The sequence below is a fragment of the Serratia sp. TSA_105.2 genome, assembly GCF_052692115.1.
Genome location: NZ_JBQZFT010000002.1, coordinates 1 through 57,671 on the forward strand (window position 1 = coordinate 1; position 57,671 = coordinate 57,671).

53 protein-coding genes and 1 pseudogene (1 of these 54 running past the window's edge) are annotated in these 57,671 nt (G+C 56.4%); 6 read left to right on the forward strand and 48 right to left on the reverse strand.

Features of this window, described 5'->3' with window-relative positions:
* Window positions 1-91: 91 nt before the first annotated feature.
* From ACUTSC_RS06335 to cmoM, 7 genes are all read right to left on the reverse strand, one after another.
* A complete protein-coding gene (locus ACUTSC_RS06335; protein WP_197766460.1) occupies window positions 92-739 on the reverse strand; it encodes an MBL fold metallo-hydrolase in 648 nt (215 codons plus the stop codon).
* A 64-nt stretch (window positions 740-803) separates the two neighbouring features.
* Window positions 804-1,352, reverse strand: a complete 549-nt coding sequence (locus ACUTSC_RS06340) for a YcbK family protein (protein ID WP_025302289.1) — start codon at window positions 1,350-1,352, stop codon at window positions 804-806.
* Between the two features lie 180 nt (window positions 1,353-1,532).
* Window positions 1,533-3,341 (reverse strand): L,D-transpeptidase, encoded by a 1,809-nt coding sequence (ldtD, locus tag ACUTSC_RS06345; RefSeq protein ID WP_197766461.1) that lies wholly within the window; start codon window positions 3,339-3,341, stop codon window positions 1,533-1,535.
* A 220-nt stretch (window positions 3,342-3,561) separates the two neighbouring features.
* Window positions 3,562-8,010: a chromosome partition protein MukB gene (gene mukB / locus ACUTSC_RS06350; protein ID WP_197766462.1), complete on the reverse strand. Its 4,449-nt coding sequence runs from the start codon at window positions 8,008-8,010 to the stop codon at window positions 3,562-3,564.
* Complete coding sequence (gene mukE / locus ACUTSC_RS06355) at window positions 8,007-8,735, reverse strand: chromosome partition protein MukE (protein ID WP_033637863.1); 729 nt, start codon at window positions 8,733-8,735, stop codon at window positions 8,007-8,009. The genes mukB and mukE overlap by 4 nt, the downstream gene beginning before the upstream one ends.
* On the reverse strand, window positions 8,716-10,038 hold the full coding sequence (gene mukF, locus ACUTSC_RS06360; RefSeq protein WP_004928228.1) for a chromosome partition protein MukF: 1,323 nt from the start codon (window positions 10,036-10,038) through the stop codon (window positions 8,716-8,718). The genes mukE and mukF overlap by 20 nt, the downstream gene beginning before the upstream one ends.
* The gene (cmoM, locus tag ACUTSC_RS06365; protein WP_197766463.1) at window positions 10,035-10,820 is read right to left on the reverse strand and encodes a tRNA uridine 5-oxyacetic acid(34) methyltransferase CmoM; all 786 of its coding nucleotides are present in this window, start codon (window positions 10,818-10,820) and stop codon (window positions 10,035-10,037) included. Before cmoM ends, mukF begins: the two co-directional genes overlap by 4 nt.
* Before the next feature lie 152 nt (window positions 10,821-10,972).
* Between cmoM and elyC the strand changes: the two genes are divergently transcribed.
* Window positions 10,973-11,746 carry an envelope biogenesis factor ElyC gene (elyC, locus tag ACUTSC_RS06370; protein WP_038880809.1) on the forward strand — a complete coding sequence of 258 codons (774 nt, stop codon included), beginning with the start codon at window positions 10,973-10,975 and terminating at the stop codon, window positions 11,744-11,746.
* Between the two features lie 7 nt (window positions 11,747-11,753).
* Here elyC and ACUTSC_RS06375 read toward each other — a convergent pair whose 3' ends face one another.
* The 6 genes from ACUTSC_RS06375 to cspE form a co-directional block, all read right to left on the reverse strand.
* Window positions 11,754-12,650 (reverse strand): phosphotransferase, encoded by an 897-nt coding sequence (locus ACUTSC_RS06375; protein WP_197766464.1) that lies wholly within the window; start codon window positions 12,648-12,650, stop codon window positions 11,754-11,756.
* A 151-nt stretch (window positions 12,651-12,801) separates the two neighbouring features.
* A complete protein-coding gene (gene kdsB / locus ACUTSC_RS06380; RefSeq protein ID WP_004928235.1) occupies window positions 12,802-13,551 on the reverse strand; it encodes a 3-deoxy-manno-octulosonate cytidylyltransferase in 750 nt (249 codons plus the stop codon).
* On the reverse strand, window positions 13,548-13,730 hold the full coding sequence (locus tag ACUTSC_RS06385; protein WP_004928237.1) for a Trm112 family protein: 183 nt from the start codon (window positions 13,728-13,730) through the stop codon (window positions 13,548-13,550). Before ACUTSC_RS06385 ends, kdsB begins: the two co-directional genes overlap by 4 nt.
* Window positions 13,731-14,025: 295 nt before the next feature.
* Window positions 14,026-15,252 (reverse strand): DNA glycosylase AlkZ-like family protein, encoded by a 1,227-nt coding sequence (locus tag ACUTSC_RS06390; RefSeq protein WP_197766465.1) that lies wholly within the window; start codon window positions 15,250-15,252, stop codon window positions 14,026-14,028.
* A gap of 113 nt (window positions 15,253-15,365) precedes the next feature.
* On the reverse strand, window positions 15,366-15,587 hold the full coding sequence (locus ACUTSC_RS06395) for a cold-shock protein (protein WP_004928241.1): 222 nt from the start codon (window positions 15,585-15,587) through the stop codon (window positions 15,366-15,368).
* 222 nt (window positions 15,588-15,809) lie between these two features.
* A complete protein-coding gene (cspE, locus tag ACUTSC_RS06400; RefSeq protein ID WP_019454537.1) occupies window positions 15,810-16,019 on the reverse strand; it encodes a transcription antiterminator/RNA stability regulator CspE in 210 nt (69 codons plus the stop codon).
* A 526-nt stretch (window positions 16,020-16,545) separates the two neighbouring features.
* Between cspE and hglS the strand changes: the two genes are divergently transcribed.
* Window positions 16,546-17,952: a 2-oxoadipate dioxygenase/decarboxylase HglS gene (gene hglS, locus ACUTSC_RS06405; RefSeq protein WP_197766466.1), complete on the forward strand. Its 1,407-nt coding sequence runs from the start codon at window positions 16,546-16,548 to the stop codon at window positions 17,950-17,952.
* Window positions 17,953-17,954: 2 nt separating this feature from the next.
* On the opposite strand, the gene lpxK is transcribed toward hglS, so the two are convergent.
* The 9 genes from lpxK to ansB form a co-directional block, all read right to left on the reverse strand.
* Entirely contained in the window at window positions 17,955-18,935 is a 981-nt protein-coding gene (lpxK, locus tag ACUTSC_RS06410) for a tetraacyldisaccharide 4'-kinase (protein WP_197766467.1), read from the reverse strand.
* Window positions 18,935-20,683, reverse strand: coding sequence for a lipid A ABC transporter ATP-binding protein/permease MsbA (gene msbA, locus ACUTSC_RS06415; protein WP_197766468.1), 1,749 nt, complete (start codon window positions 20,681-20,683; stop codon window positions 18,935-18,937). Before msbA ends, lpxK begins: the two co-directional genes overlap by 1 nt.
* Window positions 20,684-20,718: 35 nt before the next feature.
* A complete protein-coding gene (locus tag ACUTSC_RS06420; protein ID WP_445653323.1) occupies window positions 20,719-22,989 on the reverse strand; it encodes a ComEC family protein in 2,271 nt (756 codons plus the stop codon).
* A gap of 278 nt (window positions 22,990-23,267) precedes the next feature.
* Window positions 23,268-23,552, reverse strand: a complete 285-nt coding sequence (gene ihfB / locus ACUTSC_RS06425; protein ID WP_004928264.1) for an integration host factor subunit beta — start codon at window positions 23,550-23,552, stop codon at window positions 23,268-23,270.
* Window positions 23,553-23,614: 62 nt separating this feature from the next.
* Window positions 23,615-25,288 carry a 30S ribosomal protein S1 gene (gene rpsA, locus ACUTSC_RS06430; RefSeq protein WP_004928267.1) on the reverse strand — a complete coding sequence of 558 codons (1,674 nt, stop codon included), beginning with the start codon at window positions 25,286-25,288 and terminating at the stop codon, window positions 23,615-23,617.
* Between the two features lie 184 nt (window positions 25,289-25,472).
* Window positions 25,473-26,162 carry a (d)CMP kinase gene (gene cmk / locus ACUTSC_RS06435; protein ID WP_164104757.1) on the reverse strand — a complete coding sequence of 230 codons (690 nt, stop codon included), beginning with the start codon at window positions 26,160-26,162 and terminating at the stop codon, window positions 25,473-25,475.
* A 259-nt stretch (window positions 26,163-26,421) separates the two neighbouring features.
* Window positions 26,422-27,708, reverse strand: a complete 1,287-nt coding sequence (aroA, locus tag ACUTSC_RS06440; protein ID WP_063989423.1) for a 3-phosphoshikimate 1-carboxyvinyltransferase — start codon at window positions 27,706-27,708, stop codon at window positions 26,422-26,424.
* A 113-nt stretch (window positions 27,709-27,821) separates the two neighbouring features.
* Entirely contained in the window at window positions 27,822-28,907 is a 1,086-nt protein-coding gene (gene serC / locus ACUTSC_RS06445) for a 3-phosphoserine/phosphohydroxythreonine transaminase (protein WP_197766469.1), read from the reverse strand.
* 302 nt (window positions 28,908-29,209) lie between these two features.
* Window positions 29,210-30,256, reverse strand: coding sequence for an L-asparaginase 2 (gene ansB, locus ACUTSC_RS06450; RefSeq protein WP_197766470.1), 1,047 nt, complete (start codon window positions 30,254-30,256; stop codon window positions 29,210-29,212).
* Window positions 30,257-30,858: 602 nt separating this feature from the next.
* Between ansB and ACUTSC_RS06455 the strand changes: the two genes are divergently transcribed.
* The 3 genes from ACUTSC_RS06455 to ACUTSC_RS06465 all read left to right on the forward strand — a co-directional run bounded on the left by ACUTSC_RS06455 (window position 30,859) and on the right by ACUTSC_RS06465 (window position 31,985).
* The gene (locus ACUTSC_RS06455; protein ID WP_445653185.1) at window positions 30,859-31,104 is read left to right on the forward strand and encodes a DinI-like family protein; all 246 of its coding nucleotides are present in this window, start codon (window positions 30,859-30,861) and stop codon (window positions 31,102-31,104) included.
* 40 nt (window positions 31,105-31,144) lie between these two features.
* On the forward strand, window positions 31,145-31,558 hold the full coding sequence (locus tag ACUTSC_RS06460) for a hypothetical protein (RefSeq protein WP_445653186.1): 414 nt from the start codon (window positions 31,145-31,147) through the stop codon (window positions 31,556-31,558).
* Between the two features lie 163 nt (window positions 31,559-31,721).
* Window positions 31,722-31,985, forward strand: a complete 264-nt coding sequence (locus tag ACUTSC_RS06465; protein WP_445653187.1) for a hypothetical protein — start codon at window positions 31,722-31,724, stop codon at window positions 31,983-31,985.
* Window positions 31,986-32,191: 206 nt separating this feature from the next.
* Here the strand turns inward: ACUTSC_RS06465 and ACUTSC_RS06470 are convergent, their stop codons facing one another.
* The 3 genes from ACUTSC_RS06470 to ACUTSC_RS06480 all read right to left on the reverse strand — a co-directional run bounded on the left by ACUTSC_RS06470 (window position 32,192) and on the right by ACUTSC_RS06480 (window position 35,703).
* Window positions 32,192-32,521, reverse strand: coding sequence for a colicin V family bacteriocin (locus ACUTSC_RS06470; RefSeq protein ID WP_074181291.1), 330 nt, complete (start codon window positions 32,519-32,521; stop codon window positions 32,192-32,194).
* Between the two features lie 481 nt (window positions 32,522-33,002).
* Complete coding sequence (locus tag ACUTSC_RS06475; RefSeq protein ID WP_445653188.1) at window positions 33,003-34,442, reverse strand: phage tail fiber protein; 1,440 nt, start codon at window positions 34,440-34,442, stop codon at window positions 33,003-33,005.
* Between the two features lie 4 nt (window positions 34,443-34,446).
* A complete protein-coding gene (locus ACUTSC_RS06480) occupies window positions 34,447-35,703 on the reverse strand; it encodes a phage tail fiber protein (RefSeq protein WP_445653189.1) in 1,257 nt (418 codons plus the stop codon).
* Between the two features lie 146 nt (window positions 35,704-35,849).
* Between ACUTSC_RS06480 and ACUTSC_RS06485 the strand changes: the two genes are divergently transcribed.
* On the forward strand, window positions 35,850-36,080 hold the full coding sequence (locus tag ACUTSC_RS06485) for a hypothetical protein (protein ID WP_445653190.1): 231 nt from the start codon (window positions 35,850-35,852) through the stop codon (window positions 36,078-36,080).
* A gap of 45 nt (window positions 36,081-36,125) precedes the next feature.
* Here ACUTSC_RS06485 and ACUTSC_RS06490 read toward each other — a convergent pair whose 3' ends face one another.
* The 23 genes and pseudogenes from ACUTSC_RS06490 to lysC form a co-directional block, all read right to left on the reverse strand.
* Entirely contained in the window at window positions 36,126-36,932 is an 807-nt protein-coding gene (locus ACUTSC_RS06490) for a hypothetical protein (RefSeq protein WP_445653191.1), read from the reverse strand.
* Window positions 36,925-37,302: a hypothetical protein gene (locus tag ACUTSC_RS06495; RefSeq protein WP_445653192.1), complete on the reverse strand. Its 378-nt coding sequence runs from the start codon at window positions 37,300-37,302 to the stop codon at window positions 36,925-36,927. The genes ACUTSC_RS06490 and ACUTSC_RS06495 overlap by 8 nt, the downstream gene beginning before the upstream one ends.
* Window positions 37,302-41,375: a phage tail tip protein J-related protein gene (locus ACUTSC_RS06500; protein ID WP_445653193.1), complete on the reverse strand. Its 4,074-nt coding sequence runs from the start codon at window positions 41,373-41,375 to the stop codon at window positions 37,302-37,304. Before ACUTSC_RS06500 ends, ACUTSC_RS06495 begins: the two co-directional genes overlap by 1 nt.
* Window positions 41,376-41,393: 18 nt before the next feature.
* Window positions 41,394-42,041, reverse strand: coding sequence for a tail assembly protein (locus ACUTSC_RS06505; RefSeq protein WP_445653194.1), 648 nt, complete (start codon window positions 42,039-42,041; stop codon window positions 41,394-41,396).
* A complete protein-coding gene (locus ACUTSC_RS06510) occupies window positions 41,945-42,673 on the reverse strand; it encodes a C40 family peptidase (protein ID WP_445653195.1) in 729 nt (242 codons plus the stop codon). Before ACUTSC_RS06510 ends, ACUTSC_RS06505 begins: the two co-directional genes overlap by 97 nt.
* Before the next feature lie 15 nt (window positions 42,674-42,688).
* The gene (locus ACUTSC_RS06515) at window positions 42,689-43,387 is read right to left on the reverse strand and encodes a phage minor tail protein L (protein WP_445653196.1); all 699 of its coding nucleotides are present in this window, start codon (window positions 43,385-43,387) and stop codon (window positions 42,689-42,691) included.
* Between the two features lie 40 nt (window positions 43,388-43,427).
* A complete protein-coding gene (locus ACUTSC_RS06520) occupies window positions 43,428-43,757 on the reverse strand; it encodes a phage tail protein (protein WP_063991055.1) in 330 nt (109 codons plus the stop codon).
* 1 nt (window position 43,758) lies between these two features.
* Window positions 43,759-46,734 (reverse strand): phage tail tape measure protein, encoded by a 2,976-nt coding sequence (locus ACUTSC_RS06525; RefSeq protein ID WP_445653197.1) that lies wholly within the window; start codon window positions 46,732-46,734, stop codon window positions 43,759-43,761.
* A complete protein-coding gene (locus tag ACUTSC_RS06530) occupies window positions 46,715-47,023 on the reverse strand; it encodes a phage tail assembly protein T (RefSeq protein WP_225527997.1) in 309 nt (102 codons plus the stop codon). Before ACUTSC_RS06530 ends, ACUTSC_RS06525 begins: the two co-directional genes overlap by 20 nt.
* 20 nt (window positions 47,024-47,043) lie before the next feature.
* On the reverse strand, window positions 47,044-47,433 hold the full coding sequence (gene gpG / locus ACUTSC_RS06535) for a phage tail assembly chaperone G (protein WP_063991052.1): 390 nt from the start codon (window positions 47,431-47,433) through the stop codon (window positions 47,044-47,046).
* Window positions 47,434-47,490: 57 nt separating this feature from the next.
* Window positions 47,491-47,952 (reverse strand): annotated as a pseudogene (locus ACUTSC_RS06540) (phage tail tube protein); the annotation flags it as partial.
* A 10-nt stretch (window positions 47,953-47,962) separates the two neighbouring features.
* The gene (locus tag ACUTSC_RS06545) at window positions 47,963-48,361 is read right to left on the reverse strand and encodes a phage minor tail U family protein (RefSeq protein WP_445653198.1); all 399 of its coding nucleotides are present in this window, start codon (window positions 48,359-48,361) and stop codon (window positions 47,963-47,965) included.
* The gene (locus ACUTSC_RS06550; RefSeq protein ID WP_445653199.1) at window positions 48,361-48,921 is read right to left on the reverse strand and encodes a phage tail protein; all 561 of its coding nucleotides are present in this window, start codon (window positions 48,919-48,921) and stop codon (window positions 48,361-48,363) included. Before ACUTSC_RS06550 ends, ACUTSC_RS06545 begins: the two co-directional genes overlap by 1 nt.
* Window positions 48,893-49,204 carry a hypothetical protein gene (locus ACUTSC_RS06555; protein WP_445653200.1) on the reverse strand — a complete coding sequence of 104 codons (312 nt, stop codon included), beginning with the start codon at window positions 49,202-49,204 and terminating at the stop codon, window positions 48,893-48,895. The genes ACUTSC_RS06550 and ACUTSC_RS06555 overlap by 29 nt, the downstream gene beginning before the upstream one ends.
* On the reverse strand, window positions 49,201-49,632 hold the full coding sequence (locus ACUTSC_RS06560) for a DUF2190 family protein (protein ID WP_445653201.1): 432 nt from the start codon (window positions 49,630-49,632) through the stop codon (window positions 49,201-49,203). The genes ACUTSC_RS06555 and ACUTSC_RS06560 overlap by 4 nt, the downstream gene beginning before the upstream one ends.
* An 80-nt stretch (window positions 49,633-49,712) precedes the next feature.
* Entirely contained in the window at window positions 49,713-51,770 is a 2,058-nt protein-coding gene (locus ACUTSC_RS06565) for a ClpP-like prohead protease/major capsid protein fusion protein (RefSeq protein ID WP_445653202.1), read from the reverse strand.
* The gene (locus tag ACUTSC_RS06570; RefSeq protein ID WP_445653203.1) at window positions 51,691-53,223 is read right to left on the reverse strand and encodes a phage portal protein; all 1,533 of its coding nucleotides are present in this window, start codon (window positions 53,221-53,223) and stop codon (window positions 51,691-51,693) included. The genes ACUTSC_RS06565 and ACUTSC_RS06570 overlap by 80 nt, the downstream gene beginning before the upstream one ends.
* Window positions 53,220-53,432, reverse strand: coding sequence for a hypothetical protein (locus tag ACUTSC_RS06575; RefSeq protein WP_063991046.1), 213 nt, complete (start codon window positions 53,430-53,432; stop codon window positions 53,220-53,222). Before ACUTSC_RS06575 ends, ACUTSC_RS06570 begins: the two co-directional genes overlap by 4 nt.
* Entirely contained in the window at window positions 53,429-55,522 is a 2,094-nt protein-coding gene (locus tag ACUTSC_RS06580; RefSeq protein WP_445653204.1) for a phage terminase large subunit family protein, read from the reverse strand. Before ACUTSC_RS06580 ends, ACUTSC_RS06575 begins: the two co-directional genes overlap by 4 nt.
* Window positions 55,515-56,006 (reverse strand): DUF1441 family protein, encoded by a 492-nt coding sequence (locus tag ACUTSC_RS06585; protein ID WP_063991044.1) that lies wholly within the window; start codon window positions 56,004-56,006, stop codon window positions 55,515-55,517. Before ACUTSC_RS06585 ends, ACUTSC_RS06580 begins: the two co-directional genes overlap by 8 nt.
* A gap of 280 nt (window positions 56,007-56,286) precedes the next feature.
* Window positions 56,287-56,733, reverse strand: coding sequence for a hypothetical protein (locus ACUTSC_RS06590; RefSeq protein ID WP_445653205.1), 447 nt, complete (start codon window positions 56,731-56,733; stop codon window positions 56,287-56,289).
* A 499-nt stretch (window positions 56,734-57,232) separates the two neighbouring features.
* Entirely contained in the window at window positions 57,233-57,562 is a 330-nt protein-coding gene (locus tag ACUTSC_RS06595) for a TonB family protein (RefSeq protein ID WP_445653206.1), read from the reverse strand.
* 83 nt (window positions 57,563-57,645) lie between these two features.
* Window positions 57,646-57,671, reverse strand: partial view of an Rz1-like lysis system protein LysC gene (gene lysC, locus ACUTSC_RS06600; protein WP_445653207.1) — the 3' portion only. Its footprint extends 232 nt past the window's final position; only the last 26 of its 258 coding nucleotides appear in the window; its start codon lies beyond the right edge, outside the window — the gene reads right to left on this strand; the stop codon is at window positions 57,646-57,648.

The window sequence follows — 57,671 nt, forward strand, 5'->3', positions numbered from 1 at the left end:
CGCAACGTTATACGTTGCGGCTTCCTCAAAAGCTTAACTGACAAGCATTACGCTCTATGCGCCCTTGATTATTTCTGCCGGGAAATAATCGCTACCACACCGCCGGCTCTTCGCGCAGGAACGGGTTGGTCTGGCGCTCGTGGCCAAAGGTCGACATCGGGCCGTGGCCGGGAATAAAGCGCATATCGTCGCCCAACGGCAGCAGCTTGGTGCGAATAGAGGCAATCAGCGCCTGATGGTCACCGCGCGGGAAGTCGCTGCGCCCCACGCCACCGTTAAACAGCACGTCGCCCACCAGCGCCAAACGCGCTTGCTCATTGATAAAGACGATGTGGCCCGGCGTATGCCCGGGGCAATGCAGCACCTTGAGCGTCATTTCGCCCACCTGCATCTCATCGCCTTCCGACAGCCAGCGAGTCGGCGTCAGCGGCGCGCACTCTTCCAGCCCGAACATCCGGCTCTGCGCCGGCAAACCATCCAGCCAAAACGCGTCTTCTTTATCCGGGCCGTAGATTGGCACCTGATAATGGTCCGCCAGCTCCGCCGCCGCACCGACGTGATCCAAATGGCCGTGCGTCAGCAAAATTTGGGTGATCGCCACCCCCTGCTGCGCGACTTCCGCTTTGATTTTTTCCGCTTCACCGCCGGGATCGACCAACGCCGCCTGCTGCGTGTTTTCGCACCAGATCAGGCTGCAATTCTGGCTAAAGGCGGTAACGGGGATAAGATGGTATTTCATAAGGCTCCAACGACAATAACGCCGCTTCCGCAAGGGGCGGCGTTATTCACTGACGGCACAGCGATTACCAGGTCCGAACCGGGCCGGTATCGATGTGTACGAAGTTGCTACGTGGGTAATATCCTACACCACCGGCGCGCATTTTTAACGCCGCTTTGCGGATATTACTCAATTGGATGCCTTCGATGTGGAAATCCATCGCCTGACCCTTGGTGTGGTAGCTGTGCTTGGCCACGCCGCGGCTGTGTGCGCGCAATTCGTTGTTGGTATCTACGGAGCGGTAACCGGAGATCAGCTGCACCGGCTTGCTGGTGCCCAGCAGCCCCTGCAGACGATAAAGGTGATCAAACAAGCGGGGATCGATCGATTTAACCTTGTTGGCGCGATAATCACGGAACAGATGATTTAACCGCACCAACTCTTCTTTATTGTACCCTTTGCCGTCAAAGAACTCGGCTTTAATAGATTCACCGGTATTCAGGTTATTCAGCACTAAAATACGCGGTCGAGCGGTGGAAAGACTGGCAAACGCCTGCCCTGGGAGCAGCGCTATGCCCATAGCGGCGCCACCTAGCGCCAGCCATTTACGGCGGTGATGATCAATTTTGTCCATGACTCTGTTAAACCCGGCAAGAATGTCAAAATAAATGCACAAAGCAGCGCACTGTCCGAACCATAACCGCCTGCGTATGCTGAGTCAACCCGCGATACGCCTAGGTTTACAGGCCCCCGGCGACGAGGGCCTGCGGTATAGCCAAACATTCTGACCGTTATTTATTTATAATTACTGCATTTACTGCATTAATTTTTTGGCCTGAGCCAAAATTTGTGCGCCCGATCGCACCGTATTATCATAATTGTAAATATCTGTACGGAATTGCGGTTGGCCGTCATCCGAAACCCAGGCGGTCAGATAATACAGTTTTACGGGAATACGCTGGCGAATATTCACATAAGTGGTATTCCCCTCTTTCAGCGTGGAAGACACGCGGCTGTTGTTCCAGCCGGCGTCCTGCAGCAGCATATTCGCCAAATCGGAAGCCTTATTCACCCGCACGCAGCCGGAGCTGAGCGCACGGATGTCTTTCTGGAACAGGCTATGGTTCGGGGTGTCGTGCAGGTAGATGGCGTCCGAGCTCGGCATATTGAACTTGAAACGCCCCAGCGAGTTGGTCGCCCCCGGCGCCTGACGGACGCGATACGGGAAGTTGCGCGCAGAAACCATGCTCCAGTCGATCATCGCCGGGTTGATCACTTCCGCATCGTTGCTCCAGCCCGACAACACCGTATAGCCGTGTTTCTGGAAGTAGTTACCGTCACGCATCGCTTTCGGCACGATGTCCTCACGCACCAGGGTAGTCGGCACGTTCCACGGCGGGTTGACCACCACGTTGTTCAACGCGCTGCTCATCAGCGGTGTCTTACGGCTCGGCCGCCCGACGATAACGCGGGAAGACAGCACCTCATTGCCGTTCTGGTAGTAGGTCAGCGAATAGTTGGGAATGTTCACCATAATGCCGGTGCCGACATGCCCCGGTAAAATTCGCAGGCGTTGGATATTCAACGCCAGCAGCGCGGCGCGGGTTTTCGGTGACACGTTGAGCCACTCACGGGTGCGCACGCCGATCACGCCGTCCGCCGTCAGCCCCTGCCATTTCTGGAAGCGCTTGACGCCTTCCACCAGCTCGTCGGTATAGAGGTTGTCGCTCACCACGCTGCCCATCTGCGGCGGCGTCTGTTCCGCGGTCAGCTCCGTCACCGGCGCCGCCGATGGGCTGACCGTCACGCGGCTTTTCTCTTCGTCTACCGTCAGCCCGCCGTCGTCGGGCTCATTGATCTTCGCCGAGACCACCGCCGGTTCCGCTTCCGCTTCCGGCGCCGAGGCAGCCAGCATACCGGTGCGCGTCAGGATCTCACGCAGCACCGGGATATCATTGCTCATTTGGCCTGGGCGCAGGCTCGGGCCGCTGCCCACCTGGGGCCAGGGACGATTGTCCGCCAGCATGTCGCGCAGCGCCTGATGCATCTTGGCGTATTGCGGATGCTGCGGCGCGAGCGAATTCACGTAGCTCAGAGTACGCGCCTGACGCACCGCCAACTGCCATTGGTTGATCACCGCGGTGGGCGGCAAGCCAAGCTTGTAGGGAATATTACTGTACAGCCAGTTGTTGCCGTTGGCACCGATGGCGGAGACGAACTGCAAATAGCCCAGCATTGCATCGGACAGCACCGCATCGCGACCCGCTTCACTGAGCGCCGGATCGGTCAACATCTTGACCCATTGGGTAAACTGCGGCTGTACGCCGGACATCGCCAGCTCGGCCAGCTGCTGCTGAAACTGCTGAACGGCCTCGCGATCCTGCCACATCGGCTGCATGTGATTCGCCGCATACAGCGGCGCCAGCGTGGACAGGTAGTGCAAATCCATGCCGCGCGGCAACGCGGCCAGCAGTTCAGAACGGCTCTGCGCAACGGACATGCCTGCTGATGCCACCGGCAACGCCGTGACGGTGGCCGATGCGGAAAACGACGACACAAGACTACAGGCGATAGCGCCACTCAGCGCCAAACGTCGTAGAGAGTTTCCCTTTTTAAGCAACATCCCTTGCCCCCTGTATGCTCACAAAAAAAACGTCAAAAACTGCATATAGTTTCAGTATACAAACAGAAAGGCCGTTTCGCCCTGCGGGCGTCGAATAACTGTTTATGTGAGTAAACTAACCGCTTTTCAACGGATAAAAAAGCAGGACTATCATCCACGCATACAAAAAAATAGCCACCCTGCGGCGGCTATTTTCGGATTTTTAGGGCGTTTTTCTGCCTTACGGCGTTTCAACCGGCGCAGTGCCCAGCGCCGGTGGCTCGCCGGCGAAACCGCGCAGCCCCACCACGTGCACATGCTCGTGGTTCTGGAACACCTTACGCACCAGTTTATAGGTGGTGCCCTTCTCCGGACTGATGTTTTCCGGCGCCGCGATAATCAGCTGCATCTCCAGACGGTCGCACAGTTCGAACAGCGTAGCGATCGACTTGGCGTCCAGACGCGCCGCTTCATCGAGGAACAGCAGGCGACACGGCGAGATGTCTTTACCACGCAGGCGGCGGGATTCTTCTTCCCAGCTCTGCACCACCATCACCAGGATTGACATCCCGGTACCGATGGCTTCACCGGTAGACAACGCGCCGCTTTCCGCACGCAGCCAGCCGTCGGAGCCACGGTATACCTCCACTTCCATCTCCAGGTAGTTGCGGTAGTCCAGCAACTCCTCGCCGATGGTCTGTGGCGTGCGCTGCCCCATGTCGATCTGCGGGTTCAGGCGCTGATACAGCTTGGCCAACGCTTCGGAGAAGGTCAGACGGTTGCTGTTGAACAGATCCTGATGTTGCTCCTGCTGCTCGGAGAGCACGTCCAGCAGGGTGGCATGCGCTTCGCGCACATTGACGTTCAGGCGCACGCTCTTAACCTGGCCGAAGGAAACGGCCTGCAGCCCCTGGTTCAGCATGCGAATGCGGTTCTGCTCGCGCTGAATGGTTTTGCGAATGATGTTGGCCACGCTTTTCGAACTGATCGCCAATTTCTGCTCGCGCGCGGTCAGCTCTTCGGTCAGACGGCCCAGCTCAATTTCCATCTGCTCGATGGCCTCGACCGGATCGTCGGTGCGGATGATGTCCTGACGGATACGCTCGCGCAGATGCTGGTAGACCGCGATATAAAACTGAATCTTACGCTCCGGCCGCTTCGGATCTTCCGACAGGCGCAGCACGTCGCGCAGGTGTTCGTTGTCCGCCACGGCCAGACGCAGCGCGCCGAGCGCCTTATCCGACATCGAACGCAGTTCGTCGCCATCCATATACGCCAGCTCGCGGCGATGCAGGCGGCGTTCCACGCCGTTGTCTTTCACCAGGCGCATCACCGCGCACCAGCCCGCCTTGGCGGTCACCACCTGCTCGCGCAGTTGATGATAATCGCGTTCCAGCTTGCGCAGTTTCTTCTGCAGGCCGTCCATTTCGGCTTCGCAGAAGGTCAGCTGTTTCTCCAGCTGATTGCGGCGAGCGCGGTTGTTGCTCAGCGCCGCATGCAGTTCATCGCGACGCGCGCGGGCGCGCGCTTCGGCGTTGGCGTCGGCCTGCACGCCGATGTCCACCAGCTCCTGGCTCAGCTCTTTCAGCATGTCGCGCTTGGCGTCATACGAACTTTTCAGCGAGGCCAGCACCTGGCTGTACTGGGTGAACTGGGTTTGATACTGACGCAGCTGCTCGCGGGCGCGGGCGCGTTCGGCTTCCGCCTGCTCCAGGCGCTGGCGCAGCTTGTCGTTGAGATCGTTGTTGGCATTCTGCATGCCGGCAGAGTCGGTGTAGCTGAAGTGCGCGCGACGCTGCACCACTTCAGTCAGCGCGAACGCCTGCTGTTTAGCCTGACGCTGCACGCTTTGCGCCTGCGCGTAATCCTGCTGCAACTGTTCATGCTGCTGCGGATCGCTCTGCAGCACCGACAGCAGCGGTTCCAGCTTGGCCAGCGACACGCCGTGCTGTTGGATATGACGCGCGGCGTCCTGCGCTTCTTCCAGTTCTTCGCGGATCTCGTCGACGCGGTCCTGCAAGGTTTCATCGTTCAGCAACGACACCAGCGGCATCAGGCGGTTGAGCGCGGAAATGCCCTCTTTGGCCTGTTCGTACTGCTGACGCTGCTGCTGGTTCTGCGCTTCGTGATTGTTCAGCGCGCGTTCGATCTCGCCACGACGGGCGTTCAGGCCGCGGATCTCCGCTTCCGGGTCGGCGTCGAACGCCACCGCCAGATGGGTACCGATAAAGCGGCTGAAAGCCTGGTGCGAACGCTGGGTTTTCTGCACGTCGAACGACAGCGTGGCATAGCGCTCCGCCAGCGTTTCACGCTCGGCATGCAGCACTTCCAGGCGGTTTTCGCGCGCCGCGCGGCCGAACAACGGCACTTCCGGGTAGCGGGAGTAACGCCACTGGCGATCGGCGATCTTCACCACCACCGCTTTGTCCTGCTCTTCGACGGCGAACACGCTGTCATCGAACGACTGCGGATCCCCTTCGATCAGATAAAGATCTTCCGGGCAATCTTCCAGCCCTTCCAGCATCTCGCGCACCAGCGACAGATCCGGCACCACAATGGCGTGGCGCGAAGGGCCGTACAGCGCCGAGAAGTAAGGCGCGTCGTCGATGGTGACGTCATCGTAAATTTCCGACAGCAGCACGCCGCCGAAACGTTCGGCCAGCGTGACCAGGCGTTGATCTTCCGCGCCGCCCGGCTGGCTGAGACGTTCGATCTGCGCTTCCACTTCACGTTTGCGGGCCGCCACGTCGTCGCGCTCGACGGTGGTTTCACGCTCGCGCTCCAGCAGTTGCTGCATGTATTCGGTCACCTGCTGGCTGTTTTCCAGCGGCTCTCCGCTCTGATCGCTGAGCTGGCCCAGGGCGTCCTGCGCCGCCAGCCACACCGGCGCGCGCGCCGTCAGCTCACGGATGCGCTGCTGGATCTGCTCCAGCTCCTGGCGCATCTCCATGCGGCGTTCGCCGGCTTCGCTGACGTTCTGCGACAGCGCTTCCAGGCGCTCTTCCAGCTCCTGCTGCAGCATATCGAGATCGTCAGGCTGGTACTCTTGGCCATGGCGTTTGCAAAACTCTTGCAGCAGACGCTCGGCGTCCTGCTGCGAGCGCAGACGCTGTTCCAGTTCGCTCAGGCGCAGGCGCAGCGGCTGAACGCGCTCGGCGAGGTGCTGCTGTGAAGGCCAGTCGCGCAGCAATTCGCGCGCGCACTGCCAGGCTTCGCTGCGGCTGACCTGGCCGGCGATTTTCCCCACCAGCTGATAGGCCTGTTCGAACTGGCCGTGCGCGGCGTCGGCCACGCTCAGCTTCTGTTCCAGCATCAGCAACGCTTCGGTCGCTTCCTGTTCGCGGGCCTGGAAGGTGTCCAGCCACTGTTCGGCGTTATCGGCGGTCAGATCCGGTAGTTGGCACAGGGCGCGTGCGCGCTCCAACGCCTGCAGCGCCTGCTGGTACTGAATGGCGCGGGTCTGCTGCACGTCGAGCGCCTGCTGGTAGTCGGCCAGCTGGCTCTTCAGCTCATCCACTTCCAGCTCGGCCGCTTCGGCGCGCGCTTCGTTTTCGGCCTGCTGCTCGCTCGCCTCAGCTACCACTTCGTTCTGCTCTTCCAGACGGTAGGTCAGCTCTTCCAGATCGGCTTCATAGCGTTCGATCTTCTCCTGCTGACGCATCGCCGTCTGCACCAGATTCAGGTGGTCGCTGGCGGCCTGGTAATCGGTTTCCAGATCGGATTCGGCACCGCTCTGTTCGCTCAGCTCACGCGCCATTTCCACATGGCGATACTGTTCAGCGGCCAGCTGCTTGCGGCTGCCCAACAGATCGCTGCGCAGCGCCAGCGCGCCGTCCAGATGAATGCGGCGTTCGTTGGCGTGGCGCATATAGTCCGCCGCCACATAGGAAGTGGCCTCGGAGATCAGATGCTTGAACAAGTCGCGGTCCGACTGGGTGACGCGGATCGCCTCCAGCGTCATGCGGTTTTCGCGCAGCGCCGCTTCCATGTCCTGGAACGCCTTGCGCACGCCGCTGTTTTCAGGCAGCAGGTAATCGCGCAGCGAGCGGGTGATGGCGCTGGAAATACCGCCGTACAGCGACGCTTCAATCAGACGGTAGAACTTGCTGCGATCGGCGGACGAACGCAGGCGTTTCGGGATCACGCCCAGATCGAACATCAGCGAGTGGTAATCGGTGATGGAGTTGAACTGCTTGAACTGCACGCCCTCCATCTCTTCCACGCGATCTTTCAGCTCTTGCAGCGACAGCACGCGCGCCTGGCGCTCACCCACCGTCTGGGTCAGCAGCTCGGTCGGCTGTACCGCGGTCGGCAGGCCCTGAATGGTGAAGGGTTTGATGTCGACCTTGCGATCGCGCCCCGCCACCTGCTGCAGACGCACGCCCACCACCACGCGCTGATGGCGCGAGTTGACGACGTCGAGGGTGGAGTAACACACGCCGGCGCGCAGCTTGCCGTGCAGGCCTTTATCGCGCGAGCCGCTGGTGGCGCCCGCTTCGGTGGTGTTACGGAAGTGCAGCAGCGTCAGATCGGGGATCAGTGCGGTGACGAAGGCCGCCATGGTGGTGGATTTCCCTGCCCCGTTACCGCCGGACAGCGTGGTCACCAGCTCATCCAGATCAAAGGTGCGGGCGAAGAAGCCGTTCCAGTTAACCAGCGTCAGCGAGCGAAATTTACCGCGTTCAATCATTCCTGTTCATCCTCTGCACCATCAGGAGCGTTATCAACCTGCTGATCCTCAGCCTCATTCTCATCGTTCAGCGACAGGCTGGTTTCAACCGGCATCGCCTCGCCGTCGCGAATCATGCGCAGCTGCGCTTCACGCGGATCGTCGCCGCTGCGCACGTCGGCGCCGAAGCGGAACACCGCCTCGGTAATGCGGAACTTGCTGCTGTCATTGCCCATGAAGTAGACCATGCCGAGGCGGCGCAGGCGGTTCAGCGAGGTGCGCACCTTTTCGTGCAGCTTCTGCCGATCGAGATCCGAGCCGGTGGAGCGCTGGTTGACGAACTTCAGCAGCTTGTTCTCATCGGCCAGGCTCAGCAGCTCGTCGTACAGCTCCTGATGGCTGAAAATGCCCTCATGCGCCAGGCGCTCGGGGCTGAGATACAGGTAGCACAAGATTTTACCGACCATCATATCCAGTTCGGACAGCACCGAACGCGGGATCAGCGTGGTGGAGCGCGGGCGCAAATAGAAGAAACCTTCCGGCGCCCGAATCAGCTCGACGCTGTAACGGGTGTAAAATTCTTCCAGCTCATCCTGGAAATCCATTAAAAAGGCGTGATTGTCCAGCTCATCGATACCGATGTGACGACCCGCGCGCAGTTGGCTGTCCAGCGCCGGGAACAGCGAGTTGGACAGTGCCTTGGCCAGCTTGACTGGCATTACTTGTTCAATATTTGTCGATGACATGGGCCTGGACCTTGGCTCCGTAATCATTGATTGCCTGCCATTCCGCCGGCAACCCTGAGAAATCTGCTTCAGCCACACCGAGGCGCACTGCCTGGTCGACCACTAAGCGTGCCACGTCGAAATGACGCGCACGCGGATATTGCGCCAGATAATCGCGCATCACCGCTGCAAGGTTGAGCGGCATCTGCTGTTCCTGATACACCTTCAGCGCCTCTTCGATCATCGCCGCCAGCTGTTCGCGAATTTCGCTGAACTCTTCGAACTCCAGATCCGGCGGCAGTTCCCCGGTCACTTCCTCACTGCGCAGTGCCAGTTCTTCGTCGCGCATGTCCAGCAGGCGATCGGCATTGGCATGGGTCAGCGCCCACGGGTGGTCGAAATAGGTTTGCACCGACTGGCGCAGGCGTTGGGCGAACACGCGGTTTTTATCCATATCGATAGCGGTACGGATAAATTTATGTACGTGGCGATCGTAGCCGATCCACAGGTCGATCGCCTGCTGGCCCCAGCTGATGATGCGATCCAGCTTGCTCTGCAGATCGAACACCAGCTTGTCGACGAAGCCCAGCTCCACGTTGCCGAGGGTCGCGTCCTGAATGCGCAGCAGGTTGGCCTGCAGCTTATCGCCCGCCGCATCCAGCGTATCCTGCAGCTCGCGCAGGGTGCCCGAGGTTTCCGACAGGAGCATCTCGCAGCTGGAGATCGCCGCCCGCCAGTCTTTGCTCAGCAACGCCGCGATGTCGTTTTTCACGCTCTGCTGCTGCTCGTCCATCACGCGTTGGGTCATGTCGATGCTGTCGAAGATTTCCGCCACCGAATATTTCAACGGCGCGAACACGTTGCGGTGCCAATGGAAATCGTCACCGCCCTCGTCGGCGGCGTCGGCGGCGCGCTTGAGCTCCTGCGCCACGATCGACAGCTGCATCGACAGACGCAGCGTGGAGAATTCGCGTTGGCGAATATAGTAATCGGTAATGCCGATACCCAGCGGCGTGAGGCGGTAAATCGCGTTGCCGTCCGCCAGTTCGCTGGTAAAGCGGTTCAACAGGCGCTGGCGCACCATGTCGTTGATCGCATTGTTGGCGCGCATCGCCACCGTTTCATGCGTCTGTTCAAAACCCTTGCTGACATGGCGAAATGCATCAACCAGCTCACCTTCGCTCATCTCGCCGTCCAGCCGTTCGCCGTTCAGGGTGGCGATGGCGAGCAGAAATGCGAGACGCTCCGTAGGGAGCGAAATAGAGAAATCATTTTTCCGTGCCCAGGCGACCAGTTCGGGTACTGTCTGGGAAAATTCACTCATAGTTCGTCCTTCAGGTTTGGTTTATGCGCCATGACGTGAATATAGCGCCCCAAACTCACGTACGGCTCCTGCCGGCAATAGTGCTGTTCAAGCGCCAGTAACTCTTCAAATTTTTGTGTTTGCAGCTGTCTGCTCTGCAGATAGTCGTGGAACACCCGCACGCCGGTTTTGCCGCTGATACGCATGCCCAGCTGTTCCAGCCAACCGTAGACCAATAGCGGATCGTGCGGGTATTGCGGCGACAGCGAACGCTTGCGGCGGCGTCTGACCTCGGGCTCCACCAGTTGGAAATTACCCAACACCACGTTACGCATCAAGAGGCCGTTGGCGTTGAAGAACATCAGCGACAGCGCGCCGCCCGGCGTCAGGCAGTCATACAACGCCTGCAGCGCCGCTTCGGGCTCGGCGATCCATTCAAGCACTGCATGAAACAATATCAGATCAACCGGCTGTTCCAAATGTTGAGCGATATCCTGCGCAGAACTTTGTACGAATTGCATGTTCTGGCTCACACCTTTCTGTTCCGCCAGCTGCGCGGCGCGCTGGATCATCTCACCAGAAAGATCGCACAACAACACCTGATGTCCTAATTCTGCCAGCTGGCAGGCCATATGGCCTTCACCGCCCCCGGCGTCGAGGATGCGCAGCGGCCGCTGCGGCAACTGCGCCAGCAACCCGGTCAGATCCTGCCAAACCACCGCCTGGCGGATTTTTCCTTTCGTGGTGCCGTAAATATTACGCGCAAATTTTTCAGCAATATCGTCAAAATTGCGATCCTGCATGGACAACGGCTCCGCTGATCTCATTCTTGTCGGCGGCAAAGCGCACGCCCATTCAAACCTGCTATTTTGGCACAGACTGGCTTAGAATGTATCTTCTTGCGGCCTGTTTATGCCTGGATGCCGCTTTTTCACCCAAAAGGATCTGATTTTCGATGCTGTTCAACCTGAAAAAGTTCTTTGGCGCCATGCTGATGCCGCTGCCGCTGTTGATGCTGCTGATGGGGCTGGCGCTGCTGCTGCTGTGGTTCACCCGCTGGCAAAAAAGCGGTAAGACGATTTTTACGCTGAGCTGGCTGTTTTTACTGCTTTTCAGCCTGCAGCCGGTGGCCGACCGGCTGCTGAGGCCGATCGAAGCCCAATACCAGACTTATCGCGGCAACGATCCGGTCAGTTACATCGTGGTGTTGGGCGGGGGCTATACCTACAATCCCGATTGGGCACCCAGCTCGAATTTACTCGGCAACAGCCTGCCGCGCGTGACGGAAGGCGTGCGGCTTTACCTTGCGCATCCCGGCGCCAGAATGGTGTTTACCGGCGCATCCGCCGGCAGCATGCAAAGCAACGCCGCCACGGCGGCGCTGGTGGCCGAAAGCCTGGGCGTGCCGCGCAGCGATATGGTGATCCTGAGGGAACCGCGCGATACCGAGGAAGAAGCCGCTCAGGTCGCCAAGTTGGTCGGCGAGCAACCGTTCATTCTGGTGACCTCCGCCAACCATCTGCCGCGCGCCATGCGCTTCTTCGAGGCGAAAGGCCTGCACCCGATCCCGGCGCCGGCCAACCAGTTGGCGATCGACTCGCCGCTGAATATCTGGGATCGCGCCACACCGTCCTCGATGTTCCTCGGCCATACCGAACGTGCCTGGTATGAAACGCTGGGCAGCCTGTGGCAGTGGCTGAAAGGCGCGGATCGCGCCGGCGCCGAGTAAGGCCCGTTCAACCGGCCAGCCAGGGCAGCAGCTGTTGCGATGCATAGTCGAACGGCCGCCGCTCCAGCTTGCCGGTATGAACCAAGCGCCCTACCGCTTCCCACACCACATACAGCCAGCGCCGTGCCAGGAAAGCGTCGGCGACCGGCGCGCGCTGCAGATAGCGGAACAGCAGTTGGCTGGGCATACCCGCCTCGCACAGGCGAAAAAGATCGTATTCGCGCGGCGCCCACAGCACCACGCCGGGATTGAGCATCGCCAACAGCTGATCGCTTTTGGGATCCTTCAGCATGCTGCGCAGCGACAGGTTACCGTGCACCAGAACACAGGGATCGTCGAAGCCGACGAAGAAATGGGTCAGCGCTTCGCGCGTGCGGTACAGCAAACGCCGATCCGCCATGGTCAGCTGCGGGGTGGTGAGATTGACTACCGTCGCCCACAGCACTTCGACCCGCTGTTGATACCAGCAAAACCAGTCGTTCTCCTGCGTGCTGTCAACGCTGCCGACGCTGCCGTGGCTGTCGATGCGGTGCCAGGCCAATATCCCGTCAACGATCTGTTCCATCAGCATGTTCCAGCGATCCGGCGAGCGCGTCGGCGCTTCAGCCGACACGCCGCGCAGGCGCTCGATCAGCAGGATTTCCGTATACGGCGCCTGGTGGGTGCACACCACGCCGTACACCGTGGGCAGCCGAATATCCCCGTCGCGCGCCAGCATCGACAGCTTGTAAGCCTCCTGCTGGGCGATGCCTTGACAGATAAAGCTTTTCGCCATCAGCGGGATCGCGTTGCCCTGCCGATCGTACAGCGAATACATATGCGCATAAGGCTGCTCGCTCACCCGCTCCAGCCGGCTAATGGACTCACCCAGCACAATGCTCAGTTCAGCGCGTAACTGTTCCATAAGGCGTTCACCTCAGGCTAATAAGGGGGGATGCGTAACATCATCGAACGGTGAGCGGAAAAATTCTTCAACGCAGATCAACAAAACGGGGATCAATAATGAGGGATATTGCATCGTCGGCGCGTTGCGCGGCGCGCCGACGAACTCAGGCTCAGGGTTGGATGCTGTCGCGCACGCGCTGGAGATCTTCCGGCGTATCGACCCCCACGCTCGGGATCGCTTTCGCGACCGCCACGTGGATTTTTTCACCGTACCACAGCACGCGCAGCTGTTCCAACAGCTCGATCTGCTCAAGTTGGCTCGGCGCCCAGCTGACGTAGCGGCGCACAAAGCCGGCGCGGTACGCGTAGATGCCGATATGACGCAGCAGGCTGTCGCCGATGCTCTCTTTCGACGCGGCGAAACGTTCGCGATCCCACGGAATGGTGGCACGTGAGAAATAGAGCGCGTAGCCCTGCGCGTCCATCACGACCTTCACCGCGTTAGGGTTGAAAGCCTCTTCAGCGCTCTCGATCGGCACCGCCAGCGTCGCCATGCCGGCCTGGCTGCCCGCCAGGTTCTCTGCCACCTGACGCACGATCACCGGTGGGATCAGCGGTTCGTCGCCCTGCACGTTAACGATGATCTGATCGTCGGCAAAGCCGTAGTGCGCGATCACTTCCGCCAGACGTTCGGTGCCGGAATGGTGGTCCGGGCTGGTCATGCACACTTCGCCGCCGGCGGCTTCCACCGCTTTGGCGACTTCAGGGTGATCGGTCGCCACGATGACGCGGCTGGCGCCGGACTCGCGGGCGCGCTCCATGACGTGTACCACCATCGGCTTGCCGTGAATATCGGCCAGCGGTTTACCCGGCAAACGGGTCGAGGCGTAGCGGGCGGGAATAATAGCGATAAAACTCATGCGTGCTTCTCATCCAGCGACAGCGCGCGCGCTTCATTTTCCAACAGCACCGGAATGCCGTCGCGCAGCGGGTAAGCCAACCCGTCCGCTTTGCACACCAGTTCCTGGTTTTCTTTATTGAAATAGAGTTTTCCGTTGCATACCGGGCAGGCAACGATTTCGAGTAAACGGTGGTCCATGCATCCTCCGTAAGGGGATAGGTCATCTGGGAAAGGCTGTGAGGATAGCATAACGCCCGGCCTCAGGTTAATCACCGGTGGCGCCAACCCACCGATATTTCCTCATCGCGCGGGGGCAACCGCTTGAACTGGGGCGCATCCCGGCGTAGAATTTTGTGATACAAATCACAAAAAGGCCGTAATACGTGATCAAACGTCTGCATAAAATCATCGCTCTGTTCGCTAACTTCAGCCACTGAGCCCCTTTGTAACGAGCGGCGCTGAACTTCGTTTTACCCACCGACGGCGTCGTTCGTTATTCCACTTCCCAGCCAGCCCCCCATTCAGCGGCCAACGCCGCCGGAATGTCGCCCAGCGCGACGCGTTGCGCACCGTGCCATTTGGCCGTACGCGCGATGGCCTGCCGGATATCCTGCGCCCGCTGTTTGCCGAAGCGCACCTGCGGCTCCGTATGGAAGCTGATGATCTCGAACACCCCCTGCCGACGGTGCGCCTTGGCGTCAATGCGCCCCACCAGCTCACCGCGGTGCAGCACCGGCAGGGTGAAGTACCCATAGCGGCGTTTTTCTTTCGGCGTATAACACTCCAGCCGATAGTCAAAGTTGAACAGCTCCAGCGCCCGCCGCCGATCCCATACCACCGGATCAAAGGGGGACAGCAGGCTGGTGACCTTCGATTTGAGTTTGCCCTGTTCCGCCAGCGGCAGCAGTTCCGCCAGAGATTCATGCACATAGAACGGCCCTTCCAGCCCCTCTACCTGTACCGGCGCAATCTCCCCCTGCTCCTGCAGCTCTGCCAGCAAGGCTTTTGGCGCCACGCGTTTCAGCCGATAGTAATCTGCCAACCATTCAGCGCGAAAGATACCCAGATAGCGGCAGGTGCGGCGCAGCATCTGCCGGCGCGCCTGCTCTACAGGCAGCGTATGGCGCGCATCGTCCCAGGCCGGCAGTAACCTTTCGGTCAGATCGTAAACCCGGTGGAAGTTGCGGCGTTCGGCTACCATCAGTTTGCCGGCGGTAAACAGGATCTCCAGGTGTCGTTTCTCCGGTTTCCAGTCCCACCATCCGCTGTTGCCCTTTTTCTCAGCGCTGAAATCGGCGGAGCGCACCGGCCCCTGCTGTTCGATGTGCCGCAGCAGGCTGTCCATCGCCGCCTGGTGCTGCTGCACCCAGTCGGCTGAATATTTCCAGCCCATATCATGAGGCGCCAGCATGCGGTGCCGCAGCAAACCAAAATCCTCAATCGGCAGGAAACAGGCTTCGTGCGCCCAATATTCGAACAGCTTGCGGCCGGCAAGCGCCTGCTCCAGCCACTCCGACTGATAGGCGCCCAAACGGCTGAACAGCACCAGATACGGGCTGCGGGCGACGACGCTAATGGTATCGATTTGTAACAGCCCCATGCGCTGGATCGCGCTCACGACGTCATCGGGCTTAGCCTGGCGTTTAAGCGGAGAAAGCAGCCCCTGGGCGGCAAGGTGCAGCGCGCGAGCGGCGGTAAGGGAAATTATCGGGGTGGTCATCCTGATATCCGTGGCAAGTAGGCAGTGGCCTGATAATAGTGGATATCGAGGGATTTATCTTCGCCAGTGCTTGCGGGTGGCGACACCGGCACTGGCGAGGAAGGAGGGTGCGATCAGAACGCGATAACGTCTGCCGCGGACAGCCCATGCGAGCTGCGATAGATCGAGAACTCAACGTTCTGACCTTCGTTCAACGACTTATTTTTGGTGTTGGCGATAGCGTTGCGATTGACATAGATTTCGTCGCTGCCATCTACCGGTGAAATAAAACCATAGCCTTCGGCCTGATTAAACCATTTCACGCGACCCATTTTTAACACAGTATTTTTAAACATTGCTTATATCCTTTTACTTGAGCATCCTTGACAACCTCATTTTTTATATTGTCTGGACGCTACCAGCCCATCCTAAAGTTTTTCGTAACAAACCTCTCGTGAGCAAAAAAATAAAAAACCCGCACTAAGGCGGGCTTGTTGAACTTAATATCTTCCGCATGACTCGGCGCTAAAGCGTCACCATGGTTGTATTAAGATCTCTTATACGCGTTCCCTGTATTCTTACAGAGCAACTACGTTGGCGGCAGCCGGCCCGCGCGGGCTGTCCTGGATGGTGTACTCGACGCGCTGGCCTTCAGCCAGGGTCTTGAAACCGTCGGTCATGATTGCGGAGAAGTGTACGAATACATCTTTTCCGCCGTCGTTCTGCTCAATGAAACCAAAACCTTTGCTTTCGTTGAACCACTTAACCTGACCAGTCTTCTTAGACATTACATTTACCTTTAAATATATTTACAAAACCTGCCATAAGAGGCAATTGGGGCCATGTCAGAAACATTACTTATGGGAGGTACTTAGAAGGTTCGTCTTTGAAGCGGAATCGGATGATAACGTTTTTTGGAGGAACTGCTTAACTCTAAACTCGAACATAAATAGGTCTGGATTACAGGCCGACTTGCATTTACTCATAAATCTGGTGAATGCACAAGAGGTTTATTGCATTAAATTCGCCATTACGCCGAATTTATTTTTATCCCCCTGAATATACATGACTTAATTTAACGGTCGCCGCGTCCGAACCACCGCGTCCCTCCGCTCACCAGGGCATCGTTTGCCCGTCTGTGCGCTGCAAATGAGAGCTAACGCATAAAACTCTAATATGCTTGCCGCGTCTATAACAAATCCCAAATCAGATGGCTAAACTTGAGGGGAAAACAAGGCAGACGGCTTTTTCGCCAGCACTTTTGCCGCTAAAAACACGATTTTTCAGATTATGCTGAATCAAGGAGCTATGCGCATGACCGCCCAGCAGTTCGTTTCACCTAATGAAATCCGCGCCAGATTCTCTCACGCGATGTCGGACATGTATCAAAAAGAGGTACCGCTGTACGGCGATCTGCTGGAGCTGGTGGCGGAAACCAACCGGCAGGTTCTGCGCGAAGACGCCGCACTGGCTCATCAACTGCAAATCACCGGCGAGATAGAACGCCTGGCCATGGAGCGCCACGGCGCAATCCGGGTCGGCACTGCAGGCGAACTGGCCACCCTGCGCCGCCTGTTTCGGGTGATGGGCATGGCGCCGGTCGGTTACTATGACCTGTCGGTAGCAGGCGTTCCGGTGCACTCCACCGCTTTTCGCGCCGTACATGAAGACGCGCTGCAGATCAGTCCTTTCCGCGTGTTCACCTCCCTGCTGCGCCTGGAACTGATAGAGGATCCCGCGCTGCGTGCGCTGGCCGAGCGCTTGCTGGCACGCCGCCGCATCTTTACCGATCGCGCGCTGGAGCTGATCGCACTGCAGGAAGCGCAAGGCGGATTGAATGAAGTGCAGGCGCAGGAATTTGTCGAGCAAGCGCTGGAAACTTTCCGCTGGCACAACCAAGCGACGGTCAGCGCCGAAGAATACCGGCAACTGCACGATCAACATCGCCTGATCGCCGACGTGGTGGCGTTTAAAGGGCCGCATATCAACCACCTGACACCACGCACGCTGGATATCGATCGCGTTCAGCAGGCGATGCCCGGCCGCGGTATTACACCCAAAGCGGTCATCGAGGGCCCGCCGCGCCGCCGCCGCGCGATCCTGCTGCGCCAAACCAGCTTCAAAGCGCTGGAAGAAAGCGTCGATTTCGTTGAGCGCGACGGCCACGCCATCGCCGGTCATCACACCGCACGCTTCGGCGAGATCGAACAACGCGGCGTGGCGCTGACGCCTAAAGGACGCGAACTTTACGACCGTTTGCTGCAGGCGACCAACGATGCACTGCAGGCGCCGCCGAGCGAGAAGAATGCCGAGCGCTACTATCAGTTGCTGGAGGAAAACTTCCGGGCATTTCCGGATGATTACGCTACGCTGCGTGAGCAACAGCTGGCCTGGTTCCGCTATTTCCCGACCGAATGCGGCCTGGCGGCCAAAGAGTCGCTGGATAAGCACAGCACCCTGGAACAACTGATCGAGAAAGAACACGTTCGCTTCCAGCCGCTGGTGTATGAAGATTTTCTGCCGGTCAGCGCGGCGGGGATTTTCCAGTCGAATCTGGGGGACAGCCGCCACGCGCAATACAACGCGGCTTCCAGCCGGGCAGCGTTTGAACACGCGTTGGGCAGTGAGGTGATCGACGAGCTGGCGCTGTATCAGCAAACCCAGCAGCGTTCGCTGGAAGCCTGCGCGCAAGCCCTGGGGCTTATCACGCTGGCGTCCTGAGATTATTTAGTCAGTAGAGATTCGATATCCTGCAGCAGTTGCTCAGCCTGAGCGGACGGTAGCACCGCATCAACCGGCAAATACCACCAATTAGGCTGGGCAAAGGCGCGACACTTCACCGCGTCCTTCTCCGTCATCAGCAGCGTTTGATCGGCTGCAACCAGCGCCGCCAGCTGCGGCTGCTGATATTCCTGATGATCGGCAAACGCCACTTCCTGCACGACCTCGACGTTCAGTTTTTCCAACGTCGCGAAGAAACGCGGCGGATGACCGATACCCGCCATAGCCACCACGCGCGGCAGCGCGGCCGCCGGGCGACGTTCACCGCTCAGCAGGTTCACCGCGTCACGCGCCTGCAGGCGCATGGCAATCTCCCCCGCCTGCGCCACGCCGCCATTGGCGACGCGCGCATCGACGCTGCCAAGCCTTGCGGCACGCTCGCGCATCGGCCCGGCCGGTAACCACCAGCCGTTGCCGAAACGGCGCACGCCGTCGATAACCACCAGCTCAAAGTCACGCTGTAAGGCATAGTGTTGCAAGCCGTCGTCGGTGATGATCGCATCCAGCGGCTGGCGTTGCAGCAAGGCCTGCACCGCCTCGGCTCGCTTGGGCGCGATCGCTACGGGCGCGCCGGTGCGCTGATAAATCAGCACCGGCTCATCCCCCGCTTCGCGGGTTGAGGTATTCTGATTGAGTACCAGAGGATAAACCGTCGACTTGCCGCCGTAGCCGCGCGAGACCACGCCAACGCGATAGCCCCGCTGCTGCAGGTGTTCCACCAGCCAGATCACCATCGGCGTTTTGCCGTTGCCGCCGGCGGTAAGGTTGCCCACCACCACCACCGGCACCGGCGCGCGCCAACTTTTGCGCAGGCCGCAGCGGTAGCTGAGGCGAATCAGCCAACTAAACAGGCCATACAGCCAAGAGAGCGGCAGCAGCGCCAGATAAAGCAGCGAACCGCCGGACCAGATGCGCTCAATCATTATTGACCAAACTGCATGCGGTGCAGCTGTGCATAGGCGCCCTGCCGTTCAAGCAATTCGGCGTGCTCGCCGCGTTCGACGATGCGGCCGTCCTCCACCACCAGGATCTCGTCCGCCTTCTCAATCGTCGACAGACGGTGCGCGATCACCAGCGAAGTACGGTCCTTCTGCAACTCGTCAAGCGCCGCCTGAATGGCACGTTCGGACTCGGTATCCAGCGCAGAAGTCGCCTCATCCAGGATCAGGATCGGGCAGTCGCGCAGTAACGCACGTGCGATGGCGATACGCTGACGTTGGCCGCCGGACAGCATCACGCCGTTCTCACCGATCACCGTATCCAGGCCGTTCTCCATCTTGTTGATGAAGTCCATCGCGTACGCCATTTCTGCCGCTTTCTCAATCTGCTCGCGGCTGTATTCGCTCTCGCGCGCATAGGCGATGTTATTGGCGATGGTGTCGTTGAACAGATGCACGTTTTGCGAGACCAGCGCCACCTGATTACGCAGTGAGGCCAGGGTATATTCGCGCAGATCGTGGCCATCCATCAGGATTTCGCCTTCCTGAATATCGTAGAAGCGCGTCAACAGGTTGGCGATGGTGGATTTGCCCGAACCGGAACGGCCCACCAATGCAACGGTCTTGCCTTCGGCGATGTTCAGGTTGATGTCACGCAGCGCCGGCGTTTCCTTGGACGGGTAGTAGAAGGTGACGTTGCGGAATTCGATATCGCCTTTCGCACGCTTCACTTCGCGGGTGCCGGTGTCTTTTTCCTGTTCCATATCCAAAATGGAGAACAGCGTCTGACAGGCCGCCATCCCACGTTGGAACTGGGCATTGACGTTGGTCAGCGACTTCAGCGGGCGCATCAGCGCGATCATCGACGAGAACACCACGGTAATGGTACCGGCGGTCAGGGTTGCCATCACGCTTGGGAAGCTGGCGGCAAACAGCACGAACGCCAGCGCCAACGAAGCAATCAGCTGAATGATCGGATCGGAAATCGAAGACGCGGAGACCAGTTTCATGCCCTGTTGACGCATGCGGTTGCTGACCGAGTTAAAACGCTCGGTTTCCACCTGCTGGCCACCGAATATCAGCACTTCCTTATGGCCTTTCAGCATCTGCTCGGCGCTGGTGGTCACCTGCCCCATGGTGTTCTGCATGTTCTTGCTGATGTTGCGGAAACGCTTGGACACCAGGCGAATGGCGATGGAAACGATCGGCGCCAGCACGATCAGGATCACCGACAGCTGCCAACTGTAGTAGAACATCATGATGAACAGGCCAATGATCGAGGCCCCTTCACGCACCACGGTCACCAGCGCGCTGGAAGAGGAGGAAGCCACCTGCTCGGAATCATAGGTAATGCGCGACAGCAAAGTCCCGGTAGACTGCTGATCGAAGAAGGCCACCGGCATTCTCATCATGTGGCCAAACAGGCGGCGACGCATCTGCATCACCACCATGCCGGAAACCCAGGAAATGCAGTAGCTTGAAACAAAGCTGGTCACGCCACGCATCAGCATCAGCGCAATCACCGCCAGCGGCATCCACACCAGCACGCTGCTGTCGGTTTTTCCAAACCCATCGTCCAATAGCGGTTTAAGCAGAGACAGCATCAGCGTGTCACCCGCTGCGTTCATAATCAACGCAATGGCGGCCACAATCAGCCCGGTCTTAAAAGGAGTGATCATCGGCCAGAGTCGACGGAAAGTCTGCCAGGTCGAGAGATCTTTATCATTCATCATGCAAATACCAGCATCGGAAGAAATAGCGGCCTATTTTACTCATTATCACCCTCTACGCCAAACCGCTGATGGTACCAACGGGGCATTAATTGTTCGCGAAAGCCTTTAATTTGCCAATCGTTGTCGAAAAAAAGTACCGATAACTGGCCGGAGCGCGTCGTATCGCGCCATATAATGCCATTTGCCCGGTATCTGGCGACCACTTTACGCGCCGGCAAACGCCATTTGTTGTAACGAGATGCAGACGCCAGCGCCGCCTCAGGATTGACCGCGCGCAGAAACGGCGGCGTGGAAGAGGTTCTGCTGCCATGGTGCCCCACCTGCAATACCGTGGCCGCTAAACGGTCGCGCCGCAATCGAATCAGCTGTGCCTCCGCTTTCTTTTCCGCGTCGCCGGTGAGCAGCAGGCTGTATTGCCCGTCGTCGATACGAATCACGCAGGAGTCGTCATTGACCGGCCTTTTGAGCGTTTTCGGCGGCCACAGCACCTCGAATTGCAACGACTGCCAGCGCCAACGCTCACCGGCGACGCAGGGCAAGTGTCCCTCCCCGCGTATCGGGCTGTGCACCGTCGCCTGTGGAAACGCACTCTGTACCGTCGGCAGTCCGCCGATATGATCGAGATGAGCATGGCTGATAATGATCTGTTCCAGTTCAATACCCCGCCAGTTCAGCATAGGCAAAATATGTCGCTCGGCGGCGCTGCCGCCAGGCCAACGATCGCCGGTATCATACAGCCCCCCCTTACCGTTTTGCTCAATGACCACCGCCAAACCGTGCCCGACATCGAGCATATCGACTCGCCAGCGGTAAGCCGGCTCTTTTTCCCGCCACAGCACGCAGCATATGGCTATCGTCGCCAATCCCGGCGCATAGCGCATCCACCAATGAAAGCGCCAGCAGACGACGATGAGCCATCCCGCAGCGCTGGCCAACAGCGAAGCCGCCCCCAAATCCACCCAACCGCGTTGCAGGTAATTCAGCGGTACAAATACCCACCGCAGCGTGAAGTCCGCCAGCCACCATAACCCGTAGCTTAACGAGGGGAAGAAACCAAACATCACCGCCAGCAAAATTAACGGCACCGTCACCAAGGAGACGATAGGTACCGCCCAAAGATTGGCCGGTAGCGAGGTGAGCGTCAGGCCCAGAAACAGCGCGGCCTGCATCGGCACCAGCAGCAAGGTCATACCGAGCTGAATATGCAGCCAACGCATCGGTGCCCAATACCAGGCCGAACGAAATCGCTCGCCGAGCGGCGCCCATTCGAACCAAAAAATCAGGCACCCCACCGCCAGTACCGACAGCCAGAAACTGTCTGACAAAACCGCCAACGGATCGCACAGCAAAATCAGCCCGACGCACCACAGCCACACCTGCCAGGAAGAACAATGAACGCCGCGCAAGCGCAGCAGCATCCACAGGGTCATCGCCAGCGCGGTGCGTACCGCCGGCGGCTGGGCGCCCACCAACCAGACATAGATCAGCGTCGCCACCCAGCCCGCGACCAGCGGAAAGCGATAGCCAATCAGATGGGCGGGAAGAAAAAACTGCAGCGCACGCAGCACAGCCCAAAACAAAATGGCGACCATCGCTACATGCAACCCCGAAATAGCCATCAGATGCGCAATGCCGGTTTTCAGCATCAGCGTGCGCAAAGCCTGTTCAAGTGCGGTTCGTTCCCCAAACGCCAGCGCCAGCAATACCGCCTTGTAACGCAATTCACCGATGTTGGTTTCCGCATGGCTGATTATGCGCTGGCGCAGGCCGCAATCGCCATCCAGCAAACGAGCCTGCCTGACCTGCGCGGTCAGGGGTTGGCGCTGCGCGATTGCCCAACGCTGGCTGTCAAAGCCGCCTTCATTGAGCTTGCCGTGCACCGCCCGCAAACGCAGTTTCAACTGCCAACGCTGCCCGGCACACAGCCGCTGCTGTTCTGGGGCCCACGTCGTGGTAAACGCCAGTGCAGGCACCAACCAATGGCCGTTGACCCGCTCGATGCGCATCAGCGTCTGCTTACTGGCGGCAGGCTCCAGTGCGACGCTGCTCACCTGTACCACCGCCGTCACGTCCGGTATGCGGCTTAAGCGCTCCATTTGCCCGAGCAGGCTTCCTGCGTTGAAAACCGCCCATATGAATCCCAAACACAGACAGGCCAAATAACGGCAGATCGGCCAACGGGTGCGCAGCAGTAAACAGGCGACAAACAGCATCGGCCACATCAGCCATAGCTCGGGCAACTGCGGTAAAACCAGCAGTGGAAGGATGCCGCAGATAACGGCGAATATCGCCAGATCCAGCGAAATTTTGATCGCTCTTCTCCCATCGACTCCACCATGAGCAAAAATGCGTCACGGCGCAAGCAAGCAGGATCGTTGAGACGACATGTCGCCGCCAGCGAGCTTTAACGAAGATGCGGTGAGGATGGCAGGATAAGAGAGGTCGATGCAGCAGCCACACCGCAAATGCGGCGCGGTACGCAATTCACGAGCGTATCGTGGAGAATCGCAGGCGAAAAAAAACGGCGCCTTAAAGGCACCGTTTTATATTCTTTACAAGCAACAACGCTATGAGCAGTCAGCGACTAGCCATAGATATTGGCGCGGTCACGCAACTCTTTGCCTGGTTTGAAGTGAGGGACGTACTTGCCGTCCAGCTCAACTTTGTCACCGGTTTTCGGGTTGCGACCTACACGCGGGGCACGGTAGTGAAGAGAAAAACTGCCGAATCCGCGGATCTCAATGCGTTCGCCCTCGGCCAGCGTTGCGGCCATGTGCTCAAGCATCTCTTTCACTGCATCCTCAACGGCCTTCGCCGGAATATGAGATTGCTGGCCAGCAAGTCTTTCAATAAGTTCAGACTTGGTCATAGTACCTCCAAGCTTTGCAGCTAAACTACCGTATCGGGGCGGTCAGAAACCGCCCCCCGTCATTACTCGCCTTTAGCCGCTTTGAAAGCTTCAGCCATTGCGTTAGAGAAGTTGCCTTCTTCCTGTTTGTTGTTAACAGTAGCGATGGCGTCTTTCTCGTCAGCTTCGTCCTTAGCACGTACGGACAGGCTTACAACGCGGTTCTTACGGTCAACGCCGGTGAATTTGGCTTCAACTTCGTCACCTACGTTCAGAACCAGAGTTGCATCTTCAATGCGGTCGCGAGAGGCTTCAGATGCACGCAGGTAACCTTCTACGCCGCCTGCCAATTCAACTGTAGCACCTTTGGCGTCAACTGCAGTGACTTTACCAGTAACAATAGCACCTTTCTTGTTCATAGACAGGTAGTTATTGAACGGGTCTTCAGCCAGCTGCTTCACGCCCAGGGAGATACGCTCGCGCTCTGCGTCAACTTGCAGAACAACCGCTGCGATTTCGTCGCCTTTCTTGTATTCACGTACTGCTTCTTCGCCTGCAACGTTCCAGGAGATGTCAGACAGGTGAACCAGGCCGTCGATGCCGCCGTCCAGGCCGATGAAGATACCGAAGTCAGTGATAGACTTGATTTTACCTTCAACGCGGTCGCCCTTGTTGTGGGTTTCTGCGAACTGCTGCCATGGGTTGGATTTGCACTGCTTCAGGCCCAGGGAGATACGACGACGTTCTTCATCGATGTCCAGAACCATCACTTCCACTACGTCGCCCACGTTAACAACTTTGGACGGATGGATGTTTTTGTTGGTCCAATCCATTTCAGAAACGTGTACCAGACCTTCAACGCCTTCTTCGATTTCTACGAAGCAGCCGTAATCAGTCAGGTTGGTTACACGACCAGTCAGCTTGGTGCCTTCTGGATAACGTTTCGCGATAGCAACCCATGGATCTTCGCCCAGCTGTTTCAGGCCCAGGGATACACGAGTACGCTCGCGGTCGAACTTCAGCACTTTAACAGTGATTTCATCGCCAACATTGACGATTTCGCTTGGGTGCTTAACGCGTTTCCAAGCCATGTCAGTGATGTGCAGCAGGCCGTCTACGCCGCCCAGATCAACGAATGCACCGTAGTCAGTGAGGTTCTTAACGATACCTTTAACTTCCATGCCTTCCTGCAGGTTTTCCAGCAGTTGATCGCGCTCAGCGCTGTTCTCGGATTCGATAACCGCACGGCGAGAAACGACAACGTTGTTGCGCTTCTGATCCAGCTTGATGACTTTGAACTCAAGCTCTTTGCCTTCCAGGTGCAGAGTGTCACGTACCGGACGCACGTCAACCAGGGAACCTGGCAGGAACGCGCGGATGCCGTTCAGCTCGACGGTGAAGCCACCCTTCACTTTGCCGTTGATAACACCGGTTACAGTCTCAGCTTCTTCGTAAGCTTTTTCCAGCGTGATCCAAGCTTCGTGACGCTTAGCTTTCTCACGGGACAGCAGGGTTTCACCGAAGCCGTCTTCAACAGCATCCAGAGCAACGTCAACTTCGTCACCAACCTGGATTTCCAGCTCGCCCTGGGCGTTTTTGAATTGCTCAGCCGGGATGGCAGACTCAGATTTCAGACCGGCGTCAACCAGTACGATATCTTTGTCGATAGCAACAACGACGCCACGAACGATGGAACCCGGGCGGGTTTCGATTTCTTTTAAGGATTCTTCAAAGAGTTGAGCGAAAGATTCAGTCATGTTGTTAATCTTCAGGGTTCTTTAGTTTAACGTCCATTTAGCGTCCCGCCGAATGGGGTTGTTTCACATACCCCGCCATTGGCTCCATGCCGACAGGGTTTAAGGTTACAGGGGTAAAATTTTACCCGATATATTGCGATACCGCTATGACAAATATGACAAAAAGCCAATAGCGCCGCCGCGCTTATTGCTGCGGCAACGCCAACACTTTCTGTGCATACGTCAACGCCTGCCGGATCACTTCCTCGATCGACATGCTGGTAGAATCCAGCACGAGGGCGTCAGAAGCGGGCACCAGAGGCGCGATAGGCCGATTACGGTCACGGTCGTCCCGTTCCTTTATCTCGGCTAAAAGACGTTCAAAGTTAACATTAAAGCCCTTCTCCTGCAACTGCAGCATGCGGCGGTGTGCGCGCTCCTCCGAGCTGGCGTCGAGGAAAATCTTGACCGGCGCGTCAGGGAACACCACCGTGCCCATGTCGCGGCCATCGGCAATCAGGCCGGGCGCCTCGCGGAATGCGCGCTGGCGACGCAGCAGCGCCTCGCGCACGCGCGGAAACGCAGCCGCTTGCGACGCGGTGTTGCCGACGGTTTCGGTGCGGATCTCATTGCTGACGTCCTCACCTTCCAAAATCACCTGCAGCTTGCCGTCCAGGGCAACGAAGCGAACATCGAGATGTGCGGCCAGCGGAACCAGCGCTTCCTCAGAAGTGATATCCACCTGATGATGCAACGCCGCCAGCGCCAGCACGCGATAGATCGCGCCGGAGTCCAGCAAACGCCAACCAAGGGACTCGGCCAACGCTTTACACAGCGTGCCTTTGCCTGCGCCACTTGGTCCATCAACGGTTATCACCGGGGCTGTAGCCGTCATTTCTCTCTCCTTCAGGTAGAAAACCTCACAGAGGCACGGCGAGCTTCGACTCGAAGCCCGTGCGCCCTGTCACCTGCCCAATCAGGGGCAAATACGGTGGCGTATTATACGCTGCCCTACGGCGATCTGTTACCCTGGAACTGTCCGGTTGTTGAAAATAAGCGCACAACCGAGAAAAAGTATAGAAGAAACACCGGTCGCCAAAGGTTAAAAATGATAAAGGCCCACAAAGGGGCCTTAAAATAAACGATTTGACGGATTACGCCGGCTGGCTGATGCGCGCCAGCTGTTCGAAATAGTCCGGGAAGGTTTTCGCAGTGCATTTCGGATCGAGAATGGTGACCGGAGTATCCGACAGCGCCACCAGCGAGAAACACATCGCCATGCGGTGATCGTTGTAGGTGCCGATCTCGGCAAACTGCAGTTTGGCCGGCGGCACAACGTGAATATAGTCTTCGCCTTCGTCCACTTCAGCCCCCACTTTACGCAGCTCGGTCGCCATCGCCGCCAGACGGTCGGTCTCCTTCACCCGCCAGTTGTAGATATTGCGAATGGTGGTCGGCCCCTCGGCGAACAGCGCCGCAGTGGCGATGGTCATCGCAGCGTCCGGAATGTGGTTCATGTCCATGTCGATGCCGCGCAGTTCACCGCGGCTGCACTCGATGAAATCGTCGCCCCAGGTAATGCGCGCGCCCATTTTCTCCAGCACGTCGGCAAACTTGGTGTCGCCCTGCACGCTTTTACGGCCGATGCCGGTCACGCGCACGGTGCCGCCTTTGATCGCCGCCGCCGCCAGGAAGTAGGAGGCGGAAGAGGCGTCCCCCTCAACCAGGTAATCGCCCGGCGCGATATACGTCTGGCGCCCCTGGATATGGAACACCCGGTAGTTGTCGTGGCTCACCGATACGCCGAAGGTGCGCATCAGATGCAGCGTGATGTCGATGTACGGCTTGGAAACCAGCTCGCCCTTGATGTGGATCTGCGTATCCTGCGGCGCCAGCGGCGCGGTCATCAGCAACGCGGTCAGGAATTGGCTGGAGACGCTGCCGTCAACGGTGACGTCGCCGCCCTGGAAGCCGCCGCGCAGGCGAATCGGCGGGTAATCGGTCTGCTCGAGGTAATCAATCTGCGCCCCGCCCTGGCGCAACGCGTCCACCAGATGGCCGATCGGGCGCTCTTTCATGCGCGGTTCGCCGGTCAACACCACGTCGCCTTCGCCGAGGCACAGCGCCGCCGCCAATGGGCGCATCGCCGTACCGGCGTTGCCGAGGAACAGTTCCAGCGGCCGATCGGCCACCAGCGGCCCGGCCACACCGGTCACCTCGCATACGGTGCGATCGGCGGAAAGCTGATAGTTCACGCCCAACGCCTGCAGCGCGTTCAGCATATGACGCACGTCGTCGCTGTCCAGCAGGTTGGTCAGCCGGGTCGTGCCTTTCGCCAGCGCCGCCAGCAGCAGAGCGCGGTTAGAAACGCTCTTGGAGCCGGGTAAGTTGACGGTGCCATTGACCAGGGCGACCGGATGTAACGTCAGGGAATCCACCATGTGAACAAAACTCTCCAATTCTGATAAACGAAACGGCTCCGGAATAATGCCGGAGCCGCTTTAATGCAAAAGGACAACAGCCTGAGCAGCCCGCGCCTGGCGGGCTGACGGAATCAACCGTGACGACGTTCGAAGTCGGCCATGAAGTCGGTCAGCGCCTGCACGCCGGCCAGCGGCATGGCATTGTAAATAGAAGCGCGCATGCCGCCAACTACCCGGTGGCCTTTCAGCGCCTGCAGGCCGATGGCTTCGGCTTCACTGAGGAACACCTTGTCCAGCGCCGCATCGGCCAGCTGGAACGGCACGTTCATCCAGGAACGGTTGGCGATCGCCACCTGACTGCGGTAGAAGTCGGATTTATCGATAGTCTTATACAACAACTCGGCCTTGGCCTGATTGCGTTTCTGCATTTCCACCAGGCCGCCCTGCTCTTTCAGCCATTTGAACACCAGCCCGGACAAGTACCAGGCGAAGGTCGGCGGGGTGTTGAACATCGAGTCGTTCTCGGCCAGCACGGTGTAGTCGAGGATCGACGGCACTTCTTTGCGCGCCTTACCCAGCAGATCGTCGCGCACGATCACCAGCGTCAAGCCGGCCGGGCCGATATTTTTCTGCGCGCCGGCGTAAATCACGCCGAAACGGCTGACATCGAGCGGGCGGGACAGAATGGTCGAGGAGTAATCGCCGATCACCACTTTGTCGCCGAAGTCCGGCGTTTCATCGATGGCTACGCCGTCGATGGTCTCATTCGGGCAATAGTGCACATAAGCCGCGTCGTCGCTGAGCTGCCACGCTTTCATCGGTTTGATGCCGCTCAGGCCGTCGATGCGGGTTTTCACGTCGATGACGTTCGGGGTGCAATACTTCTCCGCTTCCTTGATGGCGCTGTGCGCCCAATAGCCGCCGTCGATATAGTCGGCGGTGGCCTTGTCGCCCAGCAGGTTCAGCGGCAGTGCGGCAAACTGCCCGCGGGCGCCGCCGTGGCAAAACAGCACTTTATAGTTGGAGGGGATTTTCAGCAGATCGCGCAGATCCTGTTCCGCCTGCTCGGCAACGGCGATGAACTCTTTGCTGCGGTGACTGATCTCCATCACTGACGTGCCCAGCCCGTGCCAGTTGCACAGTTCCTGTTCCGCACGACGCAACACTTCAACCGGCAGCATCGCCGGGCCAGAGCTAAAATTATAAACCTGAGTCATTTCCCCTCACCACATTCACTGTTCGCCGCAGAAAAGCGACCTGTCGAAAAGACGCCCGAAGTTAACGCTCGCGTTAACCAACCTATCGGTTTTATCACTCACGCCCCATGGCTGCAACGCTTATTCGCCCGTCGGCGGCAAACGGCCGCGCCGGGTGATGACAGGCTCTGCGGCCGTCGCGATTGTTTGGACGATAAAACCCTGCGACATGGGGAAATTCAGCGGGTTAACGCGGTGTTTTATGCTGTATTCAGCCAAGATGGCTACGGGAGCCCGGTCGGCCCCCGCAGGGAAGAAAACGATCAGTACTGATTGAACATCTGCTGGATCTGCTTCGCGTCTTTGGTTTGCGTCAGCGCCAGCTGCAGCAGTATGCGCGCTTTTTGCGGATTCAGCGTGCCGGCGGCCACAAAGCCGTACTTGGCATCGTCCACTTCCGCATCTTCGGTGGTGGCGCCGGTCGGCACGCGCGATGAACGCACCACCGCCACACCGTGGTGCGCCGCCGTCGCCAGGGTGTCGAACACCGCTTTATACAGATTGCCGTTGCCGACCCCGGCGCTGACGATGCCCTGGTAGCCTTCGGCGATCAGCGCCTTGGCCGGCGCATCGGAGGCGTTGGCATAGTTGTAGACGATGCCGACCTTCGGCAGTTCGCTCAACTTGCTGACGTCGAACGGCGTATCCCGGGTATGCTTACGCTGCGGCGAACGCTGGTAATCAACCTTGCCGTTGTGGATATACCCCAGCGGGCCGTAGTTCGGCGACTGGAAGGTCTGCACGGCGGTGGTGTTGGTCTTGGTGACGTCGCGCGCATCCAGCACCGTGTCGTTCATCGCCACCAGCACCCCGCGGTTGGCCGATTGCGGATCCGCCGCCGTCACCACCGCATTATACAGGTTGAACGGGCCGTCGGCGCTCATCGCCGTCGCCGGCCGCATCGCCCCCACCAGCACCACCGGCTTGTCGCACTTCACCGTCAGATCGAGGAAATAGGCCGTCTCTTCCAGCGTATCGGTGCCGTGGGTGATGACGAAGCCGTCGGTTTTGCCGCAGTCGGCGTCAATTTTCTTCGCCAGCGTCAGCCAGACCTGATCGTTCATGTCCTGCGAGCCGATGTTCACCACCTGCTCTCCCTGCACGTTGGCGATATCTTTCAGCGCCGGCACCGCATCGACCAACGCCTCGACGCCCAATTTGCCCGCCGTATAGTTGGATTTCGTCGCCGAATCGCCGCCGCCGGCGATGGTGCCGCCGGTCGCCAGCAGGGTGATGTTGGGCAGCGCCAGCGCCGAGGCGCTGGCGCCGGTCAACAAGAGGGTTAACACGCTGAGTTTCACTGATTTCATTAGATTTCTCCGTGACAGATAACTCGCTGAATTATGGCCTTTATCCTTAAAAAAACTGTGACTTTGCCATCGATTTAGGAATACGTGGAGCTCCAGCGTAAAACCCCGTATCATTGCGCGTTTTTAGTACGCGCAAAAAGTGAAGACAATGACGCAAACGGAATATAAAAGACGCAAACAATTGATTTAAGTAAATAAAAATGAATTAAAAAACGGTAAAACTCAGCTTTCGGCCCCACCACGTACCCCACGGAAAATTGTGAACACCCAGCAATCTTATTCCATGAGTCATCATTCTCACTGCCAGCATGGTTATTTTTTAACCACCAATTTAACACTTAGATTATGGATTTATTTTCTCAAAAAATCCCCTATATATAACCAGAAGGTGGTGGGTTCGGTAGGTTCAGTCGGTTCACGCGACTAACGCAATGAATTTAATAAAGATTATTTTTTGTTTTGAACCGACCCACGGGTGGGTTCATGAGGCGAAAAAGTCGGTTCAGCAGCATCGCAAAGGTAGGCTAACTCGGGGAATGACAAAGACAACTCATTGATTATAATCATGAGCACCGGGTGTTCTTTGTTTTCAAGGAGGAGAAATGCGAATTTATGTTGAGGTTCGAGTGGACAAGAGCAAGCAGCTTCCGCCAGGCGCAGCTTCGGCATTAGCTATCGAGCTGAACAAACGCTTGCAGCGGAAGTTTGCTGATATTGAAGCTACCGTTCGTTTAGCAGGTATGGATGGCTTATCAGTCCGAAACTGCACGCCGGCCGACAGAGAGCAGATCGAGGAAATACTGCAGGATACGTGGGAAAGCGCGGATGACTGGTTTATAATAATGTAGCTTAAGTAAGCTTCCAATATCAAACTGAGGAACGGATACCATGCTTTCTTTGATAAACCCCAAAATTTTAAATTGCGTCATCATTAGCATGTTAACAATTGGATGCATGCCAATTAATCCATTCGATAAAAACACCCATACAGAATTGCTAGAATCCACAAAAAAACCTTTTGACCTAGAAGTGTGTCTAAGTAATTCAATTTATAAAAACGGTTATAGCCTAGACTACCAAGGAGACTCCGATGATCTAGTGAAGCTATACTATGTTTACCCAAGAAACAAATCACCGATAGACGACAATGCTATTGCTGAACTTATTATCACAGATAAGAATGAAAGTGACGAATGGCATGAAGGTAAAAAACAAAGTTCAATTCAACTAATCTCACAAAAAAATTCAGATGTTGAGTTTTTAAAATCCGCGATCTTTTCTTGTGATTCTGGGTGGGGTTAGCCGGATGGTTATTATGCAATTAAAACGTAATAGTGTAAGGTAAACACTTCTTATTTAACATTTTGCCAACAACTAACAACATCCCGTAAACACTGGATTCGAAATTGATCGAACAATAATTTAAGTATAAAAATAGCCAACAAACTTCTATCGGACTCAACATATGAAATCTCAAGACGAAATTATCGGCATGCGGCAGCTGACCAACTTTCAGGCAGACCATAGTGCCTTTGGCGGTTTCGTTCTGCTGCGCTCATCCTTCGTGGATACGATGTCATATGTGTGCGCTGACAAGGCCACCACCTTTGCCGATCAGGATGTGATGATTCGGCTGGACGTTGCCAAGGCGCTGATCGGCGAGCTGCAGAAGCGCGTCGATTACATCGAAGCCGGCATCGAAAACAACGCCGTGCAGTTGATTGATTGATGTACTTTATTTTACCATTGATAAGATAAAGCTACTGGACGATGTGGTATCTACTCCTTCTGTTACGATAGATGAGCAACCACGGAGTGAATTCATTAAAACGAATGGTAAATCATCAAGGTTACGTAACATTATCTCATTAGGCGTATTAATTTAATAAAAATAAAACTGCAGGCATAAAAATATGCCTGCACAAAAGATTAAACTTAGCAGCCGTTAGAACTGGAAAAGTAAGTCATATTAAAATTACACCATCCCATGGCTTGCACATCTGCAACAGAGAAACTACCGCTAGTACCTAAGTCAGAATTAAAATTAGCATTATAAGACCCGACACCAACATCTATATTTGGGGCCGTTTGATAGCCATTCTGAATTCCATCGTAAATCTCTCCGGCCGCATAACCACCGAGGGCTCCAGCATAGGGGTTACCACCACCGAGCCAAGTTCCAGCGATAGTACCTGCCAGTTGAGCTACCTGTTCCCCACCAGCTCCTGAAACCAGATTAATTTCACTCAAATTAAGTTCTTTCATCTTTACGTTCCTGTAAATTTAAGTTAAACAATGAAAAAACAAAGCCCACAATAAAACAAATAGCAAAAATCACGACAAAGAAATAACTTTCACTGTGAATGCTCTCACTAACATAATTAACAACACTGAATATCGAAAGAATATATAACGAATTTCTTATCCATCGTTTAAAGAACGAATTGTCGAATGAAAACTTCATTATACACCTCTATATAATTATCATTTCCCTTAACCATATAATTAATGAGCAAGCCAAAATTCACAAACTGTTTAATTTGTATCGCCCATTCCAAATGCTATATTCATGACTCTGAGAAAGTGGCAACCCACAACCCATGAAAATGACTTTGATTATCATTCTCACTTTATCATCCTTTGTCAAGAGCTTATTCCGCCAGGCGGTCAGCACCACCAAAGATACTGCCCCTGCCGATGTTCTACTTGACTGAACACTACGAGGCCGGCGACGGGGCAGCGGATTTTAGATAGGGTCAACGTTAACATTTTCAAGAGCGGCCGTTTCCTCGACTGCTTCCGGTGCTTCTTCAACCTCGCTCACAGGCATTTCCAGGCGAAGATCAATCCATCGCCCAGCCGGAATATCCATCGGTTCACCGGCCACAATGGAGGCCGTATCAACGTCAAAGCGGCGTTTGCTAACCCTGACGGTAATAGTGCCGTCTTTGGTGGTGTCGGTCTCCACGAAACACAGGCGGTTGCCGTTGATGTCCTGCGGTACCTCAATCGTCCACCCCTCTTTTGCCAGTCCAAGAGAACCTGTGACGGTATAGACGCCCACGCCCTGACGTTCAGCTTTAACACCTGCCGCTTCGTCATTCACTGCAGCCATCCCCGACAGCGTGAAACCGTCAAGATAGTCCGAGTCCATTGCTTCAGGATTGCCAGACAGGCGAGCTATCGGCGAGGCTTTCTTGATGAAGCCGTTGCCGTCCACGGACGTATTAGCCGTGCTCCAGAGCCCGGCCCATCCCTTTTCATACCCAAAGCCGTCGCGCGATGAACGATAAGCCAGTCCGCCGTTACCAAAGTTGAACCGAAAATCTGCCGCCCGCGTGCTGCCAGTACCGCCTGCAGCAAAGTGCACCACCATGGTCATGCCGGCTTCTTGGGTGTTGTAAACGCCGGAAGCGGCATTCCAGGCCACATCCTTGGTTGTCGCAGTAGTACCCCGGGCAAAGTATCGGCTATCGGATTCAGTCTTGCTGTAGACGTTGATATCGCCTGGTTTCGGCTTGTTATCTTCCGTATACAACCGCAGCCAACGCACACCGTTTTCCGGTTTGTTCGAGACCCCCACCCAAGCAGCGCCATTATTTTGGATGGCAAGGTAGCTCGATGACGGACCACCGTCGATAGGCAGACTTAACACCCCCGAGGAACCACCGCTCGGAGCGTTCTTGGATGCGCCGGTTACCCGGCATATGCGAGCATTGTTAGAGTACGCATCATCGGCGTGTCTGGGGCCAACACCAAACCCGGTATCGGTGGCAAGACTCGCTTTCTGGTTGATTTTGTCGAGGCTCGGCACGGTGAGCTTGCTGCCGTCGTCTTTGGTGATACTTACGTCACCTTTGGCGGTCAGCCAACTGAGCAAGTCCTGCCGGTTGCCGCCGAATGACGCCAGCAGGTTGCTGAACTTCGCCGAGAACTGCGTCAGGTCACCTTCATAAGTGGTAATGATGGCGTAGGCCTGGTCTTTAGCTGTAGGGCCGCTGTAGGGCGCTGATAGCGTCAGTGAGGTATCGCTGTTCACGCGCTGGATTTCATACAGCTTGCCGTCCGGGCCGATGAATATCATGCCGGGTAATACGCCGTGGCGCGATACGCTCCATTGGGTGCCGGTGGCAGTAACGTTGGCGCCTTTGTTGGTGACCGTGATTTTTCCGGTGGTATACCACATGACTTCATTCCTTCACTTGACGTTGTGATTCAGGCATTTGGACTCGCAAATCTACCCATCGCCCATCAGGAATGTCGATGGGCATTCCATCGTCATAACCTGGCTTATTGTTACGGGCGAATGTTGGGCCTGATGGGTGCGCTCGGTGGTAGGTTTTTATCAGCAGGTCGCCGGACGGCTCCACTTCGTAATCTACCCAGACCAGCGGCTGTTTGTTGCGGTCGAGCGGCACCTCAATTCCGCCCTCTGGGCCGCCCCATTCTGCATCAGCGTTAAATCCGAGCGTGCCGGAGACGCGATAAACACCCTCACAAACGCGCTCAGTCGTGACGCCTTGGCTTTCGCTGTTGAGTTCGCTCGAACCATCGCGGAAAAGCTTCACGATCGGCGAGGCTTTTTTTATGAAGCCATTGCCATCAACTGACGTGTTTACCGAGTCCCATAGTGCCCGGCTATATAATGCTTTCCCATTCCAGTCATTTTTTCTACGCCCCCCAAATATTCTCACAGCCCCCTGCCCCGGATCATAAGGAAAAGAAATTGCAGCGAAAGTATCTCCGGCAGGAACAAACAGCGAGGGCGAATATTTCGGATGCACCCAGTTGTTGGTTACATCAACATTGTTTCGGTAAACAATCATTCCAGAATTCATGAATTTATTAAACAGACTATTTATGTCATTTTCATTCGTACTGGTATCTCCCCCTGGCGCAATGAATCCACCATCGCCAGAAAGTGGAATGCTTCCATATCCCTTCCCAATATTTTTTTTGGCTGCTGTACCTAAAGATTTGGATAAATTTTCTATCGCTGACGTATCGGCTTTTTTGCTCAAATCAGATTTATCGGCCTTCGCGCCCAAGCCATCATACAGCTTCTTGAGTGAAGGGACTTTCACCGCACTGCCATCCGGCCCAATAATGGACACATCCTCGGACGCGGTGATCAACTGCCCCCAGGCATTCACTTGTTGCTCGTAGTAGCGCGTCATTTCCGATACGCGCTGTGCCAGTGCGTCGTTGCTCAGGGCATCGGTCAGTAGCAGGCAGTAGGCGCTGTTGCTGATGGCTTTCGTTGGCGCTCGGTTAACCACAAGTTGCGTCGCGCTGTTGATACGCAACACGGTGAAAGCCTCAAAGGCGGGCATTACCAGAAGCGTGTTGCCTGGGCGAACGGGGTTATTGGCGGTCTGCCAGTTCACACCGCTGCCATTGACGGTTGTACCGCTGAACGTGACCGTCCCGGTATCGTATATTGCCATTAGAGTGTCCTTAAATGTGATTTGAATACATAACGATCGTTTTGAACGATCAATTAAGCAATATTGATCTACAAAACCAATTTCAATATCACCATTCCTTTCTGTACGATGAATGCAAGGAATTGCTTACCAACAAAGGAAATGCCATGAAGCTTATTATTACCATTACTGCCATTTGCGCTTTAGCTGCCTCAGGATGTGCAAACCATAAAACGGAATACTTCACAGTAAATTGTGCAAATAAGACCATTCAAACGCCATCAGAAAATTATAACCAAAGTGACCTGTCACTTATCAAGAAAAGGGTTTCATATATCTGTGCGGGAAGTGTAGGCCTGATAGCTCTGCACCCAACAGACTTAAACACCTTGAAGTAATAGCTCATCAATCCAGCAAAAACCATTGCCCCGAACCGGGGCTTTTCATGAGGTAAACCCTTTAATTATTGTCCGGTCGTAGTAGTTGGTTGGCAATCCATCGACATCAACCACCATTATCTGAGAGCGTGTGTTAGGGTTAGCCCACCCACTCTTTGGAGCAGTCCAAAGATATTCACCACGGGGAACCAATGAAACGGTTATTTTATTATCCCAATCAGAGAAGTGGAAACACTCGTAAAGCATATATCCGTTTGTGCCGCTCCATGCAGCTCCATCAACAATGTACCCCCTTGGATTTGGCATTGCCATAGCAAGGTTTCCCGAGCCTGCGGAACCAACCACCGTCCAGTTACCTCCCTCGGGGTCGTTAATATTCTTATTTGGATAGCCCGGTTCTAACCACAATACGGACTTAACCTTCATGAAATTCCAGCCGCTATCAAAAATAATTCCGCCTTGCGCATTAGATATCTGCAATCCGTATGCAGAACGTTCAGGCGGTATCCAGCGGTCAAAAACATAATATTGAATTGCCCCGACGTTTTTGTTAGCCCACTTCAAAATCCGGTTCCACTTTCTGGTTGGAATTTGGGGGCTAATCCAATCTCGGTCATCACCCGGCATACAACAGATTCGCTGGTCTGCATTCATGGGTTTAAAGAACACGATAGGCGCAAAACAATCATCCAAATTAATTGCGCAAGACGAAGCAAGACTTCCCGCAAAAGGCGGCGCGAACGACGCATTATGAATTTGCCCCGCTGACCTTAACGTATAATTAACATCATCCGTATTCGCAACAACATAATTTTTGTCATTGATAAGCTGTATGCCGTACCCACTAGGCATTGTATACCCCCCAATGCACGGTCAAAAGACCAAGCGCCAGCCCTCCCCCCAAATCATCAGGGTAAGAACGGATCGCATCATTGTATGAAATATCGATATAATTAGGGCCACAATAAATATCTGGCGGCGAATAGCAATACACCCAGCCATCAGGCAAAACGTAACCTGGAATCGGTACAGTATAACAATACGGGGTTCCGCCATTAAATGGAATATTGTCGATTCGATGGCTCCATGAATGTGGCGGTTTTCCCCACCACTGAATAATTCCAATATCATATGAACCGAGCCAACGCGACATAATGACCGTATGATCTGCAACCATTTTCCCGTTGGGGTCGAATATTTGCCAGCCGTATTGCCCATTCATTACCACAACCTCCCCAGTTTAACGCGGACGATATTTTTTTCATCAGTGAAAATCATGTTATTTTCAGACCTGCTAATCCGCCAGCCCCCATTCACATTGAACCCTTTAGAACTGATTTCATTGGCTATTTTCGCGTTACCGATGGACGCGTCCTGAATGAAAGCTTGATCGACGAACATCTGCCCGTTTTGCACCACGAACGGCACTGCGACCTGACCATTTGCCCGGTTGATGATGGCGAAGCGGTTGGCATCCACCAGAAACTGGCTATTGCCTTCGCTATCCACACCCAGCGCAACGCCACCCACGACAGGGTTACCGTTGGCATCCACTTCAACCTTGACCATCCATGTCGCAGACAGTTTGCCGTTGATGTCTGCCTGCACCTCGCTGACCTGCTGCAGCTGCGCAGTGTTTTCACCCAGTTGCGCCTTGAGCGTGGTCTGCTCTTTCGCGACGGCTTCCTGCTGATTAGCGATAACAGTCTGCTCATGGATGATTTTAGCCTCGGCCTTCCGGCGCTCTTTGCCCTGCTCATGAAGCCCCAGCGCCTGCTCAATCAGCCCTTCCGGCGTGTTGTCGATAGCGGCAGACGCTTCCAGGCTATGGATGCGCGAACCGCTGGCCTGCTGAGCCTCGCTCACGGTTTTCACCTGGTCGAGCGCCTGCGCCACCGAATCAACGGTTTCACTCTTGACCTGCGTGATGCGCTCGCCAAGCGCCCTGTCGGCATCGGCGCGGGTTTTCGCTTCCTGGGTGATGCTGGATTTGTTCTTATCGACCTCGCTGCCCATATTCTGCAACGCCCGGCTGGTTGCTTCCTTTTCACGGGCTACGGTTTCATCCAGCCGCGTCAGGCTGGCCGACGCCGTATCGAAATTGGCAGTCAGGGTGGTGAGCTGTTTGGCATGGGCCTCCTGCTGATTGGCAATCACCTCCTGCGTGGTTTTCAGCGTGGCCGAGACAGCAGCCTGCCGCTGTTCGCCCTCCACCTGGTTGAGCGAGTTTTGGATGGTGGCTTTGGCGTTCGCCTCCAGCCCCTGCGCAATCTGTGCCTGGCTGCCTTCGAGGTCACTTTGCGACTGCTTCAGTTGGGTGATACCGGCCGCGTTCTCGTCGACTTTGGAATCCAGCTTGCGGAGCTGCTCCGCCGTCGCCTTGCTGTCGGTGGCCACTGTCTGCCGCAGGTCTTTGATAGCCCCTTCGCTGGTTTCAGTACGGCTTTCCAGCTGCTTGAGCGAAGTCGCCGTGGCCTGCTGATTATCCGAGACCGTCTTTTCGAGCGTGGTCAGCTTGGCCTGCTGCCCATCGAAGTTCGCGCCCAGCTGCGTGACATGCTCGGCGATGGACTCCGTATCGGTCTCCAGAATGTTTTGCCGGTCAATGATCCACGCTTCGCGCTCGCCGCGCTCCTGCTTCTCCTGCTGCAGCCCGAGGCTATTTTCAAGTGCTGCCTTGGCGAGGCTGTCCAGGCGCTCTGATGCATCGGCAAGCTGCTTGTCCAGCGCGGCAGCATCAGCACCCAACTGGTCACGTACCGTCTCGATCTGCTTCTCGATATCTTTCAGGTTGGCCTCGGTGATGGCGCTGTTAATTTTCTCCTGCAGCGCTTTACCCAGGTCACTTTCCAGTATCTGTCCGGCAATAATATCGAGAATGCCGCGTGCATCATCGCGCGGTTCACCGCTGGCCTCGACGAAGTTGGATTTCCCGACAGCGTTTACACTGCGCACGTAAAAATAATATCGGTGACCAGGCTTGATATGTTGCCCCTGCACCACCCACAGCGTGCCCGTGCCCAGATATTGCGCCCGGGCGGTGACCGTGGTGATGTCCGTAAGTTGCAGGTCGGAATACCAGAACTCAAACTGCGTGCGCAGCGCGTTCATGCCACCGGTGCGCGGGATCACGCCGAGACTGAAATAACCGGGTTCAACGTCAATATAGGACGGCGGTGCCGGCGGATTAATCGAGAACGTGACGGATGTCGGCTCCCCTTTCTGCCCGCGGGTGTTCTGCGCCGTGACCGCCAGGGTATAATCCCCGCGCGGCAGTCCGCCAAAACGATAGAGGCTGTCTGTCGTGGTGGCCGTCCCGACAATGCGCCCCCCTACCGTTAACTTGAGGACAAAACTTATCCCTCGCGCGGCATAAGGCGTATCCCAGGTGGCGACCACCTGCCACGCTTCCGTGTCTTGCGTCAGCTCGACCGCCAGGTGCTCAACCGGCGGGATGAGAGTGCTCAGATTAGTGTCAGGTTTTGGGTCGAAGCGTGCGCCATTATCGACAATCGCCTCTTTCTCCGGCACATGCTGTACCGCCGTAACGGCATAAGTGCCATCTCCCTTGTCGCTGACCGTGATGGCCCTGAACAGTCGGCGCCGCAAAGAAGGCAGGCCGAGCGCCCAAACGCCTCCCTCGCGCACGCCCGCGGGCAAGCCGTTGACCTGAAGCTGGTTGGCCGCAGGGAAACCCGTCACCGTCAGGCGAACCGGTTGCCCTGTGGCGTCCATCAGACTGAGGGTCGCCTGACCCTTGGCCGGCTTTTCTACGGGGCGATCGAGCGTCAGCGTATTCGTTTTTTCATCGACACTAACCAGGCGGCCGCCGATCTGCGCATCCACGTAATCATTGTCCGCCACCTCGATGATGTCGCCCGGCGTGTGTCGCAATCCCTCGGCGCCCACCGCAAACTCCACGGTTTGCGTTTCCCGCTTTTCGGTGGTCAGGATCCACAGGCCGTGACGATGTGCCTGACCGCGGCTGGTGCATCCAAACGCATCGACCCGCAGCACATTACGGCCAAAGCGCGCCACCATGGCATCGTCGGATACCTGCTCAACGCTGGTTTTCCAGCCGTTGTCCGGATCGATAAATCGAACTTCAACCACGGTATGACGCGCCTTTAGCGAGCTGGCACTGTAACCGAAAGCGCCGCCTACCACATTGGCATTGGTATAAGGCCAGACGACATCAGAGGGCCGGTCCTGAATGAACGTCATGCGGCGCCCATCCCAGACTGGCATCACGCGCATCATGGCGCAGAGCTCGCTGACGATGTCGTAGGCCTTGCGCAGATCGGTCAGGTAGGCATTACAGCGCATGCGGGGTTCACGCCCGCCAAAGCCGTTCGGCACGGACTGGTCGCAATATTGCCCTATCGCATAGAGAGCAAACTTGTCTACTTCACCGACGTTAAGGCGTTTTCCCATGCCGTAGCGTGGGTGGGTCAGCAAGTCATACAGCACAAACGCCGGGTTATCTGACCAAGCAGGCTTGAAAGCGCCGGTCCAGATGCCGTTATATGTCCGGGTGACCGGATCGTAGTTATCCGGCACCTGCACGATGCGCCCACGCACCAGATAATTACGGCGAGGGAATTTGTTCCCGAACTGTTCACTGTCAAAATTCAGCCCCACCACTGCAGAGCCAGGGTAAGTCTGGGCGATGTCAGTGATCTCGGTGTAACTCGACCATACCGTTGTATTCTGGATCCGGTCTGTCGTGCTGTCAGGTGTAGTACGCACCATACGCACGCTGAAAGGCCGCGGAGGCAGGTTATCAAGCACCACAGCCATCATGTAGGGCGAGTTGCTGCGTTTGCCGCGAATGGTCACGTCTTTTTCCGTTACCCAGGCGCCGTTGCGCTGGATCTGGACCTGCAGCTGAACCGCCGTTGGCACGCGGCTACCATCCTCAGTGACCTCCATCAGAGACTGTGTGCCAAACGTAAGGCGCAGGCGATCAATGTTGGGTGTGGTGATGGTCCGTGTAACGGGCGCTGATTGTTTTATCTCGATGCCAACGGGTGTTTCACTGGACGAGTCGGTAAACCCTTCCATCACCGGTTGTTCCAGTGTGCCGGCACGCCATTGCGCCACCATGCCATTGACACTGCTGTTGCCGCCGTCATCCACTGCCGGCGTATCATCCAGGTAGACAGACTGCAGGCCCTTGACTGGACCTTCGATGGGGCCTTCGCTGATAAGATCAATGATCGACAGTTTCTGACGCGACTTCAAATCATTCGGCGCCTCATAAGGTGTGCTTTGTTTGCCGCCGCCTTTACCCATGAAATCACTCCTTGCTTGTTAACCGCCGTGCTTGCCGGCATCAATCTGTTTTGCGTCTCCGTCATCCATGATCTCTACTGCCTGAGAGATCACCCGTGAACCGCAGAGCATTTCACCGTAAACCACGGGCACCGGCATACCTTGCGCCACAGCGTTGTCAAGATTGCTGAAATACGTGTTGCCCTTTTCTTCCTCGCTGCGCGAAAGCGTTGGCGATTTCGGCATCGGTGTCAGCATCTGTGCCACGCCGCCGAGCATCATGGCGGCGCCGGTAGACATCATTATCGTTGCGGCCGCTCCCCATCCTGCCGGGTTCCACCACCCTACGGCCAGAATGGCGGCACCGGCGATAAATTGGAAAGCGCCCCCCTTTGCAGCACCTGCCAATCTTGGCACGATATGCACAACGGCCCCGGGCGCCAATGGTTCATGTAAGCGCTGATGAAAGTCATTGGGCAGTACATCACAGCCGGCGATGCGCACCTGATACCAACCCTCCCGGATGCGTTGGCGCAATGGGGGGATCTGCATCAACAGGCCATGAAGTCCCTCGGCGGCGCTCTCGACATTCATCGCAAAACGGCGGCCAAATCGTTGTAGATCCCCGTACAGGCAGAAGGTCGCCACGCGTGGTAGCGCCAGATTGAGTGAGTCATGCGTTGCCATCGGTCGGTATACACCTCGCGTTTGCTGAGTTGGTTAGGAATATGGTGCAGAATGGTCTGGTCGCCGAGATACACGGCAGCGTGATTCGGAACTGAACTGGCATAGCAGCAAAGGATGATGTCACCCGGTCGAATGGACGTTTTCACCTGACGAAAACCATTATCACCAAAGTTATCGAGGTAAAGGTTATCCCCGCGTCGCCACCAGTCCTCACCGCGGTAAAAATCCGGTAAATCAATCCCTGCCAAATGGTAGGCATCGCGAAACAGCCCATAACAATCGGTATCACCGTGCACGAACTGCCGCCCCAGCAACAGGGGTAAGCACCGAAAACGGCGGATCTTGCCATCGCAGACCAGCCACCACGGCAAGGCGCTATTGACCTGATGTTCGCGATCGGCAGTACTCAAAAAAGGCTCACCTTCAGGGTGGCTGTGCACCACGGCGACAACCTCTCCCAGCCGGCTCGCCTGGATATAGTCTTCGGGCGTGAAGATAAAATGCTGCGCCCGCCAGACGGCCCGGTTTTCTGCCGGGAGATAGCGCTCCCCCTGCGCGGTGCGTACCACCAGGCCGCACGATTCCGCCGGCGCCACCGCCTGCGCGTGCGCCAATATGTCTTTTTCAATCATGCAGTGTCCTGAATGTCAGTTACCCAGGCGGGAAGTTGAGATGAAACAGCCAATGCGGCCGGCGTTGTTACGAAGCTTGCAGTCAGATAAGCGCCGGCCGCATTTGTCCCTGGCAGGGTCGGTAGTCGGTTTGCCGAACTCATCGGCAACGGGCGGCCCCGTGTATCCACATTCTTCAGACCGGTAGCCCCACGGGCAGACATCGGACAAGATGACCCGGCCGGGAAGCATCAGTCCATCCGTTTCACTGGGCGCCGACAAGGTAAACTCGGCGGCACGCGCGGTCAGTTTGGTCATCTGTTCAATCACCCAGCGGCTGACCACCTCCTGAGACGCGTCTGCCTGCGGATTGCCGCCGGCAAAATTCACGGCGTCCAGATAACGCACGCAGACCTGACGGCGCATGACCACCCCGCCTACGGCGCTGTCAAAATCCCCTGCAATGGCGGTGACCAGCCCCAGCAGGTTAGAGACTTCCAGCGTCGGCCTGGCCGCGGGGCCTTTACCGTTGAAGGTAAAGCCGCTGCCTTTTATGGGATAAGGCTCGTATTCATGCCCTTGCCAGACTACCGGCTTCATCATGCCATTTACCCCGCTGTGCAGACGCAGTCGCGTGCCGCCGATCAGTGTCATGTCGATGTCGTACAGCTCGATCAGGGCATCCATATTGATTTCGGTAATGGCAATGCGCATTTCTGGCGGTATTTGTTGCATTGAGGCTCCATAAATCAAAAGCCCGCATATCGCGGGCGCTTCAGGCAACAACCTGTTCAAATTCGGCGCTAAATTCTGTCCAAATCAGTTTCACGGAAGTTGACCACTTTCGACAAACCACACGAATGGCCTGCGCCTGAAAAGGAGGGGTCCACAGAAATGCCGCCGCGCCGCCGTGGCGGGCAAGAAAACGCTCCACCTCTTGCGCTTCGGCATGTTTGCGCGAAAGTGCGATGCTGTACTTTTTCAAGTCATTATTGATGCCATCAGGCCGGCGCTGTTCATAGCCGTCGCCAAAAGCCACCGACTTCACACGTGGCTCAGACTCCACGCGCATGTCTGGCCTGACTTTCCAGATGAATGTCTCCATGTCATGCCCCCATCATTCCACCATCCCGCTGCTGCTGCAGGAAGAAGTCACGCGCCCCCTGTTTACCCAGGTCATAAATCGCCCTCGCAGCCTCCGGGCCCAATTGCCCGTTACTGCCATCATTGTTAATGCTCACATTGTAATTAGGGGCAAAGGTCATTCCGGCGCCGGCAAGTTTGGCCACCACGCCCAGTTTGCCATCTGCGCCGCGTCGAAGGGGGAAGATGCCTTCCGGCCCTGCCTCCCCCATCAACCCGGCCCCTTGGGCGAACGCGAACAATGTCGGTTTGTTGACCACCTGACCACTCCAGGCGCCCAGGCCTGGCGAACGGTAGACGCCACCCGCGGCATTCGGTACGACTGAGCCGCCGCCAAACGCTCCCGCGACGGCGCTGATGCCTTTGACCAGCGCCATTTTGACCAAAATTTCGGTCAGCATTTTCAGAATGGACTTGGCGAAATCCTTGAAGCTGGCTTTTCCCTCGGTCAGGAAGGTGGTCAATTGGCCGCTGATGCCGTCCAGTGCTTGCGTGCTGGCATTTTTGATCTGCGCATTGACATCAAGCGCCGCATCGCGATACTCCGCCCACGCCGTTTTGGCGCCGGCCAGCCAATTGCCCCGTTTCTGATCTTCCAGGGCAAAGGTTTTTTCCTGTGCCGCCTGCAGTTCGTCAAGGCGGGGGTTATCTTTCTGACCGTAAGCAAGCTGCTGCCTTTCCAGCTCTCGTTGCATTTCACGCCCGGACAGCCCCCGGCTGTTGGCGATCGCTTCCTGCTTCGCCTGCTGTTGCGCCAGGTACTTATCCGCCTGATCAGAGAGCCGATTAAGCCTTTCCTGCAGAGCAACCTCGTCCCCCTTCACCGCCAGGGCTTCCTTTTGCGCGAGAATGCTGTCGCGAGAGGCCAGGAGGGACTTTTCCTGCGCAGTTAATTTGCGCTTGTCGGCTGCCTGCTCCAACACGGTAAATTTCGCCTGCGCCTCCCACAGGTCTTGGCGCTGCCGGCTTACCGTATCATTGACGCTTTTATGCTTTTTCAGGACTTCAAGCCGCGATTCCAGGGCCAGCAGGTCACCTTGCGCCTTCTCATCTGCCAGGTTGCCTGCCGGTGCGCGATACTGCGGCCCTTTGCGAGTCTGCCTTGCTTTTTCCTTGGCATAGCGCTCGTTTTCCCGACGCACGGCGTCATCTTTCACCGACTGGGATGCATAGGAGTTACGGATCTTCGCCAGCTCACGCTGGTGTTTCTCTTCTGCCGTCTCATACTGCTGCTTGAGTGCCTGATTGGCCTGGAACTGGCGTTTTTGACGCGTCTCCTCGTCGCGGTCGGCTTTCTCTCGCGCCGCCTTCACACTTTCCTGGTAATCCTGCTCTTTCAGTTGTGAAAGCTCTCTCTCGAGATCCGTTGCCGTTTGGCCGGTCGCACGGTAAAGGTTTAGCTGGTTACCAGGAGCGCGCTTAATCTCGTCAAGTTTCTGCTGAACCTCGCGGATCTTGTCCTTAACCGTGGTCTCACGGCCGATATTCAGCATCTTGTCCCAGGCGGACGATGCCGCATCCCCCAGCCATTTCCATGCCGATTCCAGCGTACCGAGGTTCTCTTTGATCTCGCCACTGCGCTGCCGCATGGCTGTCGCGTAACTGTCCATAGCAAGGGCGGCGGCGTCTGTAGCGCGCCCCTGTTCGGAAAGGTGAGTGATCTGCTCGAGTTGCGTTGCGGTCAAAAAGTGCAAAGACTTGTCAAGTTCGGTGACAGCTTGAACAGGATCATCCTGCAGGCGCTTAAACTGATTAACCGTCTCATCGATTGACTGCCCGACATTCGCCTTGAGCTTCGCCGCAGTGTCCGCAATTTGGGTGATAGTGTTGCCAGAGAAACTGCCGGAACCCACCACTTTCGCCAATGCATCGGCGGCATCATGCTGTGTGACGCTATTGCTGGTGAGTGCTCTTGCCATTAACTGCAGATCGCCGGCTGTTTTACCCGCATAATTCCCCGTCAGGATAAGCTGACGATTGAACTCGACGGCTTCCTGTGAGCCATCATGCCAGGCCTTGACCACGGCGTAGAGCCCACCCGCAATACCGCCGACAACACCGGCGATGCCCAGCCCTCGCAGCGTCATCAGTTGGTCAATCCAGCCGGCGCGGTTTGCCAACGTAATGCCCGAGCCACGGAGTGCCCCGAAGTTTCCCCGAGCCACCTCACCGAACAAGATCCCCAATTCACGACGCGCTGCAGCGCTTTTCAGACCTAACTCATGGGTACTGCCTTTGGCGGCCTCAAGCTTGCGGATATAAATATCAGCAGCATCCCCGACACCCAGTTGCGCGGCCCGAAAGCGCAACATTTCGGTGCGAGAGAGTTGCTGTGTGGCGACCTGGCTCTTGAGTTGCTGAATAAACCGAGCTTTGTCACGCCCCGCCTGGGCTTCTGCAGCGGAAAGCTCCTTCACTTTTGCCGTGGTGTGCGTCACCAACGTGAGGTAATCATTTTGGCTGATGTTGCCGGCTTTGCGTGCCTCACGGATCCGAGCTTGAATGGCACGCAGTTGCTGCAAGCTGCCATCGAGCTGCTTCACGCCATCGATCTGGCGGAAAAAAGAAGCAGTTAGCCCATCCTGTTCCCGGGCCAATGCGGTAGCCTGCGATTGGCTGCTTTGCAGACGGCGGCTGTAGTCAGCGACTCGCTTATGCGTCTCTTCAACCGCCAGCGCCTGCGCGGCCCATTTCTCAGCCAATTTTTCGGATGATGCAGCCTGCCGGGCTTGCGCCTGAACAACGGCCTGAGCACTCCCCTGAGCTGCATCACTGATGGCTGAAGCCTGACGTTCGGCCAGCCGGCGCATCCGCTCCGCTGACACATCTGCCTTGCGGCCAGCTTCCTGCATTTGACGCTCAACACGGCCCATCTGTTCATGAAAACGGACCGTATCAGCATTAAGATTGACGACCAGATCAGCTATCTGCTGCGCCATAACGTATTCCTCCCGCCAAACCTTCGCCGGCAGACATCAGCAATTCCTCAGTCATTTCTTCCGGCGCCTGCTCAGCCGCAAGCAAACTGAAATCCCGCGCACTCATGCCGACATCGCCAGATACCAGTGACACTATTGTGCTGTTCAATGCCGCAAATTCAGCATCCAGTAACCGGTTGCTGAATGGCGTTTCGCCGAAAAACCGTACCCAGCACGCGAATTCACTGGCAGTCATTTCACTAAGCATCCTGCGCCAATCAGCCCGGCGAAACTCATGGGCCAGGCGCAGGATGAACTCTCGCTCGCGGGTTAAGGCTTTTCCAGGCTATCGGCCTGGGAATCATCTGCGGCGTCTTCACCTTCCGTGGATCCAGCGCCTTTCATGTCGCTGAGCACCAGAACCTTATCAACCGCCTGAGCCAGTGCCTTGTCTGGCCAGGTGGCGAGGATCTCACGGAAAATCGTCTCAACATCCCGATCGCGGTCGTCATGCCACAAGGAACGCGATACCAACCAGGCATTGACCTCGGTATTCAGGCGTATCAATGCAGCGGTTTGCGCTACGTCGGGCTGTTCGCCCTCGGAGCCGGTATCTTTACTCGCCAGAAATTCGAAGTATTCAGCACGTTGCAGGGCGGAGAGCTCATGCAGCTGCACTTGCTCACCGTTGTAAATGAATGGCTCTTTTTTCAAAAACATGGTAACTCCTGGATATTAGCCGACCTGCTTGGGATCGGTCGGTGCCGCATCTTTCATTTCTTCAGCCAATTCGGGCTTGCCCGTATTGGTGACCTTAATGGTACGGGTGATCACTTCCTTGGCGGGCACGGACTTGCCCAGTCCGCTGACCCATCCCTTGAACAGATCAACCGTGCCGTTGGGGTAGCGGATTTTGTAGTAGCGCACAGCGCCGGTATTAAACCAGTCCAGCAAATCCTTTTGGCCTTGCTCTTTCGGCTTCCAGGCCAGGGTGATATTGGCCTCACCAGAGGATTTTTCGCCCTGCGCTGTCGCCTTCCAGTCAGCATTCGGGTCATCCAGATACGTGTCGTCATAACTCTCTGCAGTAATTTCCCCGGGCTGCAGCTCCTTGATTTTCGCCAAACGCGTCCAGTCGGTGTCACTGAGCGGATCTTTGGTTGCATCGCCTTTGCCGGTATAGATCCACAGCGTAGTGCCGGCGCCCTTGACGGGCTCGAGCGGATTCGGTGTCGCCATCGTCTTTTCCTTACATGAAGTAGGTGAGTAAATAGGTAAGATCAGCGGAGCCCCATGTCGCCATTTCATCATCTCGCTGATAGTCATAACCCTGAGGGGTCATCGTCTCGATGAGGCTTGCCAAACCGGGCACGGACGCCAGTGCGGGATAGATGTTTTTTTCCATCCATGCATCGAGTGCAGAATCTGGATTCGAGGCCCGTAAAAACACCTCAACGTGCAACACGGCCTGCCAACTGTCGGCATCGGTATAGGCCCCTGTGTGCTGAGCCTCCGTCAGGTACACCGCGACCGCCGGCAATTCCTTTTCATCCAAAAAAACAGGGCGACCATCGTGAAAAGCCGCCCCTTTGATGTGTGATTTGAGCGCGTCAAGGACGACCCGCCTTATCTCGGTATGTTTTTGCACTACACTCCTCGCTTCAAATAGAGGCGCAACTGGTTTTTAAGGGCATAGCCCATTTCTTTTCCCATGTCCGCCTGCAGGAGTTTGCGCGTTTCCTCCTGATAAGCTGAAGTCAGTGGCGTAGCCAGGGGGATTTTGACGACCTCGATGGGATATCTTTTCTTGCCAATCCGTCGCAGAACGTGCCATCGCCCGTTGGCCAGCTGCTGAATAAAGGCATTACGAAAGGTGTAACGGCCGATTTTCAGCACGCTACCCTGACCGCCGGAAAGTCCCGCACGGCGCGAGATCTGCATCCGGGCAGCCCCCAGCTTGATCGCCGGAAGGTTGCCACGGTTGACCGTCAGCCTCGCCCTGGGAGGATTTTGTTCCGGGCTGGCCCGCCGAAGTCGAACACGCTGACGCACCAGTTTTTGCTGAATGCGCACCTCGCCGGCCACCCGCTTGGTGCTGCGACTGATAGACCGCACCGCGACCCGGTTGATGGCCTGGGCTGTGGCCACAGGCACCATGTCCTTGCTCAGGCTGTTAAGATTACGGATTGCCTGTTCCATCCCCTTCATTCACAGCCTCCTCAAGCCAAATTTGCGGTTTTCCGTTGTAAATGTGCCAACGTTCGACGCGATAATGGCCCCCCTCCCAGACCACCGCATCACGGCGGGCTGGAAGATAGGAAGTGTCGAAAACCACCAGCGTCACGCCATCGCCATTAACGGGACCCATCTCAGGCAACGTGTGAGCATCCACGGCGGGGTAGCTCAGGGCGTTGATTAAGACGGGCTTTGCCATGCGAGATTGCGTCACGCTGTCCATCCTGGCAGTCATTCGGGAGAATGGGGTACTCATGCCGGGTCGCCCTTGTCCCCTTTATCACCTTTAGGGCCTTGCGGGCCAGGATCGCCCTTATCGCCTTTCGGCCCCTGAGGGCCCGGCGCGGCACCACCCGTGCCGCCGCCGATGTTAAGTTTTACCGCCACTGTTCCACTCTCCGCTGCAGCGGCTTCCCATGCGAGGCCAATAGCTTTCTCGCCGGCCGACGCGGCCTTATCCTCAGCCAAAAAGACCGATTGGCCGGCGCTGAAGGCGTCACCCTCTTTTTTAGGCACCAAAAATACGCCTTCGGCAAATCCATCTCCGGTCTCACCCGGCGCAATGTCCGTGATGGCAACGGCGGCGAGTCCGCCGATCACCACCACATCGCCGCTGGCAATCGCCTTCTGCGTGTCATTAACGACCGGAATGGTCAGTCCTGCCTGCTGATAATTCTTTGCCATGATTGCATCTCCACGGCCCCGCAGGGCCGGATTTTAGGTATAAAAAAAGCCCTGACGGGCGGGCATGCATTACGAAGAGATCACTTGCCGGTAACGCGCACCAGGCCGCGGTGATCGATAGGCGCCACACCGGCATCGATGCGCACTTTGGTGGTGACGCCGTCGGACTCGAAGCCCTGTTGCTGGTCGATATACGGTGTATCAACCCCGTTCAGGTAAGCTACCTCGATGGTGTCCGTGCCTTTGGCTGCCGCCAGATACCAGTCGGACGAGCTCGCATCGTCCAGGCGCGGTTCGGCGATCACCGTCGCAAAGTCCTTGACCGGGTTGATGATGCCGGCATTGACATCGGCACCCTTGACGCTGGCCGAACGGATCACCTGGTTGGCCGTCGATTCCAGTGCAGTAGGCACCAACATAAAGGCCGGACGAATATTTAAATGTCGCTCGCCCTCTTTCTGGCGACGCATCAACTGTCGCGCCTTGTCAATGGTGGCCACATCAACCACGCCGCTACTGATATTGTCGTGCTTCGCATCAAACAGCGGCAGGCCGTCCGTACTCAGTTTGGGGTTGCTGACGAGCATGTCATAAACCAAATCGGCAATCGTGGCCTTGGCCGCACGCCCCAACTTCATCGGCACATCGGTGAGCATGCTCAGATCGTCATTAATGATCGCCTGGCGGGTAATGCTGAACAACTCGCCGTAGGTTGCCAGCGCAATCGTTGCCTGCTTGTCCGTGGTAGTAACATATTTGTACTCAGCCCCTTCACGAACTTTTCGCAGCGAAGGGAAACCGCCCAGGCCCACGCGATGCGCAGTTTTAAAATCTGACAGCTGCCCTTTCTTGGTCCATAGCTCGAACGTTTCAGGCGCATCCTCCCAGCCCTGCAGGATGGATTTGTTCGCCACATCGATCAGAATATTGCCGAAGTCTGATGTGCTGTGAGTGAAGGCCAGACCAACCATTTGCATCGGGTTATAGCTCGCAATACCGATGCCGCGTTCAGTCAGGGACATACGGGCCAGCTCACGCAGGGTCATAGCGTTGTAGGGGTTGCTGCGTTCGCCTTCACTGTAGCCCGCCCGCGCCATCAGGGATGCACGCACGCCGTCCCCCACAATGTTGCCGTTGCCGGCGTAGATATGCGCGTTCGGCTTATTCACCGGGGAGGTAGTGGTATCCACCGGCGTAATTTGGCTTGCCAACACTTCCAGCAACGAATCCTTGGCCTGCTCGAAGGAGCAATTCACGTCCCCGACGCACTTCACCATCAGCTCGGTGTGGCTTGGCCCGAGCCGGTTAAACAGCGTAGTGATCTGCTCCACACGCTGACGCTGAGATTCACGCTCCTGGGCTCGGATAGCCGTTTCATCGACGGCCTGCGGCGCTGGATGAGATACTGTCGAAGCCGCCGGTACGGGCTGCTGCGTGGTGCTTGCCTGTGGCTGCACGATCATGTTTTTGATGCTGTTAGGCATATGTTCAAATTCCTCTATACGTTTTGATTGGATCTGCGCCATAGCCTTGACGGGCGACAGCACCTTATCGGCAAAGCCCTGCGCAACACATTCGCTGCCGGACATCCAGGTTTCATCAGCAAGTAGCGCCGTTATCTCCTCTGGCGACTTGCCGGTTTTTTCGGCATAGGCCGGAATAAGGACGGTTTCCATCTTTTCAAGCAGTTCAGCGTAGTTACGCATGTCGTCGGCGTCGCCGCCGGCGATCCCCCAGGGCCGATGAACCATCATCATGGCGTTTTCGGGCATAATGATAGGGTTGCCAACCATCGCGATAACCGAAGCCATGGAAGCGGCCAGGCCGTCAATGTAGACCGTTTTGCTCGCAGAATGATTCTTGAGCAGGTTGTAGATGGCTATGCCGTCAAAAACATCGCCTCCCGGTGAGTGAATATGCAGGTTGATGTGACTAACCGGCCCCAGCGCCGCCAAATCTTCGGCAAACTGACGAGCAGTGATACCCCAAAAGCCAATTTCGTCATAAATACTGATATCGGCCGTGTTTTGCGAACTGGCCCGAATACTGAACCAGCTTTTACCGTCCCCGCCCCTCGCGGTTGCGACCGCTTTCGGTCGTTGTGTTATCGTCGTTGTTATCGTCGTTGTTGTCGGCATGAGCCGCTCCTTTGTCATTAGCCGGATCGGTGTCAAACACCAATGCCTGCGCACGGTTATCGTCAATTTCTGCCTTGCGGCGCCGTTTTACCTCTGCAGGGTTGCCACCTCGCGCACGGATCCACTCACTTTCCGTTGCCGAACCACCGCGGATCATTACCCGCCAGGCATTCGCCTCTTTCAGCGGGTCGATCCAGGGCATCACGGGGCCACTGTAGACAGCGTTGTAGAGGGTGTCGGTATCAATATCTGCCGGCACCCGAATGGCGCCGGTCGAAATAGCCGCATCCAGCCAACGGCGATACAGCGGGCGGGTAACTTGAGCGATAAAGGCATCCTGCAAGATCCCGTACCCTTCCTGCGCCTCCACCAACTCCTGACGCTGGGCACTATAGGTGCCGTCGTAATTTCGCGAGATTGAAGAAAAACTGACGCGCGTACCGGCAGCAATGGCGCGCAGCTGCCCCATTCTGAACGACTCCAGCCCAGTATTAGGCCGGTCTGATTTGACCATGCCCACCTTCTCACCTGGCCGGAGACCGTCGAAGAGCATGCCAGGTTCGAAATCCAGCTCGCGTGGACCGTCTTCTGCCGCTTTATCTTCATAGTTGAGCGCATCCCCCTTGATGACATACATTCCCAGCGATGCTGCAATGCGTGCGGAAATGCGCTCGCTGTCCTCATAATCCTTGAGATCGGCAATGCGAATGATGGCCCCCGAAAGCAGGGTCACGCCACGCAGTTGGTGCAGGCGACGGGTAAACTTGAGGTGCAACATCTGCCCAGCATCCACCTTATCGTACAGCCCGGCTGACATCCCCTCAGAAGGCAGGCTGCGATAGACCATATAGCGGAGTGGCCGTTTCCAGGCATCCAACTCAATGCCCTGAACCACACCTTGATCGGGTGCTGTGAGATTATCGGGTACGAAGTCAGGCTCCAGAGCCTCAATCCAAAAGGGGATACCCCGCTCTTTTTTTAACCCCGCCCCTTTTCCGACAAACACGCGGGCGAAAACTTCACCGTCTCGCAGCCAGGTTCGAAGCAACAGTCGTTCAAGCACTGGGCGGGTATATTGGCCGGTAACATCGGGAGAGACCGACCACTCTGCCCATGCGCTTCGGATCTGATCAGCCAGCGACTTATCGAGCTCTCCTGCGCGTGTCAGCGGCTGCGGCTCAACGATGATGCCTTTCGCCCCGATGATGCGTTCCTCAAGCTTGTCCAACGCACCAATCACCAAATCGTGATTGCTGTCCAAAAACCGTGCCTGCTCACGCAATGAACGGCCACCATACTGCGTCAGCTGATTGGGTGAGCGCGTTTCACGCCTGGCCTTGTGGGTCCGGGTCGGCATCACCGCTTCATAGGCGCGGATCATGGCGCGCGACCGAAGTCGGGCAGCTTTCCAGCCCGGTGAAAACGCACCAATAAGATTGTCCAATACGCTCATTTGAACCTCGCCAGTGAATAAAGAGAACGCGAACCAGCGCCATTCAGCTGTGCCAGGCGGCTTTCAATTTCCTGCCTGCCCTTGCGGATCTCGCTTAAATTTTCCATGGTCATTGACTGACCGTTCAGCATGACCGACTTCCCATCCAGCACGGCTTCCTCTGCGTCGTAATACTTTTCGACCAGACGCTCCAGTCGCTCCCGTCTCATAACCAACCTCCACCACCGCTCCACGCGGACGGCTTTTTGCGTTTTTCTTTTTTCAACGCGCTTTCCCGGCCCTCGCGTTGTTCATCAGCTCTAGTGGGCATCGGCAAAGGCTCGCCCTGTTCGGGCAAACGAGCCCAGGCGGGCGGCTTATCCCAGTCAATATTTTCATACCCCTGCAGAATGGCCAGGGCATGCGCATAGACCAACAGGTCGAACGCCTCGTTGGCGCCACGCCCAGGCTTCACCCAGCGTCCATCGGGCTGACGCTCTTCATAGGTCAACTCGTCGTAGAAGCTCGGTGGCAGCCAGTCAGGAAAATGCACATAATTGGGTCCTGGCACATCGCGCTCAAGCGCAGCGGCAACCCGGTCTTTCAACTCATTGGTCTGCAGCAGGTGTAGTGGTACATCACCCCGAGCCCTGGCTCGCCGATCGGAGCGTTCTGTGTTGTCGGGGTGACTGCAGGTGATGAGCTTGCCACGTGAAAAACTGTCTCCCTTAAAGAGAAACACCCGCTTGCCCAGGCCGTCCCGCCGGCACTGGCGCCAAAATCGGTACGCGTTATCCGTCACGCCGTCTTCACCGCCGGAGTCAACGGCCATCGCCAGAATGCCCATGGTGATGTGCGGGTCGCTGGCCAACCGATAGGTTTTATTCAGTACGTCCGCGCGCAGCAGTTCCCAGTCTTCAATAAAAGCCGCCGGGTTGATGCGCTGGCTTTCGCCATGGTCATCAGTGCGCAACGATTGGCAAAGTTCGAAACGGTCAACCACCCATCGCTCCCCTTTGGCGCCATATCCGGTTATCTGCACGACAAAACGGCGCTTGCTTCCCCCCTGCACATCCACCGTCGCCACCAGGAAACGCACGCCGGCCGGCACCAGCCGCTTGCCCAGCGGTTCAGCACGCGCCATCAGCACATCACCCTGCCGCTGTTCCTGAGAGCGTCTCGGCAAATAAGGCAATCCCCAGTCCGTATTGATAATGGCTTTGAGGGTCTCTTCACTGCCGGTACGTTCATATTCCTGCTCGGCGGTCAGCAGTTTATAAACCAGCTGCGCCCAGGTTTGGTACGCGGCCGCCGGGCCTTCCATCCAGAAACTGGCAATGCGCGAACGCCGGGGCTCACCGGTAATCACACCCTTGCGATCAATTTGTTGCCCCTCAACCAACCAGATACCCCGGTTATTAAGCTCACGTTTTTGATCTGCCGTAATCTTGCCGCTGCAATGCGGGCAACACAGATGCGCGGACTCACTGGCCTCTACCGGATCGGCGATGTCGCGATATCCGGCCATGTTTTCCATCGCCGGCTGAAAATACTCACCACAATGCGGGCACGGCCAATACCAGCGACGGCGATCGCCGCGGTTATAGAGCGATAAGATACCTGTGGTGGGTGGCGCCTCATGAGGTGCTGACCTGCGCCATTTGGAATCGGTAATTTCCCGGCCAGGAGAGCTTTCCACCAGCGTCATGCCGGCGGACATAAAAGTCGTGGTACGTTTTGACGCCAGCGAGAAACCATCGCCCTCGCCATCGATATCTTCGGGAAAACGATCATAGTCCGTCAGGGCAACCCGTTTATAGTCCGATGAAGAAAAAACTGTGATGGACGGCCAGCCGATCTTCAGAAAAGAACCATCGCGAAACAATTTATCGTGAACGTTGTTGTCATTCCTTAACGGGCTTAGCCGCTTTTTAACTTCAGAACTGTGAGCGAACGTTCGTGACAGGCGGGTGCGGGAGTGTTCACGGGCTTTGGTTTCCGTCATTTGCACCACCAGCATGTCAGCAGGATCACAAACGATGCCATAAACAATCCACCCGTCGATCAGGCCAAGCGTTTTTCCTGTCCGGGCTGGCCCTGCGAAAACAACAGCATCATAAGCTCGTTCTGCCAACGTGTTCATTGGCTCAATCATGTAGGGCGTCAGCGTAGATTCCCATGGAATTGAGTTGCCGGCGCCACGCGGAACACGCATATAGCGCCTGACGGCATCAGCGACCGGCATTCTCATTGGTGGGCGGAGCAATTGAGAAACCTCCATGCGGATCGCCTCTGCAGAGCCATACTCCAGCTTACTCATTTTCAACATCCTCCTGAACGCTGACGGCATGAGCCAATAGCTCGCGGATTTCGTCCACAACCGACTGAGCTTCAGTTATTTGATCTGGCGTCCACCCTCTGTCTCGCTCCAATTTGTCGGGCCAGGTCTCAAGCGCCTGTGTTACGGCTTTCATTACCGCCGCCATCTGATACCTCACATCAGAAGCGGGGATCACCTGGCGCATCTCTTTTTCCAACCATAGGCGCCCCTTCTCGGAATCAAACCAATCCTTACGCTCTTTCGGCGTCATTTTGTCCGGGTCTTGGTGCTCAGCAGATGGGGAGGCCGGGGCGTCCATCAAAATGCGAATGACGTCTGTGATCTGATACAGCTTTTTCTTTTCGTTACTGCCTTCGGCAAGTGGCACATCAGCAAGGCGGCTCGCCACTGTCTGTCGATGTAACCCGGTCATGGCAGCCAACTGATTGATGTTGCATTTTAGATTTTTCAGTTCGCCGTCCATCCATTCACCTTTCCGGGCTGATTTTCTGCGCGCTCCCTTCCCAGGCAGGCCATGATGACGAACAAAAAACAATCAATTCATCATCTTTAAAAAAATGAAGACTAAAAAACAATAAGTTGCATGATGATGATGACGCATGAAAATCGAAAAATGTGCCGTTTCCCGCGAGGTCGCCGCCCCGTGGCTGGGGTACCCCCTCGGGAGTACCTTTTGGCTATACTGCGCGTGAGTTGGAGCCTGTCATCGCCGCGTGCTGAACCTTACGCTGTGGGCGCCATCATCACACCAGCGAGTCACGACGGCGCAGAGAGGTGATGCCTGCCATGCAGTGGTCAATGCCGGCTTCGATTCCCAAGAGTCGGCGCTCGAGGGCCTGATCTTTCTCTGCTTCCTTTTGCTTAGCGGCAGCCAGTCGCTTATCTGTTTCCGCTGCGGAGGCAGCCATCTCCTGTGCCCGCTCAAGCATTGAACGAGCAGCTTCTGACGCTGCCTTCATACCGGCTTCGATTGCTAATGGGTCGCGCGCACCCGTCAGCACAGCGTTTTTGATGGTCGCTGGCTTGATGTAGAATTTTCCGGGCTCAACGTTGAAAGCCGTTGCGAAGTATTTGTGGCCATTAATCCGATCACACAGCTCAGCGATGCGCTCAAGCTGGGCTTCAAGTTTATCCAGGTGAGCGGTATCGACGCTGACGTTCAATGTGACAGAATTATTATTGGTGCTCATTTAGCATATTCCTCTAAAAAATCTGGATTTCTTCGCTGGATTACATCAAGTTTTGCTCTGCAAATCAGCCACTTTAAAGAATAATATTCCAATACCTACAGTAGCTGTATGCTTGTCCACTTCGATAACACCCAAATGAGAGTTATAATCATTTGGCAATTACTTCTTAGCGGCAGTGATTGTTCTCTGACTAGCAGGAGGTACTGCATGGACAATCTCGAATTAATAGCACCATGCCTTACCCTCATTGCTTTAGCCTTGTATCTCTATCGATACAGGTGATTCCAAAGGTAAGTCATACAATACAGTCACATTTAGCCCTCTTGCTTCCTGGCCTGAGGGCATTTTTTTATTCCCGACGTTATAGAAAAGCCAGCAGCCTGCCGGTGCGCTGGGTGCGCGGTAGGTGCAGGGTGATGGCTTTGGTTACTGCTCATTACGCAGCGCCAGAATAGACGCTCTGTGATGGGCAATAAAAAACCCGCCGAAGCGGGTTCAGTCATTGGGAGATAGGGCTGCTCATTTTAAAACGAATGGTAATCTCCAGGTTATTATATGGTTTATTTTTTTCGAACCGCCATTTTGACATCGCCATAATAAGCGCATTCTCGAACAAACCCCGAGGGCTGGATTCTATGATTCTTATCTCACTGACTTTTCCATCTTTATCAACGTCATATTTTACCTTTGCATATCCCTCTATTTTATTGTCATAAGCATAAATTGGGTATACAGGATTCACTCTGGATATAGGCTTCGGTTTAGGCCCTTTAGTTACACAAGCGTTGAGGGAGAAGACCATTAGTATGGTGAATAAAAACTTGAGCATGACAAAATCCTTTTGAAAAAGTATAGCAGTTGCCCCGCTCACAAATGATAATGATTTTCAATGCGTACGCAATTGTTATTCAATCACTTTAATCTAGTGGTAACTTGCC

Excerpts from the sequence above, each read along its gene's own strand:
- serC (WP_197766469.1), bottom strand. The coding sequence starts at position 28,907 with ATGACTCAGGTTTATAATTTTAGCTCTGGCCCGGCGATGCTGCCGGTT.
- ACUTSC_RS06585 (WP_063991044.1), bottom strand. The coding sequence starts at position 56,006 with ATGGACGGCGAACTGAAAAATCTAAAATGCAACATCAATCAGTTGGCT.
- msbA (WP_197766468.1), bottom strand. The coding sequence starts at position 20,683 with ATGATGAATGATAAAGATCTCTCGACCTGGCAGACTTTCCGTCGACTC.
- ACUTSC_RS06465 (WP_445653187.1), top strand. The coding sequence starts at position 31,722 with ATGAAATCTCAAGACGAAATTATCGGCATGCGGCAGCTGACCAACTTT.
- ACUTSC_RS06505 (WP_445653194.1), bottom strand. The coding sequence starts at position 42,041 with ATGGCAACGCATGACTCACTCAATCTGGCGCTACCACGCGTGGCGACC.
- ldtD (WP_197766461.1), bottom strand. The coding sequence starts at position 3,341 with ATGTTGCTTAAAAAGGGAAACTCTCTACGACGTTTGGCGCTGAGTGGC.
- ACUTSC_RS06460 (WP_445653186.1), top strand. The coding sequence starts at position 31,145 with ATGCTTTCTTTGATAAACCCCAAAATTTTAAATTGCGTCATCATTAGC.
- ACUTSC_RS06575 (WP_063991046.1), bottom strand. The coding sequence starts at position 53,432 with ATGAGACGGGAGCGACTGGAGCGTCTGGTCGAAAAGTATTACGACGCA.
- ACUTSC_RS06515 (WP_445653196.1), bottom strand. The coding sequence starts at position 43,387 with ATGCAACAAATACCGCCAGAAATGCGCATTGCCATTACCGAAATCAAT.
- ACUTSC_RS06555 (WP_445653200.1), bottom strand. The coding sequence starts at position 49,204 with ATGAGTACCCCATTCTCCCGAATGACTGCCAGGATGGACAGCGTGACG.
- ACUTSC_RS06580 (WP_445653204.1), bottom strand. The coding sequence starts at position 55,522 with ATGAGTAAGCTGGAGTATGGCTCTGCAGAGGCGATCCGCATGGAGGTT.
- hglS (WP_197766466.1), top strand. The coding sequence starts at position 16,546 with ATGACCGCCCAGCAGTTCGTTTCACCTAATGAAATCCGCGCCAGATTC.
- mukE (WP_033637863.1), bottom strand. The coding sequence starts at position 8,735 with ATGTCATCGACAAATATTGAACAAGTAATGCCAGTCAAGCTGGCCAAG.
- ACUTSC_RS06565 (WP_445653202.1), bottom strand. The coding sequence starts at position 51,770 with ATGCCGACAACAACGACGATAACAACGACGATAACACAACGACCGAAA.
- ACUTSC_RS06340 (WP_025302289.1), bottom strand. The coding sequence starts at position 1,352 with ATGGACAAAATTGATCATCACCGCCGTAAATGGCTGGCGCTAGGTGGC.
- ACUTSC_RS06520 (WP_063991055.1), bottom strand. The coding sequence starts at position 43,757 with ATGGAGACATTCATCTGGAAAGTCAGGCCAGACATGCGCGTGGAGTCT.
- ACUTSC_RS06470 (WP_074181291.1), bottom strand. The coding sequence starts at position 32,521 with ATGAAAGAACTTAATTTGAGTGAAATTAATCTGGTTTCAGGAGCTGGT.
- ansB (WP_197766470.1), bottom strand. The coding sequence starts at position 30,256 with ATGAAATCAGTGAAACTCAGCGTGTTAACCCTCTTGTTGACCGGCGCC.
- aroA (WP_063989423.1), bottom strand. The coding sequence starts at position 27,708 with ATGGTGGATTCCCTGACGTTACATCCGGTCGCCCTGGTCAATGGCACC.
- ACUTSC_RS06590 (WP_445653205.1), bottom strand. The coding sequence starts at position 56,733 with ATGAGCACCAATAATAATTCTGTCACATTGAACGTCAGCGTCGATACC.
- ACUTSC_RS06570 (WP_445653203.1), bottom strand. The coding sequence starts at position 53,223 with ATGAGCGTATTGGACAATCTTATTGGTGCGTTTTCACCGGGCTGGAAA.
- mukB (WP_197766462.1), bottom strand. The coding sequence starts at position 8,010 with ATGATTGAACGCGGTAAATTTCGCTCGCTGACGCTGGTTAACTGGAAC.
- ACUTSC_RS06390 (WP_197766465.1), bottom strand. The coding sequence starts at position 15,252 with ATGACCACCCCGATAATTTCCCTTACCGCCGCTCGCGCGCTGCACCTT.
- ACUTSC_RS06455 (WP_445653185.1), top strand. The coding sequence starts at position 30,859 with ATGCGAATTTATGTTGAGGTTCGAGTGGACAAGAGCAAGCAGCTTCCG.
- ACUTSC_RS06550 (WP_445653199.1), bottom strand. The coding sequence starts at position 48,921 with ATGAAGGGGATGGAACAGGCAATCCGTAATCTTAACAGCCTGAGCAAG.
- ACUTSC_RS06485 (WP_445653190.1), top strand. The coding sequence starts at position 35,850 with ATGAAGCTTATTATTACCATTACTGCCATTTGCGCTTTAGCTGCCTCA.
- ACUTSC_RS06480 (WP_445653189.1), bottom strand. The coding sequence starts at position 35,703 with ATGGCAATATACGATACCGGGACGGTCACGTTCAGCGGTACAACCGTC.
- ACUTSC_RS06560 (WP_445653201.1), bottom strand. The coding sequence starts at position 49,632 with ATGGCAAAGAATTATCAGCAGGCAGGACTGACCATTCCGGTCGTTAAT.
- cmk (WP_164104757.1), bottom strand. The coding sequence starts at position 26,162 with ATGACGGCTACAGCCCCGGTGATAACCGTTGATGGACCAAGTGGCGCA.
- lpxK (WP_197766467.1), bottom strand. The coding sequence starts at position 18,935 with ATGATTGAGCGCATCTGGTCCGGCGGTTCGCTGCTTTATCTGGCGCTG.
- ACUTSC_RS06395 (WP_004928241.1), bottom strand. The coding sequence starts at position 15,587 with ATGTTTAAAAATACTGTGTTAAAAATGGGTCGCGTGAAATGGTTTAAT.
- ACUTSC_RS06490 (WP_445653191.1), bottom strand. The coding sequence starts at position 36,932 with ATGCCTAGTGGGTACGGCATACAGCTTATCAATGACAAAAATTATGTT.
- ACUTSC_RS06385 (WP_004928237.1), bottom strand. The coding sequence starts at position 13,730 with ATGGACCACCGTTTACTCGAAATCGTTGCCTGCCCGGTATGCAACGGA.
- elyC (WP_038880809.1), top strand. The coding sequence starts at position 10,973 with ATGCTGTTCAACCTGAAAAAGTTCTTTGGCGCCATGCTGATGCCGCTG.
- ihfB (WP_004928264.1), bottom strand. The coding sequence starts at position 23,552 with ATGACCAAGTCTGAACTTATTGAAAGACTTGCTGGCCAGCAATCTCAT.
- mukF (WP_004928228.1), bottom strand. The coding sequence starts at position 10,038 with ATGAGTGAATTTTCCCAGACAGTACCCGAACTGGTCGCCTGGGCACGG.
- cspE (WP_019454537.1), bottom strand. The coding sequence starts at position 16,019 with ATGTCTAAGAAGACTGGTCAGGTTAAGTGGTTCAACGAAAGCAAAGGT.
- ACUTSC_RS06335 (WP_197766460.1), bottom strand. The coding sequence starts at position 739 with ATGAAATACCATCTTATCCCCGTTACCGCCTTTAGCCAGAATTGCAGC.
- ACUTSC_RS06375 (WP_197766464.1), bottom strand. The coding sequence starts at position 12,650 with ATGGAACAGTTACGCGCTGAACTGAGCATTGTGCTGGGTGAGTCCATT.
- kdsB (WP_004928235.1), bottom strand. The coding sequence starts at position 13,551 with ATGAGTTTTATCGCTATTATTCCCGCCCGCTACGCCTCGACCCGTTTG.
- ACUTSC_RS06525 (WP_445653197.1), bottom strand. The coding sequence starts at position 46,734 with ATGGCGCAGCAGATAGCTGATCTGGTCGTCAATCTTAATGCTGATACG.
- gpG (WP_063991052.1), bottom strand. The coding sequence starts at position 47,433 with ATGTTTTTGAAAAAAGAGCCATTCATTTACAACGGTGAGCAAGTGCAG.
- ACUTSC_RS06475 (WP_445653188.1), bottom strand. The coding sequence starts at position 34,442 with ATGTGGTATACCACCGGAAAAATCACGGTCACCAACAAAGGCGCCAAC.
- ACUTSC_RS06500 (WP_445653193.1), bottom strand. The coding sequence starts at position 41,375 with ATGGGTAAAGGCGGCGGCAAACAAAGCACACCTTATGAGGCGCCGAAT.
- cmoM (WP_197766463.1), bottom strand. The coding sequence starts at position 10,820 with ATGCAGGATCGCAATTTTGACGATATTGCTGAAAAATTTGCGCGTAAT.
- ACUTSC_RS06595 (WP_445653206.1), bottom strand. The coding sequence starts at position 57,562 with ATGCTCAAGTTTTTATTCACCATACTAATGGTCTTCTCCCTCAACGCT.
- ACUTSC_RS06495 (WP_445653192.1), bottom strand. The coding sequence starts at position 37,302 with ATGAATGGGCAATACGGCTGGCAAATATTCGACCCCAACGGGAAAATG.
- rpsA (WP_004928267.1), bottom strand. The coding sequence starts at position 25,288 with ATGACTGAATCTTTCGCTCAACTCTTTGAAGAATCCTTAAAAGAAATC.
- ACUTSC_RS06510 (WP_445653195.1), bottom strand. The coding sequence starts at position 42,673 with ATGATTGAAAAAGACATATTGGCGCACGCGCAGGCGGTGGCGCCGGCG.